The organism is Paraburkholderia rhynchosiae, assembly GCF_002879865.1.
GTDB lineage: Bacteria > Pseudomonadota > Gammaproteobacteria > Burkholderiales > Burkholderiaceae > Paraburkholderia > Paraburkholderia rhynchosiae.
In genome coordinates, this window is record NZ_PNXY01000035.1 from 1 (window position 1) to 56,882 (window position 56,882).

The 56,882-nt window shown below is 60.2% G+C and carries 51 protein-coding genes (1 of these 51 running past the window's edge); 27 read left to right on the forward strand and 24 right to left on the reverse strand.

From position 1 onward, the window contains the following. Positions 1-194 precede the first annotated feature (194 nt). The 8 genes from C0Z16_RS31005 (at position 195) to C0Z16_RS31045 (ending at position 10,667) form a co-directional block, all read left to right on the forward strand. Positions 195-806, forward strand: coding sequence for an SET domain-containing protein (locus C0Z16_RS31005; RefSeq protein ID WP_102635864.1), 612 nt, complete (start codon positions 195-197; stop codon positions 804-806). 1,307 nt (positions 807-2,113) lie between these two features. Beyond that, entirely contained in the window at positions 2,114-3,037 is a 924-nt protein-coding gene (locus tag C0Z16_RS31015) for a LysR family transcriptional regulator (protein ID WP_102635866.1), read from the forward strand. Positions 3,038-3,270: 233 nt separating this feature from the next. Beyond that, a complete protein-coding gene (locus C0Z16_RS31020; protein ID WP_102635867.1) occupies positions 3,271-4,722 on the forward strand; it encodes a sulfatase-like hydrolase/transferase in 1,452 nt (483 codons plus the stop codon). A 15-nt stretch (positions 4,723-4,737) separates the two neighbouring features. Beyond that, positions 4,738-6,105, forward strand: a complete 1,368-nt coding sequence (locus tag C0Z16_RS31025) for an FAD-binding oxidoreductase (RefSeq protein ID WP_102635868.1) — start codon at positions 4,738-4,740, stop codon at positions 6,103-6,105. Between the two features lie 130 nt (positions 6,106-6,235). Beyond that, on the forward strand, positions 6,236-7,543 hold the full coding sequence (locus C0Z16_RS31030; protein WP_102635869.1) for an MFS transporter: 1,308 nt from the start codon (positions 6,236-6,238) through the stop codon (positions 7,541-7,543). Between the two features lie 108 nt (positions 7,544-7,651). After that, positions 7,652-8,902 (forward strand): porin, encoded by a 1,251-nt coding sequence (locus C0Z16_RS31035; RefSeq protein ID WP_244201420.1) that lies wholly within the window; start codon positions 7,652-7,654, stop codon positions 8,900-8,902. Between the two features lie 56 nt (positions 8,903-8,958). Then, the gene (locus tag C0Z16_RS31040; protein WP_102635909.1) at positions 8,959-9,708 is read left to right on the forward strand and encodes an electron transfer flavoprotein subunit beta/FixA family protein; all 750 of its coding nucleotides are present in this window, start codon (positions 8,959-8,961) and stop codon (positions 9,706-9,708) included. 17 nt (positions 9,709-9,725) lie between these two features. Then, positions 9,726-10,667 (forward strand): electron transfer flavoprotein subunit alpha/FixB family protein, encoded by a 942-nt coding sequence (locus C0Z16_RS31045; RefSeq protein ID WP_102635910.1) that lies wholly within the window; start codon positions 9,726-9,728, stop codon positions 10,665-10,667. A 329-nt stretch (positions 10,668-10,996) separates the two neighbouring features. Here C0Z16_RS31045 and C0Z16_RS31055 read toward each other — a convergent pair whose 3' ends face one another. Then, complete coding sequence (locus C0Z16_RS31055) at positions 10,997-11,470, reverse strand: Lrp/AsnC family transcriptional regulator (RefSeq protein WP_020071113.1); 474 nt, start codon at positions 11,468-11,470, stop codon at positions 10,997-10,999. A gap of 145 nt (positions 11,471-11,615) precedes the next feature. Between C0Z16_RS31055 and C0Z16_RS31060 the strand changes: the two genes are divergently transcribed. Then, positions 11,616-15,140, forward strand: a complete 3,525-nt coding sequence (locus tag C0Z16_RS31060) for an indolepyruvate ferredoxin oxidoreductase family protein (RefSeq protein WP_102635870.1) — start codon at positions 11,616-11,618, stop codon at positions 15,138-15,140. A gap of 16 nt (positions 15,141-15,156) precedes the next feature. Further along, positions 15,157-15,615 carry an SDR family NAD(P)-dependent oxidoreductase gene (locus C0Z16_RS31065; RefSeq protein WP_244201421.1) on the forward strand — a complete coding sequence of 153 codons (459 nt, stop codon included), beginning with the start codon at positions 15,157-15,159 and terminating at the stop codon, positions 15,613-15,615. Positions 15,616-15,661: 46 nt separating this feature from the next. Here the strand turns inward: C0Z16_RS31065 and C0Z16_RS31070 are convergent, their stop codons facing one another. The 3 genes from C0Z16_RS31070 to C0Z16_RS31080 all read right to left on the reverse strand — a co-directional run bounded on the left by C0Z16_RS31070 (position 15,662) and on the right by C0Z16_RS31080 (position 19,552). After that, positions 15,662-16,960: an MFS transporter gene (locus C0Z16_RS31070; protein ID WP_102635871.1), complete on the reverse strand. Its 1,299-nt coding sequence runs from the start codon at positions 16,958-16,960 to the stop codon at positions 15,662-15,664. Positions 16,961-17,035: 75 nt separating this feature from the next. Next, positions 17,036-18,463: a sulfatase-like hydrolase/transferase gene (locus C0Z16_RS31075; RefSeq protein ID WP_102635872.1), complete on the reverse strand. Its 1,428-nt coding sequence runs from the start codon at positions 18,461-18,463 to the stop codon at positions 17,036-17,038. 117 nt (positions 18,464-18,580) lie between these two features. Further along, a complete protein-coding gene (locus C0Z16_RS31080; RefSeq protein WP_102635873.1) occupies positions 18,581-19,552 on the reverse strand; it encodes a LysR family transcriptional regulator in 972 nt (323 codons plus the stop codon). Positions 19,553-19,712: 160 nt separating this feature from the next. Between C0Z16_RS31080 and C0Z16_RS31085 the strand changes: the two genes are divergently transcribed. The 3 genes from C0Z16_RS31085 (at position 19,713) to C0Z16_RS31095 (ending at position 21,943) form a co-directional block, all read left to right on the forward strand. Beyond that, positions 19,713-20,822, forward strand: a complete 1,110-nt coding sequence (locus C0Z16_RS31085; protein ID WP_102635874.1) for a porin — start codon at positions 19,713-19,715, stop codon at positions 20,820-20,822. A gap of 62 nt (positions 20,823-20,884) precedes the next feature. Continuing rightward, positions 20,885-21,199 carry an NIPSNAP family protein gene (locus C0Z16_RS31090; protein WP_279635088.1) on the forward strand — a complete coding sequence of 105 codons (315 nt, stop codon included), beginning with the start codon at positions 20,885-20,887 and terminating at the stop codon, positions 21,197-21,199. A 291-nt stretch (positions 21,200-21,490) separates the two neighbouring features. Continuing rightward, positions 21,491-21,943, forward strand: coding sequence for a hypothetical protein (locus C0Z16_RS31095; protein ID WP_102635876.1), 453 nt, complete (start codon positions 21,491-21,493; stop codon positions 21,941-21,943). 317 nt (positions 21,944-22,260) lie between these two features. On the opposite strand, the gene C0Z16_RS31100 is transcribed toward C0Z16_RS31095, so the two are convergent. Then, entirely contained in the window at positions 22,261-22,521 is a 261-nt protein-coding gene (locus tag C0Z16_RS31100) for a DUF6723 family protein (RefSeq protein ID WP_102635877.1), read from the reverse strand. A gap of 327 nt (positions 22,522-22,848) precedes the next feature. On the opposite strand from C0Z16_RS31100, the gene C0Z16_RS31105 reads away from it, so the two are divergent. The 5 genes from C0Z16_RS31105 (at position 22,849) to C0Z16_RS31130 (ending at position 26,839) form a co-directional block, all read left to right on the forward strand. Beyond that, positions 22,849-23,520, forward strand: a complete 672-nt coding sequence (locus C0Z16_RS31105) for a transglycosylase SLT domain-containing protein (RefSeq protein ID WP_102635911.1) — start codon at positions 22,849-22,851, stop codon at positions 23,518-23,520. A 180-nt stretch (positions 23,521-23,700) separates the two neighbouring features. Then, entirely contained in the window at positions 23,701-24,387 is a 687-nt protein-coding gene (locus C0Z16_RS31110) for a DUF2242 domain-containing protein (RefSeq protein WP_102635878.1), read from the forward strand. 783 nt (positions 24,388-25,170) lie between these two features. Next, the gene (locus tag C0Z16_RS31120) at positions 25,171-25,422 is read left to right on the forward strand and encodes a hypothetical protein (protein WP_102635880.1); all 252 of its coding nucleotides are present in this window, start codon (positions 25,171-25,173) and stop codon (positions 25,420-25,422) included. A 228-nt stretch (positions 25,423-25,650) separates the two neighbouring features. After that, on the forward strand, positions 25,651-26,403 hold the full coding sequence (locus C0Z16_RS31125) for an IclR family transcriptional regulator domain-containing protein (protein WP_102635881.1): 753 nt from the start codon (positions 25,651-25,653) through the stop codon (positions 26,401-26,403). A gap of 223 nt (positions 26,404-26,626) precedes the next feature. Then, positions 26,627-26,839: a hypothetical protein gene (locus C0Z16_RS31130; protein ID WP_102635882.1), complete on the forward strand. Its 213-nt coding sequence runs from the start codon at positions 26,627-26,629 to the stop codon at positions 26,837-26,839. Between the two features lie 212 nt (positions 26,840-27,051). Here the strand turns inward: C0Z16_RS31130 and C0Z16_RS31135 are convergent, their stop codons facing one another. Both C0Z16_RS31135 and C0Z16_RS31140 read right to left on the reverse strand, forming a co-directional pair. After that, positions 27,052-27,330, reverse strand: coding sequence for a hypothetical protein (locus C0Z16_RS31135; protein ID WP_102635883.1), 279 nt, complete (start codon positions 27,328-27,330; stop codon positions 27,052-27,054). A gap of 78 nt (positions 27,331-27,408) precedes the next feature. After that, positions 27,409-28,197 carry a Mut7-C RNAse domain-containing protein gene (locus tag C0Z16_RS31140; RefSeq protein WP_102635884.1) on the reverse strand — a complete coding sequence of 263 codons (789 nt, stop codon included), beginning with the start codon at positions 28,195-28,197 and terminating at the stop codon, positions 27,409-27,411. Positions 28,198-28,292: 95 nt separating this feature from the next. Between C0Z16_RS31140 and C0Z16_RS31145 the strand changes: the two genes are divergently transcribed. Both C0Z16_RS31145 and C0Z16_RS31150 read left to right on the forward strand, forming a co-directional pair. After that, complete coding sequence (locus tag C0Z16_RS31145) at positions 28,293-29,162, forward strand: NAD(P)-dependent oxidoreductase (RefSeq protein WP_102635885.1); 870 nt, start codon at positions 28,293-28,295, stop codon at positions 29,160-29,162. Positions 29,163-29,234: 72 nt separating this feature from the next. Then, positions 29,235-29,882, forward strand: a complete 648-nt coding sequence (locus tag C0Z16_RS31150; protein ID WP_102635886.1) for a LysE family translocator — start codon at positions 29,235-29,237, stop codon at positions 29,880-29,882. Between the two features lie 259 nt (positions 29,883-30,141). On the opposite strand, the gene C0Z16_RS31155 is transcribed toward C0Z16_RS31150, so the two are convergent. The 3 genes from C0Z16_RS31155 to C0Z16_RS31165 all read right to left on the reverse strand — a co-directional run bounded on the left by C0Z16_RS31155 (position 30,142) and on the right by C0Z16_RS31165 (position 33,915). Then, a complete protein-coding gene (locus C0Z16_RS31155) occupies positions 30,142-30,966 on the reverse strand; it encodes an OmpW/AlkL family protein (RefSeq protein WP_102635887.1) in 825 nt (274 codons plus the stop codon). Between the two features lie 182 nt (positions 30,967-31,148). Further along, positions 31,149-32,396, reverse strand: a complete 1,248-nt coding sequence (locus C0Z16_RS31160) for a DUF2957 domain-containing protein (RefSeq protein ID WP_102635888.1) — start codon at positions 32,394-32,396, stop codon at positions 31,149-31,151. Positions 32,397-32,493: 97 nt separating this feature from the next. Further along, positions 32,494-33,915: a DUF2957 domain-containing protein gene (locus C0Z16_RS31165; RefSeq protein ID WP_102635889.1), complete on the reverse strand. Its 1,422-nt coding sequence runs from the start codon at positions 33,913-33,915 to the stop codon at positions 32,494-32,496. A 275-nt stretch (positions 33,916-34,190) separates the two neighbouring features. On the opposite strand from C0Z16_RS31165, the gene C0Z16_RS37910 reads away from it, so the two are divergent. After that, on the forward strand, positions 34,191-34,349 hold the full coding sequence (locus tag C0Z16_RS37910) for a hypothetical protein (RefSeq protein ID WP_158244553.1): 159 nt from the start codon (positions 34,191-34,193) through the stop codon (positions 34,347-34,349). Between the two features lie 56 nt (positions 34,350-34,405). On the opposite strand, the gene argC is transcribed toward C0Z16_RS37910, so the two are convergent. From argC to C0Z16_RS31180, 3 genes are all read right to left on the reverse strand, one after another. Beyond that, entirely contained in the window at positions 34,406-35,353 is a 948-nt protein-coding gene (gene argC, locus C0Z16_RS31170) for an N-acetyl-gamma-glutamyl-phosphate reductase (RefSeq protein ID WP_102635912.1), read from the reverse strand. A gap of 232 nt (positions 35,354-35,585) precedes the next feature. Next, positions 35,586-36,158: a flavodoxin family protein gene (locus C0Z16_RS31175; protein ID WP_102635890.1), complete on the reverse strand. Its 573-nt coding sequence runs from the start codon at positions 36,156-36,158 to the stop codon at positions 35,586-35,588. 220 nt (positions 36,159-36,378) lie between these two features. Next, a complete protein-coding gene (locus C0Z16_RS31180; protein ID WP_102635891.1) occupies positions 36,379-36,981 on the reverse strand; it encodes a YbhB/YbcL family Raf kinase inhibitor-like protein in 603 nt (200 codons plus the stop codon). 416 nt (positions 36,982-37,397) lie between these two features. Between C0Z16_RS31180 and C0Z16_RS31185 the strand changes: the two genes are divergently transcribed. Then, on the forward strand, positions 37,398-38,087 hold the full coding sequence (locus tag C0Z16_RS31185; RefSeq protein ID WP_102635892.1) for a response regulator: 690 nt from the start codon (positions 37,398-37,400) through the stop codon (positions 38,085-38,087). 94 nt (positions 38,088-38,181) lie between these two features. Here the strand turns inward: C0Z16_RS31185 and C0Z16_RS31190 are convergent, their stop codons facing one another. Beyond that, entirely contained in the window at positions 38,182-38,868 is a 687-nt protein-coding gene (locus C0Z16_RS31190; protein ID WP_102635893.1) for an orotate phosphoribosyltransferase, read from the reverse strand. A 384-nt stretch (positions 38,869-39,252) separates the two neighbouring features. Here C0Z16_RS31190 and C0Z16_RS31195 point away from each other — a divergent pair, with 384 nt between their 5' ends. Beyond that, positions 39,253-40,485: an MFS transporter gene (locus C0Z16_RS31195; RefSeq protein WP_102635894.1), complete on the forward strand. Its 1,233-nt coding sequence runs from the start codon at positions 39,253-39,255 to the stop codon at positions 40,483-40,485. 287 nt (positions 40,486-40,772) lie between these two features. Next, a complete protein-coding gene (locus tag C0Z16_RS31200) occupies positions 40,773-43,055 on the forward strand; it encodes an NADP-dependent malic enzyme (protein ID WP_102635895.1) in 2,283 nt (760 codons plus the stop codon). A 159-nt stretch (positions 43,056-43,214) separates the two neighbouring features. On the opposite strand, the gene C0Z16_RS31205 is transcribed toward C0Z16_RS31200, so the two are convergent. After that, on the reverse strand, positions 43,215-46,817 hold the full coding sequence (locus tag C0Z16_RS31205; protein ID WP_102635896.1) for an indolepyruvate ferredoxin oxidoreductase family protein: 3,603 nt from the start codon (positions 46,815-46,817) through the stop codon (positions 43,215-43,217). 369 nt (positions 46,818-47,186) lie between these two features. Between C0Z16_RS31205 and C0Z16_RS31210 the strand changes: the two genes are divergently transcribed. Further along, on the forward strand, positions 47,187-47,387 hold the full coding sequence (locus tag C0Z16_RS31210; RefSeq protein WP_102635897.1) for a hypothetical protein: 201 nt from the start codon (positions 47,187-47,189) through the stop codon (positions 47,385-47,387). A 161-nt stretch (positions 47,388-47,548) separates the two neighbouring features. Here the strand turns inward: C0Z16_RS31210 and hppD are convergent, their stop codons facing one another. Continuing rightward, positions 47,549-48,646, reverse strand: coding sequence for a 4-hydroxyphenylpyruvate dioxygenase (hppD, locus tag C0Z16_RS31215; protein WP_102635898.1), 1,098 nt, complete (start codon positions 48,644-48,646; stop codon positions 47,549-47,551). A gap of 177 nt (positions 48,647-48,823) precedes the next feature. Here hppD and C0Z16_RS31220 point away from each other — a divergent pair, with 177 nt between their 5' ends. After that, on the forward strand, positions 48,824-49,321 hold the full coding sequence (locus C0Z16_RS31220) for an Lrp/AsnC family transcriptional regulator (protein ID WP_102635899.1): 498 nt from the start codon (positions 48,824-48,826) through the stop codon (positions 49,319-49,321). An 85-nt stretch (positions 49,322-49,406) separates the two neighbouring features. Here C0Z16_RS31220 and C0Z16_RS31225 read toward each other — a convergent pair whose 3' ends face one another. The 8 genes from C0Z16_RS31225 to paaA all read right to left on the reverse strand — a co-directional run bounded on the left by C0Z16_RS31225 (position 49,407) and on the right by paaA (position 55,678). After that, positions 49,407-50,075, reverse strand: a complete 669-nt coding sequence (locus C0Z16_RS31225) for a GNAT family N-acetyltransferase (protein ID WP_102635900.1) — start codon at positions 50,073-50,075, stop codon at positions 49,407-49,409. Positions 50,076-50,317: 242 nt separating this feature from the next. Next, positions 50,318-50,926: a TetR/AcrR family transcriptional regulator gene (locus C0Z16_RS31230; RefSeq protein ID WP_102635901.1), complete on the reverse strand. Its 609-nt coding sequence runs from the start codon at positions 50,924-50,926 to the stop codon at positions 50,318-50,320. 14 nt (positions 50,927-50,940) lie between these two features. After that, positions 50,941-51,753: a DUF1835 domain-containing protein gene (locus C0Z16_RS31235; protein WP_102635902.1), complete on the reverse strand. Its 813-nt coding sequence runs from the start codon at positions 51,751-51,753 to the stop codon at positions 50,941-50,943. A 142-nt stretch (positions 51,754-51,895) separates the two neighbouring features. Continuing rightward, positions 51,896-52,984 carry a 1,2-phenylacetyl-CoA epoxidase subunit PaaE gene (gene paaE, locus C0Z16_RS31240; RefSeq protein WP_102635903.1) on the reverse strand — a complete coding sequence of 363 codons (1,089 nt, stop codon included), beginning with the start codon at positions 52,982-52,984 and terminating at the stop codon, positions 51,896-51,898. A gap of 1 nt (position 52,985) precedes the next feature. Next, positions 52,986-53,528 (reverse strand): 1,2-phenylacetyl-CoA epoxidase subunit PaaD, encoded by a 543-nt coding sequence (gene paaD / locus C0Z16_RS31245; protein WP_102635913.1) that lies wholly within the window; start codon positions 53,526-53,528, stop codon positions 52,986-52,988. Between the two features lie 16 nt (positions 53,529-53,544). Next, positions 53,545-54,348 (reverse strand): 1,2-phenylacetyl-CoA epoxidase subunit PaaC, encoded by an 804-nt coding sequence (gene paaC / locus C0Z16_RS31250; RefSeq protein WP_102635904.1) that lies wholly within the window; start codon positions 54,346-54,348, stop codon positions 53,545-53,547. An 8-nt stretch (positions 54,349-54,356) separates the two neighbouring features. Continuing rightward, the gene (gene paaB, locus C0Z16_RS31255; protein ID WP_102635905.1) at positions 54,357-54,641 is read right to left on the reverse strand and encodes a 1,2-phenylacetyl-CoA epoxidase subunit PaaB; all 285 of its coding nucleotides are present in this window, start codon (positions 54,639-54,641) and stop codon (positions 54,357-54,359) included. A 38-nt stretch (positions 54,642-54,679) separates the two neighbouring features. Beyond that, positions 54,680-55,678: a 1,2-phenylacetyl-CoA epoxidase subunit PaaA gene (gene paaA / locus C0Z16_RS31260; protein ID WP_102635906.1), complete on the reverse strand. Its 999-nt coding sequence runs from the start codon at positions 55,676-55,678 to the stop codon at positions 54,680-54,682. A 210-nt stretch (positions 55,679-55,888) separates the two neighbouring features. Between paaA and C0Z16_RS31265 the strand changes: the two genes are divergently transcribed. Beyond that, positions 55,889-56,882 carry the 5' portion of an NAD(P)/FAD-dependent oxidoreductase gene (locus tag C0Z16_RS31265; RefSeq protein ID WP_102635907.1) on the forward strand. It continues 632 nt past the right edge of the window, so 994 of the gene's 1,626 nt are visible here — the first part of the coding sequence; its start codon is at positions 55,889-55,891; its stop codon lies off the right edge, out of view.

The window sequence follows — 56,882 nt, forward strand, 5'->3', positions numbered from 1 at the left end:
ACAGGTCAGCCAGTCTTTCATGCAACAGATCGATTTCATGTTCCCACGCTTTCGCGATCTCTTTCATAGTCCTATACCAAGTAGTAGTACTAACTTACTATAGGAAAAAATAACTACGGCTGTAGTGCTAATGGCTTCGCCACCATCGGACACCGCACGAGAAAACCCAATCACTTCCGCATGGCACTGACGACGTGACCCAGACTGTCCGAAATCCCCGCCCCCGTTTCGTCACACGGCGTTCCCCGGTGCATGGACGCGGGCTGTTCGCCAACCGCGTCATCGCCGCGGCCGAACTCATCTGCGAATACAAGGGTGCGCGTATCACCTGGCGCGAAGTGCTGCGCCGCTGCGCCACCGACACCTCGGGTTCGGACCATACCTTTTATTTCGACGTGGGCGATGGCACCGTCATCGATGGCGGCGAAGGCGGCAATAACGCACGATGGCTTAACCACGCGTGCACGCCTAACTGCGAAGCCGAAGTCATGGACGGGCGGGTGTTTATCCGCGCGTTGCGCGATATCGAGCCCGGTCAAGAGCTGACCATCGACTACGCGCTAACCGTCGAAGGCCGCTATACCGTCGAACTCAGGGAGCGCTTCAGGTGTCACTGCGCAGCGCCCGACTGCCGCGGCACCATGCTAGAGAAGCGAAGAGCGAGCCGTCGCAAGGCCGTCGAAAGCGACGCGGTCAGAAGCTCGGCGCCAGAGGGGCAGGCAGAGGTCGCTGTTGTGCCGTGCAGCGCAGCCGATGAACGCGTGGTCCAGCGGCGGAGCCAGAATGCCCTCCCGCAGTGCGGGTAATGGAGCGGCCGGACACAGGCTCAATTGTGGTCACGTGGCGTGAGTCCGGCCGCTGCTGCTATACAGAGCAGCGCTGGAAGCTGACGGAGCGCCATCGGATGGTGAATGCGCGCTGTCGGGAATTCGTGTGCACGCGGGCTACAGTGTTGGTATGCCATGCGGAGACCCTCGACCGGTCAATGCCGATTCATTGATTTCGAAGAGAGCGTCGCAGGCATGTCAGTCGGCGACGGCTGCATAGCCTGAGGCAGCGCTGACGGCAGAAATAATACGTCAGCGGTATTGCTGGCGTGGACCGCGCAGCGATGTACGCTCCCGCGTGTTGCAGACCTCCGCATGAGGTCGTCACAGGCAGGAGAAAGCATGTGGAAAATTCTTACCACTGGCGCTGTATTGTTGACCGTCGCGATGCGCACCAGTGACGGAAGGCTGTTGCTCGACCATAGTTGGCCTGGTATCCGACCGCGACAACTGCCCGATGACTCAACAGGCATTGGCAGCGGTCGGACGACCTGACGTCTTTTGCAGCCTCAATGTCGCCGGTCGCGCCCGCTTGCCGGAGTAACTTGGCGGCCTGTTCGAGACTCATACCGAAAAGATGGGCAACCTGATGGAACTCGAACCAGGCTGTGTTCTCGTCGAGCCTTCCATCGATTTTCGTGCTGTTCGACGCACAAACATACTTTATGGTCCTCATCGAGCAGGCTCTTCATAGTCGTCGAATCATCATCAGAGTTGTTCGGCACGCTGTTGCGGAACCGCTCTACGTTTGACCGTACCTCATTCAACAGGACCGCACAGCCTTCCGATAAAACAAATACGCCCACGACAGAGAACTACGCCGACAACCCGCCGGATACCGTGCCGAAATATTCTGTTTCAGAGCTCACAAGTACACCGTAATAGCGGTCAGCTGTGACGTTGAGGAGATAACGGCAAGATGCCGTTCCTCGACAGGAGTTGGCCATTAGCACCGGCGTTTGTTCACTCCGGACATGACGGACATGAGCTACAGTTCTTCTCATGGTTTGCGAGAACGGTTTAAATCGACCCCGGAGTCGAGCTACCGTATGTGAGCGTCGACTTCAGGGAAGCCCTCATCTTGGCGACCGTCCCAAACAGTGGCGACTATCGGTAGAAAATGCGTATCATCGGTGATGAGTCAACAGGGCTGCTCCAATGGTCTCGGAGATTGTGCCTTTACCAGCTGCGCATATTTCCTTTTCGCATAGCCCGTTGCGGTAGCATTCGGAGCGACATGCGCAGCTTTCTCACCAAAAATCTCCACAATCGGCCGGTGATTTGCCATGACGCTCCGCCAGCTTAGGTACTTCGTAGAGATTGCTCGTACACGCAGCATTACCCACGCAGCGCAGTCCCTAGGTGTCGCGCAGCCCGCGCTAAGCACGCATATCGCCGCTCTTGAGAGTGAGCTCGGTGTGCGCTTGTTCGAACGACATGCAAAAGGGGTTGAACTCTCAGAAGCTGGTGAGCGACTGTATGCCCGCGCTCTTGAACTGATTTCCGGTTTCGATAATCTGAAGCGCGACGTGAATCAGACGGAAGACTCACCCGTTGGGAAAGTACGGCTATGCATTGGAGGCGCGATTGCCGCCATTGTTGCTCCGCCCCTACTCCGTTCGATGGCCGAAAGATACCCGCTTGTGGACCTGCACGTCACCGATGCGTTGTCGCATGAAATTCAGATGCAATTGGAGGCCGGCGTAGCCGAACTGGCGCTCATGCCGAACGCCGCTGAGATTCCAGGGATGAGCTCTGTATCGGTGTTGGAAGAGCCGTTCATGCTCTTCGGCGCCTCGGAACTCATGCGCGACAAACCCTCATTGGTTCCGTTCGCCGATGTCGCCGGATTGCCTCTCGCAGCTCCAGACCGGGCGTACGATGCGCGCAAGGTGATTGAGCGAGTTGCCGCAAACGCAGGATTGACGCTGGACATCCGATACGAGCTGAATAGCACCGGAATGCTTATCGGGGTTGTCAAAGAAGGGCTGGCGTACGCGGTCTTACCGAGCAACCTCTGTCACGAGGCTGTTGCCACGGGCGCACTCGCACGGCGCGCAATCGACGCCCTGCCTGTCACCCGGGTGCAGGCAATTGTCTGGCTCAGCGATAGGGCACTTACCCCAGCTGCTGCAGCGGTGAAGGACCAATTGGCTCAGACAGTGCGGGTCTTGGTTGCCAAGGGCCGACTCGAGGGGCGAGCGGTCTGATGCCTTGGACTGTCGCGCTGAAGACAGATAGGTACTTTCCCGATTGCTTCGCTATGTCGCCGAAGCGCAATCGTCGCCGCGTCTAACGCAACTGATTGATTTCATTGATTTTATGCCGCGTGCGCGAGGTATACAAAAAAACTGATACCTAGTCAGCCAAATTCAGTATTGGATTTGATGTGCCGCCTAAGCGACCTTCTCCTTAAACGTGAATACGTAAGTGGAGACGAAAAATGGCTAGGCGAAACGTTGTTGTCATCATGTCCGACGAACACGACCCGCGGATTATGGGCTGCTCGGGACATCCTTTTGTAAAAACCCCGAATTTCGATGCCTTGGCGAGTCGCGGTACCCGATTCCGGAACGCCTACACGCCAAGCCCCATTTGCGTGCCAGCCCGAGCCGCGTTCGCGACCGGCTTGCGCGTACATCAGATTCGGCACTGGGACAACGCGATGCCGTATTTCGGCGCTCAGCGAGGTTGGGGAAATGTCCTTCAAGACCATGGCATTCGCGTGGAAAGCATCGGGAAACTGCACTATCGCGCCGAGGAGGACCCTGCTGGGTTCGACAAGGAACACGTTCCAATGCACGTCGTTGGCGGTCACGGAATGGTCTGGGGCTCCATTCGCGACCCGTTCAAGCCGCGCCACGATGGTCCTCGCATGCTTGGGGAACGAATCGGTCCTGGCGAGTCGTCATACACCGAGTACGACCGCGATGTCACCGCTCGCGCCGTCCAGTGGCTGAAGGACGCTGCTGAAGACGAGTCCGACAAGCCATTTGTGCTTTACGTCGGACTCGTGGCGCCGCATTTCCCCTTCGTGGTCGCCGAGAAGTTCTTCAACATGTACCCGCCAGAGACGATGCCCGAGCCGAAGTTGCATCCGAACAGCGGCTATGTTCGTCATCCATGGGTGCAGGAGTATGCCGATTTCATGGGTGGTGAGCAGCGGTTCGCAGACAACGACGAGCGTCTGCGCGCCTTCTCCGCATACTACGGGCTGGTCTCCTGGCTTGACGACAACGTTGGCCAAATTGTCCAGGCGATTAACGGTTCGTCCCTCGCAGACGACACCACGATTATCTATACGTCGGACCACGGCGATAATCTCGGCGCGCGCGGCGTGTGGGGCAAGTCTACGCTCTACGAAGAAAGCGTGAAGGTACCGATGATTGTGAATGGCCCAGGCGTTCCTGTGTCTGTCAACGAGACGAGCGTTGACCTCCTAGACCTATTCCCCACAATCCTGGAGGGCGCCTCGGTCGATCCGGCAGGCGAAATGGGCGAGCGTCCGGGTCAATCACTTCTCGAACTCGCATCGAGCGCGCCGCAGAAGGACCGCGTCATTCTGAGTGAGTACCATGCCGCTGGAAGTAACAGCGCAGGGTTCATGGTCCGTAAGGGGCGCTGGAAGTATCACTACTACATCGGATTCCGTCCGGAACTGTTTGACCTGGAAACCGACCCGGAAGAACTCCGCGACCTAGGCGAAGACCCGGCATACGAAGATGTTCGTCAGCAAATGCACCGCGAGTTGACGGCCATCTGCGACCCGCACGAAGTCGACAGAATGGCGAAGGAAGACCAGGCGGCGCTCATCGAACGTTTTGGTGGTGTCGACGAGGCTCACAAATTCGGCTCGTCAACGTCGACGCCCGTTACCAGTGCTGTGACCGCCTGAGAAAAGGAAAGCATCATGGAAACAACATCGCTTTCGCCTGCGTTGGAAAGTGCCGGGCTGCAAGGAGCGGACATCCAGGACCGCTTCCTCGGAGACTGGAGCGGTTTGACCATCGGTCGCCCTGCGATTGTGTATCGGCCAACAAGCACGGAAGAAGTCTCGCAAATCCTCAAAACTTGTCATCGAGACGGCCGACCCGTCACTGTGCAAGGCGGGTTGACGGGCGTAGCCGGCGGCGGTGTGCCCGATGAGGGCGACGTCGTTATCAATCTTGAGCGCATGAACAAGGTTGAACAAATCGACGAGCTCGAGGGCATCATGCTTGTCCAGGCCGGCGCCACGCTTCAGTCTGTCCAGGAAGCAGCAGCAGCCTGCGACTGGATGTTTGCGGTCGACCTAGGCGCGCGTGGGAGTTGCCAGGTTGGCGGCAATGCGTCCACGAATGCAGGCGGCATTCGTGTGCTCAAATACGGCACCATGCGCGACTCTGTGCTGGGCGTCGAAGTCGTTCTTGCTGACGGAACGATTGTTTCGTCGCTCAAGGGACTGGTCAAAAACAGCACGGGCCTCGACCCGCGAAACGTTTTCGTCGGTTCCGAGGGAACCCTCGGCATCATCACTCGCTTGACGCTGCGGTTGCGCCCTCCCATGGGTACGCCCTCCACGGCAATGGTCGCGGCGGATTCGTTCGAGCGTCTCCCGGTCTTGCTGCGCAACCTCCGCCGTCGGGTCGGTGACGCACTCTGCGCATTCGAATTCATGTCGGCCGACTATGTCGACATGGCGTGCAAGCTGACGGACACGCCGCGACCGCTCGCGGGCAAACCGGTCTGGTACGTTCTTATCGAGGCGGCTGGCATGCCGGGCGAATCGATGGATGAGCGACTGCAAGATGCCCTCGGCGCGGCGCTAGACGAAGGCGAAATCACGGACTGCGTTCAGGCATCCAACTTGTCGCACGCAATGAAGCTCTGGCGCATTCGCGAATCTATCCCTGAAGTCCTGACCCATATCAAGCGAGCCATCACCATGGATGTGGGCTTGCCGTGGGCACAAACCGCGAGCTTCCTGGAATCCATCGAAAGCGAGCTCAAAGCGAAGTTCCCCAACGCCAGCCATCTCTGGTTGGGTCACCTTGGCGACAACAACCTGCACCTTCTGAGCGGCCCACTCGACGAGCATGAATACGAGCAACTCGAACCGTTTGTGTTCGAGGCGCTTCGCGGTCGGGCGGGAACTATCAGTGCGGAACACGGAGTTGGCCGCCTCAAGAAGCCATTCCTCACGGTTTGTCGCAGCGAGGAGGAAATAGAGGTAATGCGTCGTATCAAGAAGGCGCTCGACCCGAAGGGCATTCTCAATCCGGGAAGAATTCTCGACTAACCGGGTTTCTGCGATGGACGACTCTACAGCCGGATGTCTGTCGCAAATGCGGTGAACCTCGCAGTCCCGACCGCTTAACTTGCCACCATGCCGACCAGAGAGCGTGGACGCGACCGAAATGGAGAAGACAATGACGTCAGCAGCCCCCGCAGTAACGAAGGTCAGCGAAGCCCCAAGCAGGCGTAGTTGGAAGACGGTCATTCTGGCGAGCCTCGGTGGCTCGTTAGAGATGTACGATTTCATCATCTACGGCGTTTTCGCAGCGGAAATTTCGCGCCAGTTCTTCCCTGGCAACGACCCGCTCATCTCCCTCATCAGTGCGTTCGGTGTGTTCGCTGTCGGATACGCATCCAGGCCGCTTGGGGGCATTGTACTTAGCAGCCTCGGTGACCGATTCGGTCGACGAGGCGTCCTTCTGGTTTCGGTCTTCGCAATGTCGATTTCGACGATTGCGGTTGGTCTGACTCCTGGCTATGCCTCTATCGGGATGGCAGCGCCAATCCTGCTCATTATTTTTCGATTCTCGCAGGGCTTTTTCCTCGCCGGCGAATTGCCATGCGCAATCACCTATGTGGTGGAAGAGGTCCCGAGGCGTGGCGGGTTCGTAACAGGCGTGGTCATTTTCTGCGCCATTGCGGGCATATTGGTGGCGACAATCGTCAGCCTCGTCATTCATTCGGTGCTCCCGGCGGCGGAAGTCGACGCATACGGTTGGCGAATCGCGTTTGGCCTCGGCGGTGTAATTGGCTTCGCTTCGTATTGGGTTCGCACTTCATTGGAGGAGTCGCAGGAATTCCAGAAGATGCGAAGCCATGTCGCAAAGCGTCCGTTCAGGCAGCTTCTGCGTTCTCATCCCACTCAAATTGCCGTAGCCGTTGGCGTTGCTGCAATTGTGAACGGCTCCAACAGCCTGCTTTTCGTCGTGCTGCCGTCGTACTTTTCGCGCGTGCTCCACTACAGCGCGGACAGCCTCAGCATTGCGCAGAACGTAGGCATCGCGGCCATGGCTGTGTCGTTGTTCTTTTTCGCGTGGTTGAGCGATACGGTTCCTGCCCGCTTGATTCACCGGGTCGGCACAGTCGTCATCCTTCTTGGGAGCATCCCTTTGTACGAGGGGCTGATTTCTCACAGCATCTCCGTCGTTACGATGTTCCTCGTGCTCGGTATTGTCGGTGGCTTTGTCAACGGTACATTCGGCTATCTTCTTGCCGACCTTTTTCCGACTCAGATTCGTTTCAGCGGGGTGGCTCTCTCATTGAATCTGGCAACTGCAGTATTCACCGGCTTGACCCCGCTGATTGTTACTCAGTTGCTAAAGGCGACAGGCTCCCTCATCGCGCCGGCAATGTATGCAGTCACCTGCGCCAGCATCGCGCTCGTAGCTGGGCTTTTTGTCAAACGGTTCAGCGGAAATATCGCGCCCAAGAACTCGAACTAGAGCGCCAGCGGAGAAAAAGCAGAAAAGATGTCGTTTACGATTTGAGCTCACGGACAGAAAGCAGCGCTGCGGGCTCCAGTAGTACAACTAAAAATATGACTTGGAGACATGGTGAAGACGAAAAAGTATATGCCGTTGGCGGCAGCCGCGTCGTTGCTGATGGCATCAGCTGCGTTCGCACAGAGCCGGGTGACGCTTTTCGGCGTTATCGACGAAGGCTTCAATTACCTCAGTAGTGCGCAGACGGCTCGGCCCGCAACGGGGCCGGTGGGCCACTCGCAATATTCTCTGCAGGACGGCGCAACGGGAGGACTAGGCGGAAGCCGGTGGGGACTTCGAGGCGAGGAGGACCTCGGCGCAGGGCTAACCGCGATTTTCCATCTCGAGGGCGGCTTCAACGTTAACAACGGCACGCTCGCGCAGGGCGGTGCACTCTTCGGGCGGCAGGCGTACGTCGGGATGAGGAGCGACGCGCTCGGCGCTGTGACGCTCGGGCGCCAATACGACTCGGTCGTCAGCTTTGTCCAGCTTTACTCCTCAGCTGCGCAATGGGGCGGCTACATAGGGGCGCACCCGGGTGACATTGACAATCTGGTGAATACGCATCGGATTAACAACGCCATTAAGTACTCCAGTCCGGACTTACATGGACTTACGTTCGGTGGCCTCTATAGCCTTGGAGGAGTTCCCGGAAGCGTCGGACGCAATCAATTGTGGTCGGCAGGCTTCAACTACTCCAACGGGTCGTTCGGAATCGCCGCGGCATATTTGAACGCGCGAAATCCCAACCTGTCATTCTTCGGCACCAACCCCAACAATGGGACAACCGTAGCTAGCAACAACTTCGGCTCCGCCGGTAGTGCGACTGCGCCGGAGGTGAATACAATTCAAGCGGGCTACGCTTCCGCCAGCACGGCGCAAATTATTGCCGCTGGCACCAGCTATCAAGTCGGTGCGGCAACGCTGGGGGCAGTGTACTCGAACGTTCAGTATCGCGGACTTGGTAACACCGCAACTTCCGGACCCAATCCGCTCGGCTACAGGGGGGCTGCGGTTTTCAACACCGCCGAAGCGAACTTCAAGTATCAAATCACGCCGGCACTCCTCGCCGGAGCTGCTTACGTGTTCACAAAAAACTCCGGCGCCGGAGGCCTTGGCCATGCGATTTATCAGCAAGGCTCGACCGGGCTCGACTACTTCCTGTCTAAAAGGACTGACACTTACATGATTCTGGTCTACCAGCATGCAAGCGGGACCGATTCGTTAGGGCGCGCCGCGATTGCAAACATCATGGGCCAGACGTCATCCGCGAGCAATCATCAAGTCGCCTTCCGACTTGGTATTCGACACAAGTTCTGAGGACGCACGGCCGCCGCAGCGGCAGCAGGTTACACGCAATTCTGGGAGACTTAATGATGAAAATTCTCGTCGCAGTTAAACGTGTTGTGGACTACAACGTTAAGGTGCGAGTTAAACCGGACAACTCTGGGGTCGACCTCTCAAACGTGAAGATGTCGATGAACCCGTTCGATGAGATTGCCGTCGAGGCAGCCATTCGACTTAAGGAAGCGGGAGTCGCTTCCGAAGTCATTGCTGTTTCGGCCGGAACCGCCCAATGTCAGGAGACGCTTCGCACCGCGTTGGCCATCGGCGCTGACCGCGCGATACTCATTGAATCCGATGGAGAACTGCAACCGTTGGATGTTGCAAAGCTTCTTAACGCCGTTGTCGCAAAAGAGCAACCGGCTCTGATTCTGCTGGGAAAGCAGGCCATTGACGACGACTCAAACCAAACCGGACAGATGCTAGCCGCGCTCGCCCATCTGCCGCAGGCGACCTTTGCCTCGCACATATCGATTGCGGATGGTAAGGCGATGGTGGCACGCGAAGTCGATGGCGGCGCTGAAACGCTTGCACTGACGCTCCCAGCGGTGGTCACCACGGATTTACGTCTTAACGAGCCGCGATATGTGACGTTGCCCAATATCATGAAAGCCAAGAAGAAGCCATTGGAAACACTGTCGCCAGAGGTACTTGGAATCGAGATACAGCCCAGGTTGCGCACATTGAAGGTCGTCGAACCTCCGTCGCGTCCTGCCGGGATTAGAGTACCCGACGTGAAGACGCTGGTCGAAAAGCTGAAGAACGAAGCAAAGGTGCTGTGAGGACTACAACGGAGACTTTGATGAACCTGATAATCGCAGAACATGACAACGTAAGCATTAGGTCTGCAACGTTTAACGCTATTTCCGCAGCCGAAAAGATTGGCGGTGAAACTCACATTCTTATCGTCGGGTCCGAAGCTAGGGCTGCCGCCGAACAAGCGGCCTTGATTCAAAGCGTGTCCAGGGTACTTCTTGCGGAGGCACCTTTCCTGGAAAGCCAGCTTGCAGAGAACGTTGCGGCAACTGTCTTAACCATTGCGAAAGGATACTCACACATCCTTGCTCCCGCTACGGCGTCCGGGAAAAACGTGTTGCCTCGCGTGGCGGTCCAACTAGATGTTGGGCAGGTTAGCGACATCACGCGAGTGGTAACCCCGGACACCTTTGAGCGACCCATTTACGCGGGCAACGCTATCGCTACCGTTCAGGCGTTGGACTCCGTGAAGGTCATTACTGTTCGTGCCACGGCATTTCCCGCAGCTCAAGCCGAAGGTGGCAACGCCCCTATCGAAATCCTCGCTGCAGCCCCGGATACAGGACTCTCCCGATTTGTCACCCGGACCGCCACCAGGCTTGACCGACCGGAGTTGACCGGTGCGGAAATTGTCGTGTCCGGCGGTCGAGGAATGGGAAGCGAAGAAAAATATAAAGAGCTACTTGAACCGCTCGCGGACACCCTTGGTGCTGCGCTCGGAGCATCGCGCGCAGCCGTCGACGCTGGATACGCTCCGAATGATTTTCAGGTAGGACAGACTGGCAAAATTGTTGCTCCCAAGCTCTATATCGCTGTGGGCATCTCCGGTGCAATCCAACATCTTGCGGGGATGAAGGATTCGAAGGTCATTGTCGCGATTAACAAGGACCCTGAAGCGCCGATTTTCGGTGTCGCCGATTATGGGCTCGTTGGCGACCTCTTCGAGGTAGTGCCGGAGCTGCAGACCTGCATTGCGCAAGTCTGAACTCGAATGCTGAGAAGCAGGCGGTGTGGTGATGCTCAGTCAAGACGCAATTCGTAGTGAAGCAGCGCGACAAGCTAACGCCGATGACGCGTCGCTATGGCGATGGTTCTGCGGTTTGTACAAGGTCGCATCAGATGGTGCAGGTCAAGTCGGGGATGGCTCGTGAGTGTGGACCACAAACACGTCGTGACCAGTCTTGATTTCGACGCTGCCATCCGCGCCGCACGCGTCCGAGTGTTGTCTGATACCCGGACGGCACCGGGACGCTACATCGAGACGACGCTTGCGCCGGTTGAACAGGCCAACGAGTCAAGGTCTGGTCTACTGTTCTATTCATCCCGAACGCGGACGGGAAGCGTCGTCTTGTAGTGAACTCGACGCAGCGCGATTGACGTGTTGATGTCGCGCACTCCAGCAATTTTGGTCAGCTTCTCCATGACGAATCGCTCAAGGCCCGCGATGTCGGGAGCAACGACTCGCAACATGTAGTCGAACGCGCCGGTCATGAGGTAGCACTCCATCACCTCCTCAAAATTCGCTATCTCCTGCTCAAAGCTTTTGAGTAACGGAGCGCTCTTCTTGTCGACGGCGACCGACACGTATGCGCTGACAGGGAACCCCGCCTTATCCTGGTCTAACAGCGTCACATGCCTGTTGATGATGCCGCTGTCCTCAAGCAAACGAATGCGCCGATAGTACGGGGACAGAGACAGGCCGAGCGACTCGGCCAACTCGGCTGCTTTCGCGTGGGCATCGTCCTGCAGTGCCTGAAGAATGCGAACATCGACCCGGTCCAGCTTCATTGACCAACTTCCTGTGAACGCATGGGTAACGTGGGAAAGATTGCTAAAGCTCGCGCAATTATGAATTCAGGTTAGCACACTTCGTCGCCATCAAATACCTAGAATCAAGCGGTACTCAGAAGATATTGGAGACGCAAAAGTGGACATGCGAACGCCGGAAGTTGAACGCGCTATCGACCGTGATTATCGTTTGGAGGACCGCTATCTTCGCGAGGAGGGGACTGTCTTTCTTACCGGAACTCAAGCCCTCGTTCGGGTTTTATTCGAGCAAGCGAGGAGCGACCGGCATCTGGGCATTAAGTCGGCTGGTCTTGTCTCTGGCTATCGGGGGTCGCCTCTTGGCGGCTTCGACCAGGAACTGTGGAGACAGAAGAAGCTTCTCAAGGACGCAGACATCCGCTTCGAGCCAGGCCTCAACGAAGACCTTGGCGCGACGATGGTCTGGGGTGCGCAGCAAATCGACGCCTTCCCTGGCAAACGAGTGGATGGTGTCTTCGCGATGTGGTACGGAAAGGGACCGGGCGTGGATAGAACTGGCGACGTCTTCCGAAATGCAAACATCCTCGGAACGTCCGCTCGCGGTGGCGTGTTGGCAATAGCTGGAGACGACCACGCTGCGCAGTCTTCGATGTTTCCGCATCAAACCGACCACGTCTTCGAAGGAGCGATGATGCCAATCATCTTTCCTGCGTCCGTCGAAGAATACGTGGAATTCGGCTTGGCTGGATACGCGATGTCGCGATTCTCTGGACTCTGGGTAGCGTACAAGGCAATCACAGAGACCGTCGAAAGCGGCCGGTCCATGGTTGTAGGTCGAAGCGACCGAGCGAATGCTGGTTTTCTCACACCCTCCGATGTAGAAGTACCCGCAGGTCGTGGCTTCAACTACGACCCTAAACTTCCGTGGCCCTCAGAGCGGACTGAACTCGAGCGTCGAATTATCGAGGAGCGACTGCCTGCTGCTCTGGCGTTCGCGCGCGCAAATCCGTTCGACAAGACATTGGTGCGTCCCCGCGACGCGCGGGTCGGAATCGTGACGGTCGGAAAGGCACACGGCGATGTGCTCTCAGCGCTGGCTAAGCTCGGTTTGGATGCTGCGGAAATGGAGCGTCTCGGTATCGGTCTCTACAAAGTGGGTATGACGTGGCCGTTGGAGACGACGGGCGTCCATAACTTTGCGCGCGGCATGTCAGCACTGATGGTCGTTGAAGAAAAGCGCTCTTTTGTCGAACGTCAGATTAAGGAATCGCTGTTCAATGTAAAGTCGAGCGAGCGGCCTGATGTCTTCGGTAAGGAACTCGGGGACAACAGTAGCCTCGTGCCGGCAACGCTTGAACTGTCACCTGGACAGGTCGCCGACTCACTCCGCAAATTCCTCGCGTACACCAACGTTGCAATCGACGTTCCGGCACCGGTCCCGATGGCGAGTTTTGGCAGAAAGTCTTTCCCGATTCTCACCGACGGCGAGGCCAGCGTGCTCACCCGCAAGCCGTTCTTCTGTGCAGGCTGTCCGCACAATACGTCTACCAAGCTTCCGGACGGCTCCTACGCGGCTGCGGGCATCGGTTGTCATATTATGGCGCTCGGCGATGCGGGTTCTACCGCAACTTTTTGCCAGATGGGCGGCGAAGGTATCCAGTGGGTCGGACTGTCGACCTTCACCGAAATGCCTCATATGTTCATCAACCTCGGTGACGGGACCTATCAGCATTCGGGTAGTCTCGCAATCCGACAGGCCGTCGCTGCGAAAGCGAACGTCACGTACAAAATTCTCTTCAACGACGCGGTCGCGATGACCGGGGGGCAGCCTACGGAAGGTGGGCTAACGGTACGTCGGGTGGTCGAGCAGGTTCAGGCCGAGGGCGTTGCGAGCGTCACCATCGTGACCGACGACACGTCAAAGTATGCAGCTACGGTACCGGGTAATGCTGCCGTTGTTCACCGTGACGAGCTTGACTCACTGCAAAGGGACCTCCGCGGAAAGAAGGGTGTGTCCGTAATTGTCTACGAGCAAACATGCGCCGCGGAGAAACGTCGCCGCCGCAAGCGTGGCACGATGCCGACGCCTCCCGCGAGAGTTGTCATCAATCCCGCCGTATGTGAAGGTTGCGGCGATTGTTCGGTTCAATCGAACTGCATTGCCATCGAGCCGCTCGATACGGAAGTGGGCAGAAAGCGCGCGGTCAATCAGTCCACGTGCAACAAGGACACGTCATGTGTGAAGGGGTTTTGTCCGAGCTTCGTAACTGTCGAGGGCCTTGAACCACGCAAGCCAGACCAGGCGAGGATTGAAGCGGTCGAGAATGAGCTTCGTCAGCAACTTGGCAATCCGTTGCCTGTTTCGCCCGAGATTAGACAACACGCGCGTATTGTCGTGACCGGCATCGGAGGTACAGGTGTGGTCACCATCGGCGCAATCCTCTCGATGGCTGCGCATCTCGAGGGCCGAGGTGCGTCGACGCTCGATTTCACTGGATTGGCGCAAAAGAACGGGGCTGTGCTTAGTCACGTTCAGATTGCGAGCAGCCGGGGCGAAATCTCAACGTCTCGAATCGAAAGACAAACCGCGAATGTGCTCATTGGTTGCGATGCGGTCGTTGCTTCCAGCAAAGACGCTCTCTCACGACTGGTTTTCAATTCGACGCAAACCGTCGTCAATACGCACATCACACCCACGTCGGATTTTGTGAAAAACGGGGACTTGGCGCTGAGCGAGTCTGCTCACCGAAAATCTATCGTGGCCGCGGTTGGAGATGCCACGTCCACTTTCTGGAACTGCAACGCAGCAGCGGAAACAATCTTCGGCGACTCGATTGCGTGCAACATGATGATGGTCGGGTTCGCCTTCCAGAGAGGAATGATTCCGCTGTCCGAGGCCGCAATCATCTGTGCAATCGAACTGAACGGAGCAGCGGTGTCGATGAACAAGCGCGCCTTCCTGTGGGGACGACTCATTGCACATGACGGCCGCGCCGTTGACCGACTCACGGCAGCGCCGGTTTGGGTCGAAGAACAGATTGACCTTGACCAGTTTGTCCGGTCCAGGATGGACGACTTGACCTCGTATCAGAATGCGGCTTACGCACGCCGCTACAAAAAGCTCGTAGACCGCGTCAGTGCTGAGGAGCGCCGTGTGCACGGCGATGTCGGCGACCTTACAGCGTCCGCGGCTCGCAGCTATTTCAAGGTTTTGGCGTACAAGGACGAGTACGAGGTCGCCCGTCTCCATAGCGACGGCAGCTTTAGCAAACGGCTTGCTGAGACATTCGAAGGTGAAGGCAAGTTTACTTACCACATGGCACCGCCGGTCATTTCGCGCGTTGATTTGCGGACTGGACGTCGCAAGAAAGTTTCGCTCGGCGGATGGTGGCTCAAGCCCATGCTTCGCGTTTTGAAGCACGGGAAGGTGCTTCGCGGAAGCGTCCTCGACCCGTTCTCCCGGCAGAGCGACCGGAAGTTGGAGCGAGCGTTGATTCGAGAGTTCGAAGACGACGTCGAGCTTGCACTCGCCCACCTTTCTCTGGCAAATCACAAAGCCGCGCTTGACCTGGTAACGCTTCCTTTGGCGATTCGCGGCTTCGGGGTCGTGAAAGAGAACAGCTATAAGGCGGCACAGCAACGCCGAAGCGCCTACCGAACCCAATTGTCGAATGGCTTGTGCCGTTCCTGACTGAAAGGAATTACCCATGCACATCAACAATAGCGTCATCGTCATCACTGGTGGCGGCTCGGGTCTGGGCGCTGCGACCGCGGGTCTGCTGGTCCAGCGTGGAGCACACGTGGTATTGGCCGACATCACAGAGGAAGCAGGTTCAATGACAGCGACCCGCCTGGGCGCCAACGCTCGCTTTGTAGCCACAGACGTCACGAAGGAAGAAAGTGTTGTTGCGTTGGTCTCGGCCGCGAAAGAAATCGGCTCAATTCGCGGCGTCATCAACTGTGCTGGCGTCGCACCCGCGGAGAAGATTGTGGGCCGAGAGCGTCCGCATCGACTGGACACATTCGCTCGAACAATCAATATCAATCTCATCGGCACGTTCAACGTCGTGCGCCTTTGCGCGGCGGCAATGTCGGAAAACGAACCGGATGAAACGGGTGAGCGTGGCGTCATTATCAACACGGCTTTTGTCGCTGATGGGCGCTGACGACACAAGGGTCTGGAGCGCTCTTGACCCTCGTGCCGATGTATCGTTAGGCATCGACTTGGCGGAGTTTCCCACCGCGTCGTTTCAAAACGAGCCCGACAGAGAATGCGAACAAAGCGACGACTGCCAGGTAGAGCCCAGGCATAGCTGAGTGTTTCGATGCCTTGATAAAAAAGGTGATTGCAACTGGAGTGAGCCCAGTGAAGATGACCGTACTAAGGTTCAGAGACAGGGCGATGCCGCTGAATCGCACTTCGGTCGGAAATAGGTCTGCGAGGATGCAGGCATAGGCTCCGGCCACGAGGCCGCCAACCATACCCATAGCGATAACGGCGGTCCAGAGGTCGATGGTGCCGGAGACCAGTGCAAGATACAACGGGTAGCTACCGCCAATCATCAGCAACGCTCCAATCCGATGCACGATGCGCCGAGGTACGTGGTCGCAAAGCCATCCGGAGAATAGTATCGAAATTGAGAGACAAGCGATGCCGACGTTCTGGCATGCGCTAACGACACGAGGGTCGTGGTGCAGCGTGTTGGTGGCAAAGTTCGGGAAGAAGACAAACAGCATGATATTCGATGCGTTCACCACGCTCGAGATGCCGACACCAATCAAGACGGCTCTACCGTGACGAGAAATTAGGTCGCGGAACGGCTTGCGCGACACGTGGGTCCGCATCCGGGCAAACTCCTGAGTTTCCTCCAGGGACCGTCGCAGGAAGTAACTGAGCAAGCCGAGTAGGCCACCTAGACAGAACGCAATTCTCCAACCGTACGAATGCACGTCTGCAGCACTGAGAGAAGACTGGATGACGAAGTTCGTCATCGTTGCGATGAAGATGCCGCTGTTCAGAAAGAAGAGCACCAAGCCACTGACAAATCCGGCCTTTTGCGGAATCTCTTCAACCACATATGTGATGGCGCACGGCAGTTCGCCGGCGAGGAAGAAACCTTGCACGAGTCTTAACAGAATGAGCAGCGCCGGCGCCAAAACCCCGATTGATGCGTAGCCGGGCAGCACCCCGATACCAATGGTCGAGCCCGACATTGCCAGAATGGAGACGAGAAACACGTGCTTTCGTCCGTGGCGGTCACCGAAACTGCTGAGGACAATAGCGCCGAGCGGGCGCGATACGTATCCGACGGCGAAGACGCCAAACGAGCTGATGAGCGCGACGATAGGGTCAATCGCCGGGAAGAACTGTGAGGCTATTTCCTTTGCGAAGACGCCGTACACGATGAAGTCGTACATCTCCAACGAACTGCCGAGGCTCGCGAGAAAGACCGTCCTCCATTTTCGCATAGAGAGGGCGGCCCATTGTTGAGCTGTGCTCGTTGTAAGCATTGCTCTGTCTCCTTTGGTTTTAATTGTGAAGCTAGCTGGGATTCCGGCGTGCTCAGGCTGGACGGTGCGCACGTCTTACTGACGCTGCACGGGCGTAGCTCCAGGTGTTCCGGTTTTCAAAGCCGACTCACGTCCGCCAAAGCTCTCAATCAAAGCGTGCTGGTCTTGCTTGGCAGACGCGTCAACAGCTTCCGGGTCGACGATGCTTCGAAGTTGCGCTTCGAATTCCGAAACCAATGTTCGATAGCCCGGCAGCCATGCGAGGTTGGACGTTTCAGCGGGGTCGGTCTCGAGGTCGAAAAGCTCAGGCTCAAAGCCTACGTAGTAGTGGTACTTGTACCTCTTGTTCGCGAGCATGTACGCTGCTGACTCGGAGCCAACTGCGTGGTATTCGCTAAAGACAGTTCGAGTCGGGTCGTCAGGCGTATTCGCCAGCCGCGCCATGGATGTACCGGGCGAACCGACGTCTTCGGGTACACCGAGCAGGTCGAGAATGGTGTTCTGAACGTCCAACAGCGAGACCGGGGTCTCACAGACGCGGCCCGCGGGAATCTCGGGGCCGGCAAGAATCATCGGAACACCTGTGGATTCGCGGTACATCAGGCACTTGTTCCACATCCCACGCGAGCCCAGATTTTCACCGTGGTCGCTGGAGTAAATGACCGTCGTCGACTCTTCAAGACCATGCTCCCGCAATGCGTCGAGGACTCGCCCAATGTTGTCGTCGACGAATGAAACAAGTCCCAGATACGACGCGATTGCGAGGCGCCGCTGCTCGTCGCAGCCGATTGCCTGGTCGTGGTCCATGTATTGCGCTTGCCGCTCAACCCAAGGGTGGCGCGTATATCCCCGGTCCGGATGCAGCGGTGGCAACTTGATGCTGTCGGTCGGGTAAAGGTCGAGGTAGCGCTGAGGGACGACGAGCGGGAAATGAGGGGCCACAAAGCCGACAAAGAGAACCCAAGGCTCTTCCAGCTCGGCACGTTCACCGAACCAACGGACAGCGTGGTCAGCAACGCCTTCATCGAACTCGTTATACGACGAGTGCCCCGGCCCAATCTGGTCATACAGCGGAGACCGTCCCATCGTCTCTGGCAAGGGGGCACGAACAGACCCCCAGACTTGACCGATTCCGCCCATGATGTGAACCGGAGAAATTTGTCGACGAAAACCCGCGGGACTTGACGCGCTTCGGTAATGAAGCTTGCCGATAGAGTCGGCCGCGATTCCGGCATCGCCCAGCCGATGCGCCCAACTCTTGGGCTCTCCGTCATAGGCAATCGCGTTATCCCAGCAGCGGATTTCGTGAACGTGACGGCCGGTGGCCAAGCTCGCACGTGCAGGCACGCAGATGGGAGATGGCGTATACGCATTCTCAAATCTCGTTCCGCGCGCTGCGAGCCGGTCGAGATTAGGCGTTTGGACAACCTGGTTGCCCGCACAACCCATCAATGCATGCTGATGCTCATCAGACAGAATGAACAGCACATTCGATTGCTTCATGGAGGTCACTGAGTTCGTTTCTTAAAGCGGGATGAGCCGCCAACGATTCCCATCCTGCTTTCAAGTGACCGGCACAACAAGTTACGAATTTTCTCCTTTCCATTACCGAGGGGTTATTTACCGGGTTACTACTGCCATCGTTGCGCCCGCCTCCTCAAAGCATCGCTGCATTAAGCTGACAACCGGGCTCGCGTGGTTGCGCCGGCGAGTCATCAGGATTTGCGACGGTAAATGAGGCAGCGTTAGCGGCAACACTTCCAAGTCGCTGGCATCGACACAGCGCTGTGCGTATGACTGCGGAAGCAGTCCTATCAGGTTGCCACCTTCCAATAAAACGGAATAAGCCAAAAGAGATGCGGATTGCACACATCCCTGTGGCAATTCCAGTTTGTGTCGGGAGAGAGTCTGCACGAGCGCCTTATCGAGAGCGGAGCCCGTCGGCGGGAGAATCCAAGGCACGTCATGGACGTCCTTCCACGTAATGGTGCGGCGGTAGGCCAACGGATGGTCCTTGCTCGCGACGACCACTATCGGGTCTTTGCACACTGGGACTTGCTCAAACTCCCGTTGGTCCGGCGGCGGAGTTCGGGAAATCACGATGTCGAGTTCACCCTCCAGCAGCATCGGAAACATGCGGTCCGTCGTGCTCTCTAGCAGAGAAACGGAAGCATTTGGTGCGTGTCGCTGAAAAGTCGCGATGGCTCGCGGTACAAGAACGGGAGTCGTGGTCCCGACGGCCCCGACCGTCACTTTTCCCGCGACACCTGAGGCCAACGAATCCAATTCGATTCTTGCCTGCTCCAGATGATGAAGGATTTCCCGGCCATGAGTGACCAGCGTCTCGCCGGCCGCCGTGAACCTCAACCGCCGGCCCGCCCGCTGCACAAGAGGCATCTGTAGAGCCGCCTCCATCTCGGCAATTTGCTTCGAGATTGCGGGCTGTGTGACGTGAAACGCTTCCGCGACCTTGCGAACCTGGCCCACCTGCGCCAAGCGCACCAGAATCCGCAACTGCTGGAGCTTGAGGCCAGCACGGAAAAATCTTTCGATGGCCGCTGGTTGCGTCGTATCGCTTGCGAGACTGCTCATGGCATTACCGATGGGTTATGAGTCGAGGAAAAACAGTCAATTTTCTGTTATTGGAAAAAATCATAGTCTTTACTCCACAGCGAAACAAGCGCGTCCGATGACGGCCAATCGGCAGCAGCCAAAGCGCATCGCACAGAACTACAAAACGGAGACTTAACTCATGAAGAAGGTCGCAGTTGCCGCCATCTTGTGCGGCGCATCGCATATGGCGTTGGCGCAGAGCAGTGTCGAGCTCTACGGCATCGTCGATACAGGTTTTGAGTATGTGAGCAACGTCGGTGCTGCGGACAGGAGCCTGTTCCGCGCAACGCAGTTGACCGGGCAGCAGCCTTCTCGCTGGGGTTTTAGAGGTACGGAGGACTTGGGCGGTGGGTTGAAGGCAATCTTTCGCCTCGAGAACGGTTTTTCGGTTACGAATGGGCAGCTAAACCAAGGCGGTCGATTGTTTGGTCGCTCGGCCTATGTCGGCTTGAGCAGCAACCAGTGGGGAACCCTCACCTTCGGTCGACAGCAGGAGATGCTGTGGACTGCGTTATTGCAGGCGGACAACATCGGGTCAGCGTCGTATTCGATGGTCGATTTCGACCCGTTCCTGGCAAGCGCACGTGAAGACAATTCTGTTGCTTACACCAACACCATCGGAGGATTGACTCTAGGCGCGACGTTCAGCCTCGGGAGAGACACGCTCGCACCGGGTAACTGCGCTGGCCAACAACCGGGCGAAGGAGTTGCCTGCCATGCCTGGTCGGCCATGCTCCAGTACAACAGTACATCATGGGGTGCATCCGTCGCTTATGACGAGCAGCGGGGCGGCGAAACTTCTTCGGTAACGCTTATACCTAGCCAGCCCCCTATCGCCTTCAGGTCATCGTCGGACAAAGACTCCCGCTTTTTAGCTGATGCTTTTGCCAAGTTCGGCGACCTGAGGCTCGGAGCAGGATGGATTTACCGCCGCCTTAGAGCCGACGCCGTGTCACTGCAAACGAATCTATTTTTTGCCGGCGCAACTTACCCGGTCACTCATTCAGTCGTGCTAGACGGCCAATACGTCGGTTTGCGCAGTACCGTCGCCGGCGTGCGCGGGGACCTTGCCATCGCTCGAGTGACTTACCTGCTCTCAAAGCGAAGCTCCGTTTATGTCGCGGGCGCACATATGTTCAACGGCCACGCCGCGACCTTCTCTGTATCCAGTACATCGCCGGTCCCAGCCGCTCCGGTAGCGGGGCGTGGTCAGACAGGCGTGATGATTGGCTTGCGCGAACTCTTCTAACAGTCTGGATTGGAAGCGGAGGCCCCGCTTCCATCCCCCATTGAGGATTTAATGTCGTGATTGTGGAGATTCGGACTTACACCTGCCGAGTTGGGTCGGTGCCATTGTTTCTCGAAGCGTACGAGAAAGAAGGCCTGCCGCTTCAACGCGAATACCTTGGCGAGCCGATTGGCTGGTTCGTGAGCGAGGTTGGGAGCTTGAACGAGGTCGTGCACCTATGGAGATTCGAAGACATGGCCGACCGCGAGACGCGTCGCGCAGCCATGCAGCAGGACGAAAGGTGGCGCACGTTTCTACGCAGCATGGCGGCATCGAATCATTTGATTTCGCAGGAAAGCTCCATCTATCGCCCGACGAGCTTCTCGAAGATGCAGTAACGCCGGGCAGGTTTCTGACGCCAAGGCAAAGGCTACGGCACAGTTTGACCGTTAATGGGGTGAAAAGCAGGCCGCAGCGGCCGGCCTTGATACCAAGCCGCTTGTCGCGCCCATTCCGCCGGAACTGTCGAAGTCAACTGCGGCCGACCAGGCATACGCAGCAAGAATCCGGGAGAAAAAGCTGGCGCGTAGCCCCGGGCGATGCAGGCACGCATCTTCATTAGTGCCCGCAAAAGACGTCATGGGCTGGCTTGCCCGCGCAGGTTTGTCAGCCCTTTCCAGGAGTCAATTATGAACGGTTGGGATGCTGTCTTCTTTCCCCCATCTAAGCGATACGCCGAAGAGAAGGCACTGCGGCTCAGACTCATGACGGGCGTGCGACGACTGTCGACGATTCGCGCCAGAGACGTATTCGCCCTGATGTGCGGGTACGCAGACTGGGATGACCTTGACGACAACTTGGTAAATGACCGGACTACGGTCACGGTTTGGGACGACGAGCTTGACCCGGATACATTCAGCGAACGCATGGACATGCAACTCGGTCCTCTGGCTGCCGCTCTGCACGTTTCGGTAAATCGCGCGATGGCCATTCTTGATGCTTTGCAACCGTCGCAACGTCCGGACGCGCCGACCGTCGATGGTTTCTGTGCGAAATTCGACGAGTGGCTTGTCCACATGCGCCCGCCTCGGACTTCTCAACCCCAAGGAAATTGGCGGGCGCCGCTGCGCAGCGGGAAATAATCTGTGTCCGGCCGGCTGTTTACGGGGAACGGTCGAAGCCAAGCGGGAGGGCGCGTAAACGCTTCTAACTCTGGAGCCGGGCGAAATCAGCTTGACGGCATTCTTATGCATTTTCGGCCGGCTTTCGTGCCTCCAAAAGCGTTTGCGCTTTCCGTAGGCCATTGATTTCACATCGTGTTTTGGCCATGTGGCCCACAACCCCAATTCTGTAAACGCATCTATTTCCGCTGTGCACTACTACCGTGATTCCCATAACTGCACCAAGCAAAAGCGCCGGCTCCGATAGCCGGCGCTTTTTGTTTATGCGAAGTCGGCGCTTACAACTCCGGACGAGCCAGGTCGCTCATCACAATATGCTCGCCGTAGACCTGTGCCGCCGCGACCGCCTCGAGCTTCGTTGCATAGGGACCGAGTTCCGGTGCGCCATCGAACGGAAAGAGCACGCGGCCGTCGGTGGTTCGAATCACTTTCAACACGCCGAAGAAACGCCGATAGCCGGCGAGCTTCGAGGTCGCCGATATGTCGAAATCGTCCTCTGACGCTGCGGGGACGCTGGGGATAAATCCGGTCTTGCTCATGCTGAAGACGTCTCGTGTTCGATGGGCCGGTGGGTCTCGCGGAAGGAATGTTCGCGGGCGAGCGTCATTGTCTCAAATCTGCGGCGCCCCGACGGTTTCACGCATCACCAACGGAAGCGGCGATGAGAGACGAAACTGCTGTTCGCAGCTAACCGCTGACCATTCCCCGGAACAACGAAGGTTCTTGCAAACGAACCGGCGCCGTCCCCAGACCCGAACATCCTTGGCTCAGGCGTAAGCCACGGCCGCTTGCCGCGCATTTAGTCCAGCGATGCCTATTTTTCAGGCAAGGCTATAATGCGCACATTCTTTCCTCAGATGTATCCTATGAGCCGGTTACTTTGCCTGATCCTGCTTTCGCTCGGCCTTGCGCAGACTGCGATTGCCGAGGAAAACGGCGACCACATGTCGGCGTACCTGACGCAAAAATTCGGGCTGGCAAAGGAGAAGGCTCAGAAAATTTCCGATGCGGTTCAATCCGCTGCCTCCAAATATTCGCTGCCGCCAGCGCTGCTGCTGGCGATCATCTCGATTGAGTCGCGCTTCAAGGAAAAGGCCAAGGGCGCTAACGGCGCAACGGGGCTGATGCAGGTGGTGCCGAGCGCGCATCGCGGGCTTCTGAGGAACGTGAAGGACCTCACCGAGCCGACGGCGAATATCGAGGTCGGCTCCGCGATCCTCTATGGCTATATGCGCTCGGCCAACGGCGATATGAACGCCGCGCTCAGGAACTACGGCGGCTCGCAAGCCTACGCGCAGAAAGTGAGCTTGCGCGCCGGCGACTTTGCCGACGTCGGTACACCGCAAGACATCGTCAAGCCTGTGAACGCTCAGGCGGACATGTGCGACGCTCGTGCGGCCGACCGTTGTCCTGTGACGGGCAACTGGAGCAATGCCTTCACCATTCCGTCTGTCGGTGCTGTCGGTGCCGCTAGCGCCGCTGGGGCAGGACTAAACGGGGCGGTCTCGTCGACAGGACTCCCTCCGACGTCGAACTGAGCGCCGGCTCTTCGCTTTTCTTCACGCGCTCGCTGCCGCAGCGCTACCTCCGTCGCGAAAGCCGCGCAAGCCGCGTGCTGTCTGCTTCCCTGCACGCTTTTTACGCACGTGCGGCAACCGCTCTACAATGCATTTTCTTCGCGATTTCTTTCGCATTCACGCAGCGTTTTCTGATTGACCATGTCCACCTCGCTTTTCAAGACCACCGCGGCTTCGCTGTGCGCACTGATGATTCTGGCCGCTTGCAGCAGCGCGCCGCAGCCGAAATTCCAGCAGGAGCTATTCGAAACCGGCGCGAGCCCCTATGCCCGCAATTTCAACTCGAGCGTGACCGATACCTGTGAGGCCGCGCGTCGCGCGTTGTTGAGCCAAGGCTATCTGACCACGTTGACACGCAACGATACCGTCGACGGGACCAAGAACTTTCAGCCCACCGGCGATACGCACGTGGTCGTCGAATTTCATGTGGTGTGTACGCCGGGCGAAGAGGCGAGCAGTACGAGCATCGTCTACGTGAACGCCGTGCAGAACGGCTTTGCGTTGAAGAAGAGCGATACGTCGGCGAGTGTCGGGTTGAGCGTGCTCGGTTCGCTGTCACTACCGATCCGCTCGAACAGCGACGCGATGGTCAAAATCTCCAGCGAGACCATTCCGTCCGGCAAGTTCTACGACCGTTTTTTCGGTCTCGTCGACCATTATCTGCAGACGGTAGTGCGTACGCAGCCTGTTTCCAACGACCGCATCGAGACGCGCCCGCTGCCGATGCCCGTCGAGGCGGCGGCCCCAGCGCCGATTCCCGAAACGCCCGACGTGATCGGCAAGGCCGCGTCAGTGCAACCGGCGAGCGACGCGGGCGCACTGCGCTGAGATGTTCCGACTCGCGCTGCGGCGGGTCGAAGTGCGATCAGCCTGCAAAATCAGCGTGCAGCGACACTTCTCCTATGTCTTTTACTTGATGCGTATACGTATGTAGTAGTAGTTAACAAGGGTTAGTCTCCTCTGTGGATAACCGCCGATTCTTCCGTTACATCAAGGTAATGGCAATCCGATAACCGTGCGGAGCCGCACTGTAGGAAAACTTCCAGTTCAGGATAACTTTCCTGCCTTGCGTCGACCGCGTCGTCTTATCAAGATTTCGCGCACAGGCTGTTCCATGCGCTATCCCAACGTTATGCATAGGCCAGTGTGGATAAGTGGCGTGCCGATGCTGCGTCTCGGGCGTTTGCCCAGCTTCTGCGGCGGCGCATTTTCAATCCGCTTTGGCTCGCGAGCGTACAGATTGCCGGACACACCGCGTGCACATTGAGTACGGACGGTACGAAGATTGCGTGTCTCTTTTTGCAAGCGCAACTGTTGCTATTTAGTCAAAACCAGTTTGGTAACGCCCGATCCAGGCATAGAGTTAAAGTGTTTTCTGAAGTTCTTGGTGCGGTGCGGGGGGTGTGGAATGAAGCGCAGAACAGCACGACAGTTGGTCCGTCTTCTCTCGGATATCAGACATGCCAGTCATTGCAGCACGCTGCGGGCGGCTGCCACGAACCGGACAATGGCGCTTGCGTCGGCGGAGCGCCAGGCGGACTCGGCGGAAAGCGACGAAAGCACTGACGCCACCCGCGAGGCGCACGACAACAAACCGGCGCAGAGCGAATCATGAGAGCCGCTAGCGAACAATCGTTGCGTTTTCTCGTCGAGAAATGGCTCGCGCCGGCGGCATCCGCGGCTGTGCACGTCACCGAGTTCAGCCGTACGCGCGTGGGCGGTCGGCGTTACGTGCGCGTGGAGACATCGGCTGAAACGGGCTCGCGGGGACTCTTCTTCTTCCGTCACGACGACGGCTGTTGGTGCGTGTTCCCACCTACTGGCGACGCGCGGCATCTGTATGCGCATCCGCGGGCGGCTTGAGGCGGGCCGCCAGGCGCTTCAGTTGGGCACTCAGTAGCGCACGTTTGCATGCCGAAAAACGTTCCGAGGCCGGCGACTCCGAGCCGGGCGGTAGCCGGGCACCGGGCCGAGCTGCGCGATAATCGCCCGAGGGACAAGCGGCTTCGGGCACAATCGCCCGCATAGGCTGAGGCTGGCCGCGGCAAGCGGCACCAGCCCGCATTAGCCGCCACAATCTCAGGCAACTCCATGGACGAAAAAGACTGGATCGCCGGCGCCGCGAAGGCGTTGGCGATCATCGAGGCATTCGACGAAGAACACGCGCGCATGACACCGACTGCAGTGGCCGGACGCGCGGGTCTTTCGCGCACGGCGGCGCGCCGCTATCTGCTGACGCTGCGCGAACTGGGCTACGTCGACACCGACGGCAAGCTGTTCTGGCTCGCGCCGCGCGTATTGCGGCTCGGGCAGTCGTACCTCGACTCGGCGCGCTTGCCGCGCACGGTGCAGCCGTTCCTGCAACGCATTACCGCGACGCTGCAGGAAACGGCGCTCGTCGCGATTCTCGATGAACACGATGTGGTGTACGTGGCGCGCAATGGTGTGAACCGGGCTATGGCGGTCGGCTTCGTGCTCGGTTCGCGCGCGCCGGCGCCTTTGTCGTCGGCGGGATTGGTGTTGCTCGCGTTCCAGGCGCCGGAGAGCATCGAACAGTGGCTGGCGTCGTATCCGATCAAGGTGTTCACGCCGCATACCTATTCCACCATCGAACGGCTGCGCGAAGTGCTCGGCGAGATTCGCCGTAACGGCTACGTGGTCACCGACCAGCAACTCGAACTCGGCGTGCGCGGGGTCGCCGTGCCGTTGCGCGACCGGCACGGCATGGTCGTCGCGGCCATCAGCGTGAGCATGCCGATCGGCCAGGAGTCGGCAAACGCCGCGCTGCACCGCGTGCTGCCGACGCTGCTGGAAACCGCGAGTCTGCTGCGCAATCTGGTGTGACGCAGCTAGGTAACCGCCCTGGTATCGGGCGTTTAATGAGTGAAAGCGTGTCGAAAGCAAGCTGTCTCCCGGAAGATACATATCGGGTTTTGCGCATGACAAACCGCCTACGCCTAGGTAATACTCTCCCGCGGGGAGCGGTAAGGCGCCTCGAGCCTGCCTGCTTCCCCGTGCAGCTATTCCATTCACACTGACTCAGTCGTTGAGGTTTGGGGAACAACACATGAAAAAAGTTATCGTTTCGCTCGCAGCTGCATCGATCGCGCTGATCTCTGTTCAAGCTTTCGCACAAGCATCGGATACGGCAGCTCCGGCCGCTGCCGCTAGCGCACCGAAGAAGCATCACATCAAGAAGCTGAAGACGCACGGCAAGCGCGCTCCGGTTTCGTCGGCCGCGTCGGCAGCCGGTACGAACGACAAAGGCGCGCAGAACTAAGCAGGCGCGCGTTCGTCAGGCGAGCTTCGCCCGTTGTATTTGCGCCGCTAGCCGGCGCTTGCGGTGCCGGTTCGATGCCAGTTCGAGGCGGGCGTCGCCAGCAAAAAAGGCCAGAGCACGAGCTCTGGCCTTTTTTATTCCGGCGGCGTTCAACGGTATCCCCGCGCCGTCGCAACATTCCAGCGACACGCGCCGACATGCCGTAGCTGCGCTTATCCCGCGAGGCCGCGCCTGATCACTTCGTTCAGCAATCCCGTCATGCCTTCCGGATGCGTGGCGGCGCGCTCTTTCAGTTCAGCAACCAGTTCGCCGTTCAGCTTACACGCGAACGCGACAAGTCCCTGCGCCTGATCCAGCTTGCGCTGCTCACGGCGATCGAGTTTCGGCTCCGCAGCCGAAGCCTTGCCAAAGCGCTCGGCGGTGGATTGCTTCATTGCATTGTTCAGCTTGAGTGCCTTGTTCTTTTCAAGGTCGGTCTTTTTCATCGACATACGGAAGGCCTTTGCCAGATAAGTAATCCCGCATTGTACGCACCACGCCGCTCGTCGCGCGAGCGGCGGCTTCGCGTGTCAGGGCGAGGCGCCCGAGGCGCTCACATTGCGCGCGCCGGACTCCGGTGGCGTCGCCGCCACGCTGTCGATCAACGCGCGCATTCTTTGCCAATGCGTGCCTTCCCAGAACACGCGGCGGCAGACGTCGCAGGTCACGAACTGGTTGTGCCGGAGCAGAACGCCGTCGGGCGCGCGGTCGCCTACTTCATCCTTTGCGATACGCCGCAGCGGCGCGTTGCACATCAGACATAGACGGAACGGCTGCGCGCTGCCTGCCAGGTCCAGCCGTTCGAACACTTCGCGAAATTGCTCGCGCGGACGCAGCGCCCGAACGTAGCAGCCATGCGTGATGGTGCGGCGTTTCAATAACTCGCGGTCGCGCGTCAGGACAATGCGCTCCTGCGCGGCGGCGAGCGCTTCGATATCGGCGTCGGGATAGTGGTTGTCGTACAGCGTATCGAAGCCGGCAAGCCGCAGCAGCGGCGCGAGGCCGCCGAGATGCGCATCGGCGATAAAGCGCACCACGCGCAGCGGCCGTTCCCGCACGCGCAGCAGCGGGCGGATGTCGAGCGCTTCGAACTTCGGATACACCGCGACACGGTCGCCGTCCGCGAGAGGATGATTGAAACCGACCGACTCGCCGTTCACCAGTATGAGTTCGACTTCGGTATGCGGCACGCCTAGCGCTTCGATCGTGTGCTTGGTCGTCGCGCCGCGCGCACACGCGTAAGTGAACGCTCGCCGACGCAGCGGCCGGGCGAGAAAATCGTTCAGCTCCTCGTAGAAGCGGAAAGTCGCGGTGACCATCGCAGCAGTATCGCACCGTGCGTCATTGCGCGCTTTTCCTGCATTTATCGCATCGGTGTGCTTTACTTCCAGTTCTTTAGAAGACGGAGCCACAGATGGACATCGGTTTTATCGGTCTCGGCGAGATGGGCGCCGCGATGGTTGCAAACATCCTGAAAGCGGGGCATCAGGTGCGCGTATGGAACCGCTCGCCGGAACGCGGGCAAGCGCTCGCCGACGCGGGCGCGCGGATCGTCGCTACGCCGGCAGAAGCGTTCGCCGGCGACGCCGTGTTTTCCATGCTCGCCGACGACGCCGCATTGCGCGAGGTCGTCACGGCGTCTTTGCTGGAACACGCGCCGCGCGGGCTGATCCACGTGAACATGGCGACGATCTCCGTGGCGCTGGCGGAGGAGCTGGCGACGGCGCATGCGTCGCGCGGGGTCAACTATGTGGCGGCGCCGGTGTTGGGCCGGCCGGATGTCGCGGCGGCGGGCAAGCTGACCATCGTCGCCGGCGGGCCGGCTGAGTCGATCGACCGGGTGCAGCCCATTTTCGACGCGATCGGTCAGAAGACCTGGCGCATCGGTTCGCTGCCGCAGCAAGCGAACGTCATGAAACTCGCCGCGAACTTCATGCTCGGCGCGGCGGTCGAGACACTCGGCGAAGCCGCGGCGCTGGTGTCCGGGCACGGCCTCGCCATTCAGGACTTTCTCGACGTCATCACGAGCGGCATTTTCCCCGGACCCGTGTACGCGGGCTACGGCAAGATGATCGCGGAGCAGAGCTACGAGCCGGCGCTGTTCAAGGCGCGTCTGGGACTGAAAGACTTGCGGCTCGCACTCGCCGCGGCCGACGCAGTCACGACGCCGCTGCCGATCGCGAGCGTGGTGCGGGACAGCCTGATCGAGGCTGTCGCTCATGGCGACGGCGAGAAGGACTTCGCGGTGCTGGGCCAGGTGGCGGCGCGCCGGGCCGGCCGTTGACGAGCGGGGCGCGCGCGGACGGCGGCGCGCCGCGGGCATAATAGCCGTCCAATCCTTTTTCGCGTTGGTGCCATGAGTCTGCATACCTGGTGGCTGTTCGTCGCCACTGTTTTTGTCGTTTCAGCGATTCCCGGTCCGAATATGCTGCTGGTGATGACCCACGGCGCTCAGCACGGTCTGCGCCGCGCCGGCGCAACGATGGCGGGCTGCCTGTCGGCGCTGGTGCTGATGCTGGCGGTATCCGCAGCGGGTCTCGGCGTATTTCTCGAAGCGTGGCCGGCCATGTTCAACGCGCTACGCATGATTGGCGCGGCTTATCTGGTCTACCTTGGCATCAAGGCGTGGCGCGCGCCCGCTGACGAAGTCGCCGCAGCCAACGCCAACGCCGACGCCGACGAACTGACCGCCAAACCGGCGCGCTCGCGTCTCGCGTTGTTTCGCAACGGTTTTCTGGTCGCAGGCAGCAATCCAAAGGCGATCCTGTTCGCCGCCGCGCTGCTGCCGCAATTTATCGACGCTGCGCTGCCCAAGCTGCCGCAGTTCGGCGTGCTGGTCGTGACGTTCGCGATCATCGAGGTAAGCTGGTATCTGGTGTACGCGGGGTTCGGCACGCGCATTGGCAGTCACCTGAAGAGCCGCAGCGTCGCGCGACTTTTCAATCGGCTGACAGGCGGTGTGTTCGTCGCATTTGGCGCAATGATGGCGTTGGCCCGGCACTAGCGGTTGTTCTGCCGACAAGTCCAAGCACACGTTGTGAATTCGCAACAAGAAGGGACAACCCTTATTTTCATGTTGCGTCGCACCAAACGGTTTGCTATAGTGGTTCTTGTCTCCTCCATGTCTCCTCTGATATGGATTCAGCCCGCCAACTCGGCGGGCTTTTTTTTGCCTCCGATTTCCCGGTTCTCAAGAACGCAAAAAGCCGGCTTCCCCTTGCGAAGGACGGCCGGCTTTTGTATTTGGCGCTCACTGTTCGAGGTCAGAACTTATAGGAGACCGCGAGGAACGAAATGATGGGGTCCGCCTTCAGTTCGGCCTTGGAGACGCCCAGTTCGGTGCCGTCCGCGGCCTTGATGATCACAGACGAGGTCGTCTTCAGCGGAATGTAGGTCACCGAGGCCACCAGGCCCCAATGCTCGGTGATGTTGTACGCGAGCCCCGCGTTGAACACCGGCGCCCACGACGACGACGCCTTCGCCGACACCTGCGTTTTGCCTGGCTTGCCCGCGCCCGCAGCGAGGATCGCGCCGAGGTTCTCCTGCGTCGACTGGACGAAGTTCTGGCTCAACTGAATGTCCGAGAACCAGTTGTACGACACGCCGATGCCCACGAACGGCCGGAATTTCGCCGTCGGTGCATTGAAGTAGTACTGAAAGAGCAGCGCCGGGCTCCATTGGCGCACGCTTTTCACGATTGGATTCACTTGCGGATCGCCGATATCCTGCTGGCCGAGCGCGCCCGCCGGCCCGGGCGGTTTGATGGTGCCGTGCCCGTACATCTTGAACACAGGCGGCACGCCCGCCACCGTCGTCAGGGCGATGTGATCGGTGAGGTAATGGCTGAAGACGAGACCGACTGTGTCGGCGTTGTTCGTCGACAGACTCGTGCCGGCCGACGTGAATGAGTTGGGCAAGCGCAGCGGCCTGTTGATCGGCGTCGGTGCGACGTTGGTCGTCAGCGGCGTGCTCGAATCCTGCGGCATGACGTGGAACCAGCCGAGCGCGGCGACGTTGTCGCCCGCATGTTGCGCGTACGCACTGGCAGACAGGCACGCGGCCAATATCGCGAGATAAAATTTTTTCATGTTGTTGCTCCTCCTTGGACGCTCGACAAGCGCGGGGCGAGCGGCGAGCGTTGGCCGTGGGGCCAGGGCCACCTCGCCGGTGCGCTGGATAGACGGTGAGCGCCGGCCGCCGCGCTGCTTGAGAGGACGGCGGCCGGGGACGCGCACGTTTTGTCACGTGCTGACGGCGCGTGGCGCGTCAGTTACTGAACGAAAGCGCCGATCGTGAAATATGGCGAGGCCGCGTTGGTCAGATCGAGGTAGCCGAATACACCGCCCGTGAAAATCATCTTTCCGGTCGGCGTGGTGCCGGTGGATGCGCCTACGTGCGTCGTCGTGACCACGCCCGGCACGGTTTGCGTGAAGTCCAGGTTCAGCGCCGTCGCCAGCGATGCCTGCGACGGGTTGAACGGATCCAGCAGCGTGGCCTGCGCGCCTTCGAGGGCGGTCGTGCGATAGTCGAACTGGCTATCCACGCCGATGTACTCGCCGTTCTGCGAATTCACAGCTATTGAGCTTTGCGGCGCCAGAATCGAGATGCCCGATTCGTCGTCCGCGTACGGTCCGAGCGCGCCGTTTTGCGGCACCGTGACCGACGAATTCGCCGCGCCCGTACGCACGAGGATCGGCACCAACTGGTTGCGCAGCTTGCCGACGATCATGTAGCCGCGCGCTTCTGGGGTAGTGGCGAGCGTAGGCTTGGCCTGTCCCTGGAAGTTGTTCGTCTGGAACGCGCCGCTGCCGTCCGCTGCCTGCACGAAGTTGCTGCCCGGCTGCTGGCATTTGCCCGCGTTGACGCCGGAGTTGTCGCACTCGGTCCACGTGCCGTCTGCGTTGATGGTGATCTTCGAATCAACCGCCACTGGCGCGAAGTTCTGCGACGGCACCTGGTGATAGCCGAGCTGGTTGTAGGTGCCGGCCACCTTCGCGAGATCCGTTTCAATCAATGAGAAGCCGATGAACGGGTAGTACGGGAACTTGGTGTCCGGCACCGCGCCCACGCCGAGAATCCCGCCGAACGAAATTTCCGCGCCCGGGATCGTGCCGCCCGCGACGCCCTCGCCGACAAAAATCCGCGCCGGACGGTTGGGATCCAGACTCGCGCCGTTCAGGCGGAACGCGCACTGGTTCAGCTTGTTCGTCGGCAGCAGTGTTTCCTGAGTCAGCGTGCCGCTAGCGGTCTGGCCCGCGCGTGTCGGCACAACGGTGCCGGTCTTCGCCGGGATCGGGGATTCGATGTAGCTCACCTGCCACGTCATCTTCGCGGTATCGAGTTGTAGCTTGACCAGTTCGCCGTCACCGCCGCCGCCTGTGTAGACCGTGCTGTAATCGAGCGACGCAGGACACAGCCGCACTTCCGTCACGGGGCCATCACCGCCGCCGCCACCGCCACCGCATGCCGTCAGCAACGGTGCAGCAAGCGCGAGCACCGACAGGAATCTCCATTTCATACCGCCTCCAGAATTTTTTCGTTGTAAGTAGCCGGCTCCCAGTCCAGCCACCGTTTGCTTTTTATGTCTCTTACTGCGTGCTGCGTTTGCTTCACCGCTATTTGCTGATTTGCGCTCCGACGCCGAAGTACGGCGTGCTCGAGGTATCGGAGTTGGCCGACGTCGACGTGACGCCGCCGTTCTCCGTGCCCTGGATCTCGATCGCGTACAGGCCGCCCGATGCGATCGCGAGGCCAGTCTTGCCGTTGGCGTCCTGCACACCGACGAGGCCGGGGCTCGCCAATCCGTAGCTCAGACCAAAGCCGCTTTCGGCCGCCGAGGTCGTCGGGTTGATGAACGTGCCGACCGTGCCCTGAACCAGGGTCGCCGTGTACTTGAAGTTCGAATCCGCACCGACGTAGCCGCCGTCGAAGCCGCCCGATGCAAGCGGTTTCGCCGCGGCGAGCATGGCGATGCCGGACTCATCGTCGACTTTCGCGTCGAGATGGAGCGGCGCCGTGCCGAGGTCGATGTAGCCCGTGCGGACAACGAGCGGCACTGTCGCGCCGTTGATCTGCCCGAGAATCATGTGCGCGATCCCCGACTTGCCAGTCGCGCCGATAAGCGGAAGCTGGAACTGCTTCACGATCTGCGGCGCTTGCTGGCTGTCGAAATAACCGTTGCCGTTGAGCGTCAACGGGTTGCCCGTCGTCAGGCAGCCGCCGGCGTTCGGCGAGTAGTTCGCGTTCGCAGTGTTGCTGCTGGTGCAAGTGCCGCTCGCGTCGAACGTTTCAACGGTGTTGGTCGCGACCGTCGAGTAATTGCCCGACGGCGCAAGGTGATACAGCAGGCCGTTGTAGGTGCCGGGCAGCCTGGTGATGTCGGTGGTCGTGCTGGCGAAGCCGAGGAAGGGGTAGAAGTCGAAATGGCGGTTCGGCACCGCGCCGATGCCCGAGCCGATGAGCGGAATCGAAAGCCCGTCGAACTGGATCGTCGCGCCCGGAATGCCGCCACCCGCCACGCCCTGGCCGACGAAGATCATCGGCGGATTCGGGTTGTTGGTGAAGCCGGGCGTCGTGTACGGCTGGCCGTCGCCGGCCGCGGTGCCGGTGCCCGCGCCGAGGATGAACGCGCAGCGAGTTTGTTCCGCAGTGGGCAGTGTGCCGGTCGGCGGATGGATCACCGCGCCCGTGATCTGCGTGCCCACGCGGGTCGGCGTGACGGTGCCGGTGCGCAGCGGAATCGGCGACTCGAGCCACTTCAGCGTGTAGGTCATCGCCGCGGCGTCGATATTCAACTGAACCACCTCGCCGCTTCCGGCGCCGCCGAGGAACGTGCTTTTGACGATGTCGGCGGTGGCCGGACACAGCGTGGCTGCCGCTCCGGTCGAAGTGGGCGGGCCCTGGACGCCGCAAGCGGAGCCGGAGCATTGCGGCGTATTGATTGCGCCTGGATTGTCGGATTTACCGCCGCCACAAGCGATAAGAAAAGGAGTCGTGGCAATAGCCACTGCCAAACCTCGAATAATGGCGTCCGCCATGCTGCTGTCTCCCTTCGTGTAATTGTGCGAGCTAATTTCGCCGCGCGATTAATGCCTGTCAATTGAATGAGCCGTCTAAAAAGCCCGATTCAAACAGCCGCATTCCGGCGGCGCACGCGGCGCGCGGGCGCAAGCGGGGCTTTTAAACAAAAAAGCGAATTTGGTGCGAAAGGGCCTGACGTTGTTTCGAAGCACGCCCTTGCCAGATAAGCCTTTGCGCAAAATGGCTCTATCATCTTCGAACGACCGTTCGATAAAAAATCCGGAGTTTCCCTATGCGGGAAAGTATGCAGTTCGGGTCGTCGGCGGAAAAAAATACCGGAAAATCGAGTGGCAGCGCCGATTTTAATCTTTTATTAATGCGGGCTGCGACTGATTATCTTGGCGAGCAAGCGGTTCGGCGGTGGGTTCAAAACAAAAAAGCCGGTCCTTGAAGACCGGCTTTCATAATACTAACGGCAACAAATCGTCCCCGGTATATTAACTTTCATTAACGTTTCAAACCCGTTTCTTCATTTGCACCGATTGCGAGGTTCATGCACTGGATCGCCGCGCCAGAAGCGCCTTTGCCCAGATTGTCGAGGCGAGCCACGGTTACGAAGCGCTCCTCCGTGCCGAACACGAACAGGTCTACCCGATTCGTGTCGTTGTTCGCCTGCACGTCGAAGAACCCGCTCTCCAGATTCGCTTCGGCGTCGAACGGCGCGACCCGCACGAAAGCTTCGCCCGCGTAATACTCGGCGAGCAGCGCCTGGACCTCTTGCGGGGTTGTTTTGCGGGCCAACTGGCGCGGCGAGAAGAAACTGGTTACCGCGAGACCCTTGTAGAAGTCGCCGACGATCGGCGTAAAGACTGGCGCCGACTTCAGGCCCGTGTGCGCCGCCATTTCGGGCAGATGCTTGTGCGTCAGGCCGAGCGCATAAGGGCGCGGGCTCTTGAACTTGTCATTGCCGCCGGCTTCGTAGTCGGCAATCATTTTTTTGCCGCCGCCGCTGTAGCCGGTGATCGAATAAGCGTGCGCGTCGAACTCGGGCCCGACCACGCCGGCTTCGACGAGCGGACGCATGGCCAGCACGAAAGCCGACGCGTGACAGCCCGGCACGGCGATGCGTTTGGCCGTGCGCAAACGCTCGCGCTGCGCGCGGGTCAGTTCGGGCAGGCCGTAAGCCCAACTGTCCGACGTGCGAAACGCGGTGCTGGCATCTATCAGCACCGTGCGCTCGTTTTCCACCAGCGAAGCCGACTCGCGCGATGCAACGTCGGGCAGGCACAGGAATGTGACGTCCGACGCATTGATGAGACGACGGCGCTCCTCGAGGTCTTTGCGCTTCGCTTCTTCGATACGCAGAATTTCCACGTCGGCGCGCTGCGACAGGTATTCGAAAATCTTCAGGCCGGTCGTGCCTTCCTGTCCGTCGACAAAAACTTTCGTGCTCATCTCGATCTCACTGGCTTGCTGGAAACGGCGCGGGAGACCGCGCGGAAACGCCATTTTAAGACCTCATCGCCACGCGCGTGCGCAAGCGCTGAAAAACGGCGCGAAAACAGCGAAAAAACGACGATGCCCGCACAAAGTGACAGCGACATGACTTTGTTCCGCTGCGGTGGCGTGCGGCGCGGTGAGCTGGGCAAAACCGTGTCGCGTGAGGAAGTGGCTCCGCCTCGCAGCATCAACGGATCGCGGAGATCCAACGGGCCGTCACTTGCGCAACGCGCGCGCCGAACAGACGCGCCGTTTCGAGGTCGCCCTCGGGCGGCGCCTCTTCGGGAGAAGCATCCGCCGGGGACTGCGTGAGCAGGCCGGTTGAGCCGCCCACGTAGTTCAGGTCGTTGCGGGTTGCCGCCTTGGTGTTCGACGGCATCAGACCGGTGCCCGCCCAGATCATGCCGTGCTGCATCGCGAGCGTGACGAAGTACTGGATGGTGAGGAATTTGTCGCCGTTCATCGTCGCAGAGTTGGTGAAGCCGGCGGCGACCTTGTCCTTCCAGGTCTGGCCGAACCATGGCTTCGAGCTCGCATCGGCGAACTTCTTGAAGTCGGCGGACGGTCCGCCCATGTAAGTCGGCGCCCCGAAGATGATCGCGTCCGCGGCGGCCAGTTCGGCCCACGCCGCTTCGTCAATGTCGGCAACCGGCAGGAGCTTCGCGTGCGCGCCGGCCCCCAGTGTGCCGGCCAGCACGGACTCGGCGACTTTCTTCGTGTGGCCGTAGCCGCTGTGATAAACGATGACGATCTTCGACATGAGACGCTCCAGGCAAAGAGAAGAGGATTCGATGACGCACGGCGATCATGCGTTCGCGACGCGACATGACGCGGCGCGACATCGGCAAGCATGCCGCACACGACCTTGCAGCACATTAGCGTGCGCGGATGACAGAATTTCCGCGCGATGAAGAATGCAGCGCAACCCGTGCGCGAATCGACGGCTTGCAACCACGGCAAGTATGCGTTCGGCGTGGGCGCTATCGGCCGTAATTCACCACCATCCGGGCGCTGCCAAGCGCGGCCGTGCCGATCTCGTGATCGAACATCAGCGCGGGGCGGCCTTGCGCGAGGCGGAGATCGGTGGTGCTTAACGCATATACCGTGATCACGTAGCGATGGGGCTTGCCCGCTGGCGGGCATGGGCCGCCATAGCCGTCGATATCGAAGTCGTTGCGGGCTTCCACCGCGCCGAGCTTCTTGAGAAAGCCGGACGCGCTGGCGTTCTCGGGCAGGCTTGCGACGGTGGCCGGAATGCCGGCGACTGCCCAATGCCACCAGCCGCGGCCGGGTGCATCCGGATCGAACATGGTGATGGCGAAGCTGCGCGTTCCGGACGGTGGGTCACGCCAGGTCAATTGAGGCGAGCGGTTGCCGCCTTTACAGTCGTCCTGATCGAAAACCTGCGGGGTGCTGACCGTTCCTCCCGCACGAAAGCTGGCGCTGGTCAGCGCAAACGCGCCCTCGGCGAGAGCGCGGGGACCATGCGCGAGACATAGCGCGAGACCGAGCGTGGCGCTGATGAAAAACGGCGTGCGGCGAAACGGCGAAGCATCCGAAACAACCAGGCAACGCAAGCGCATGTGCCGGTTCTCCTTGTCGACCAGAGTTGGTGCTTTAGCACCTACTCTGGTCCCATGCAAAGCGGTCGACCAGAGTTGGTGCTTTAGCACCTACCCATGGTCCCATGCAAAGCGGTCAATCAAGTTGGCGCATCACGCGCTGCTCATGTCCCATGCAGCCTGTTTCCGAGAGCACGAGACAGTCGCCGCACGGTGATTATTGTCCGTATTTCGTCCCTAGGGGTCGAATCAGTTTAACATTAGCTCCCCGATGCTTCATTGTTGCCGCATTGCCAGATTGCCAGCCTGGAAATGGGCTATAGTCGGGAGAATTTTCGCGTGTAGGTAGCCCGTGTTCCTATCAGTTGAAGTAAAACATTAAGAATAAAAAGCATGTGTGAAGTTTTGGAGAGGGTTTTTCTGTCGAGGTGCGGGCAATGCAAGATGTAGTCAAGGTGGTCATCGCCGATGATCACCCAGTAATCCTATTCGGCGCTGAACAGGCTTTGCTCAAGTTTCCCGGTATGCAAGTGGTCGCGCGTGCGCGGCAGTCGACGGAATTGATCAAGGTGCTGCAAACCGTTGCGTGTGACGTGCTAGTAACGGATCTCGCGATGCCTGGTGGCCAGTTTGGCGACGGCTTGCCGCTGATCGGCTACCTGCGCCGCAATTTTCCCAACCTTCCTATCGTCGTGCTAACGATGCTGGAGAACGCCGCGCTGCTGCAGCGGTTGCGCGAACTCGGCGTGACGTCGGTCGTGAACAAGTCCGACGACTTGAGTCATATCGGGCTCGCCGTGCAACACGTCAGCCGCAATCTCGACTATTTGAGTCCGTCGGTCAAGGCGTCGCTTGATGCGTTGCGCATGAACACCGGCGGTAAGGGCGAGGACGTGATGTTGTCGAGGCGCGAACTGGAGGTGGTGCGTCTCTTCGTGTCCGGCATGACCATCAAGGAAATCTCCGAGCAATTGAACCGCAGTATTAAGACAATCAGCACGCAGAAAAACACGGCAATGCGCAAGCTTGGCATCGACCGCGATTCAGAGTTGTTCCAGTATGCGCAAAGCAACGGTTTGCTGAATCTGTCGTCGCATTCGGCGCAAGATACCGGCGACCTGCCTTAACTGTTCGCAGCAATTTCTTCGCCGTAAAAAGATAAAAGGCCGCCTGTCGTAAAACAGGCGGCCTTTTTATTCAAGCGGTATTTCGCAGTCGCGCTTACTGCGGCGTCGACGTTGCGCCGCCGTGCGCTGCCGACCATTCAGCCGGCGCGTGCAGGAATTTCTCTACTTCGTCGAGCGTGTTTGTGTCGAAGTACTTGTTCTCCTTGGCGACGCGCAGCACGTCCCACCAGGTGGCAAGCGCGTGCAGATCGACGTCGATGTCTTTCAGCACCGACACGCTTTCCTTGAAGATGTTGTAGTGGAACAGCACGAAGCAGTGATTCACCGTCGCGCCGGCGGTGCGCAGCGCGTTGATGAAGTTGATCTTGCTGCGGCTGTCGGTGGTCAGGTCTTCCACCAGCAGCACACGTTGACCTTCGGTCAACAGACCTTCGATCTGCGCATTGCGGCCGAAACCCTTCGGCTTCTTGCGCACGTATTGCATCGGCACCATCAGGCGGTCGGACAGCCATGCCGCGAACGGAATGCCGGCGGTTTCGCCGCCGGCCACCGCGTCGATCTGCTCATAGCCCACGTCGCGCAGAATGGTGGCTTCGGCCATTTCCATCAGGCCGCGGCGCACGCGCGGGTAGGAAATCAGTTTGCGGCAATCGATATAAACCGGGCTCGCCCAGCCGGACGTGAAAATGTACGGTTTCTCCGCGTTGAAGTGCACTGCTTGTACTTCGAGCAGCATCTTGGCGGTGGTGTCGGAGATCGTCTGGCGATCGAAGCCTGTCATGGGCGGATCCTTGGGTGTGAGCGGGAGAAGCGGGCGCTAAGCCCGGTGGCGCAGCAAGCGGGATATGCCGCGCCATGCTGGGCGGAATATGCAGCCGGCCAGTGGATGCTGGCCGGTTTTTGCTGCGCGCGTAGGCCGACATTTTACCCGAAACGGACTCTCCCGAGGAGGCCGTTGTGCGCGGCGGCGGCCAATCGCGGTCGTCACGGCCACGCCGGGTCCGCGTTGCGGGCATTGATCTGGCCGGCCAGGCACCTGGCTTCCGTCGCGCTTTTGGGTTGGCTTTTTGGCTAGCTTGTGGGCAACCTGGGCCGCCTTTACACTCACGCGAATTTCCCGGGCTTAAGGTCCCGCTCTCGCCAATCGAATCACGGATTGCTTCCCATGACACCCGCTTCCTCCGCCGCCGGCGCCCCTGCCTCCGCCCGAGACGGCTACGCCGTCCGGGCGTTGATTGCGTCGGTGCTGGGCTATGCGATGGACGGCTTCGATCTGCTGATCCTCGGTTTCATGCTGCCGGCCATCGCCGTTGACCTGCATCTGAACTCGGCCCAAGCGGGTTCGCTCGTCACGTGGACGCTGGTCGGCGCGGTGGCCGGCGGCCTGATCTTCGGCGTGCTCAGCGACTATTTCGGCCGCGTGCGCATGCTCACCTCGACCATTCTTATCTTCGCGGTCTTCACCGGCCTGTGCGCGGTGGCGCAAGGTTATAGCGACTTGCTCGCATACCGGACCATCGCCGGGATTGGACTCGGCGGCGAGTTCGGCATTGGCATGACGCTCGTCGCCGAAGCATGGCCGGCGTCGCAGCGGGCGCGGGTGTCGTCGTACGTCGGCCTCGGGTGGCAACTCGGCGTGCTAGCGGCCGCGTTGCTGACGCCGCTGCTGCTGCCGGTGATCGGCTGGCGCGGCATGTTCGCGCTCGGGCTGTTGCCCGCGGTGGTGTCGTTCTTTGTGCGGCGGCGAGTCGAGGAACCCGTGCTTTTCATCGAGCGGGTGGCGCGCGGCATGCACGAACCGCCGCTGAAACTGCTGATAGCCGACGCGCGCACCATCCGCGCGAGCCTCGGCGTGGCGATCCTGTGCTCGGTGCAGAACTTCGGTTACTACGGGCTGATGATCTGGCTGCCGAGCTATCTGTCGAAAACGTTCGGCTATTCGCTGACGAAATCGGGAGTCTGGACGGCGGCCACGGTCGTGGGCATGGCGTGCGGCATCTGGCTCTTCGGCATCGCCGCCGACCGTTTCGGCCGCAAGCCGGCCTTCCTGTTCTACCAGGTCGGCGCCGTCGTGATGGTGTTCATCTATGCGCACCTCACAACGCCGGCCGCGCTGCTGATCGGCGGCGCGGCGATGGGCATGTTCGTCAATGGGATGATTGGCGGCTACGGTGCGCTGATTTCCGAGCTTTATCTGACCGATGCCCGCGCCACTGCCCAAAACGTGCTGTTCAACGTGGGACGCGCAGTGGGCGGCTTCGGGCCGGTTGTGGTCGGCGCCTTGGCCGCGCGGTATTCATTTGGCGCGGCGCTCGCTTTGCTCGCGTCGATCTATCTGCTCGATGTTCTGGCAACGCTCTTCATGATCCCGGAACGGCGCGGCGCCGCGCTCGAATGAGCCTGACGTAGCGCTGCTTGCACGATCATCAAATGCGGCGGCGCAGCATGACTGGCGGGTGTTTCGCCCATGACGAGCCGTGTCAGCAGTCAGTGCATCGACTCGTCCGGGGTGTACACTAACCGACCCGCGTAGCACTCCGCACCGTCCTGTCCTCCGCCGAGGATCGACGCCGCGCCTAACCGGCGCATGCGCAAACCGCCCCGGTCGATTATCCATTCGATAGATGCAAGCGCCGCCAACGGTGCGGTGTGCCGGCCCAATTTCTTACGTCTCGCAGGCAAAAAATGGACGAACAACTGAAGCAAAGCGCTCTCGCATATCACCAGAACCCGAAACCCGGCAAGATTTCGGTCACGCCAACCAAGCCGCTGTCGAACCAGCTCGACTTGTCGCTCGCGTACTCGCCGGGCGTGGCCGCCGCCTGTATGGCGATCTACGAGGAACCGCTCGACGCGCAGAAGTACACGTCGCGCGGCAACCTGGTGGGCGTGATCACGAACGGCACGGCCGTCCTCGGTCTGGGCAATATCGGTCCGCTCGCCGCCAAACCGGTGATGGAAGGCAAGGGTTGCCTGTTCAAAAAGTTCGCCGGCATTGACGTGTTCGACATCGAACTCGCCGAGTCCGATCCCGACAAGCTGGTCGAAGCCATCGCGATGCTCGAGCCCACGCTCGGCGGCATCAACCTGGAAGACATCAAGGCGCCCGAGTGCTTCTACATTGAGAAGAAGCTGCGCGAGCGCATGAAGATTCCGGTCTTCCACGACGATCAGCACGGCACCGCGATCATTGCGTCAGCGGCGATTCTGAACGGCCTGAAAGTGGTCGGCAAAAAGCTCGACGAAGTGAAGCTGGTGTGCTCGGGCGCGGGCGCGGCGGCGATCGCGTGTCTGGATCTGCTGGTCAACCTCGGTTTGTCGAAGCAGAACATTCTCGTTGTCGACTCCAAGGGCGTGATCTATGAAGGCCGTGGCAATCTCGATCCGTCGAAGGAACGTTATGCGGCCAACACCGAGGCACGCACGCTGGCTGACGCGATTCGCGGCGCCGACGTGTTCCTCGGCTGCTCGAGCGCGGGCGTGTTGAAGCCGGAAATGGTCGTGGAAATGGGCACGCAGCCGCTGATTCTGGCGCTGGCCAACCCGGAGCCGGAAATCCGTCCGGAAGAAGCGAAGAAAGTGCGCCCTGACTGCATCATCGCGACTGGCCGTTCGGACTATCCGAACCAGGTCAATAACGTGCTGTGCTTCCCGTTTATCTTCCGCGGCGCGCTGGATGTGGGCGCGACCACGATCACGGAAGAAATGAAGCTCGCGTGCGTGCGCGCGATTGCCGAACTCGCCGAAGAAACGGACCAGGGCGACGAAGTCGCGAAGGCCTACGAAGGCCACTCGCTGGAATTCGGTCCCGAGTATCTGATTCCGAAGCCGTTCGATCCGCGCCTCATCATCAAGATCGCGCCGGCCGTCGCGCAAGCGGCGATGGATTCGGGCGTCGCCACCCGTCCGATCAAGGACATGGACGCCTACCGCGAAGAACTCGGCACGACGGTTTACCGCACTGGCATGGTGATGCGTCCGGTTTTCGCGGCTGCGAAGTCGGAGCCGGCGCGCATCGTGTTCGCCGAAGGTGAAGACGAGCGCGTGCTGCGCGCCGCGCAATTCGTGCTGCTGGAAAAGATCGCCAAGCCGATTCTGGTGGGCCGTCCGTCGGTGATCGAAATGCGTCTGAAGAAGATGGGCTCGAAGTTGAAATGCGGCGAAGACTTCGTGATCGTCGATCCGGAAGACGATCCGCGCTATCAGCAATGCTGGCAGGCGTACCACGAACTTGGTGCGCGCGAAGGCGTCACGCCGGACGTCGCGAAGGCCGCGATGCGCAAGTTCAACACGCTGATCGGCGCGATCCTCGTGCGTCTGGGCGAAGCCGACGGCATGATCTGCGGGATGATCGGCCAGTACCACATGCATCTGAAGTTCATTGAGCAGGTGCTGGGCAAGGCGGACAACGTGCAGAACTTCGCCGCCATGAATCTGCTGATGCTGCCGGGCCGTAATCTGTTCATCTGCGATACGTACGTCAACGAAACGCCGACCGCCGAGCAACTCGCCGACATGACTATGCTGGCCTCGCGCGAAATCGAGAAGTTCGGCATCACGCCGAAGGTCGCGCTGCTGTCGAACTCGAATTTCGGCAGCGCGCCGTCTTCGTCGTCGCAACGCATGGCCGCGGCTCGCAAGCTGATCGTGGAACGCGCGCCGGCGCTCGAAATCGACGGCGAAATGCACGGCGACGCGGCGCTGTCGGAAATGGTCCGCAAGGCCGCGTTCCCCGGCACGACGCTGTCGGGCGAAGCCAATCTGCTGATCATGCCGAACGTGGAAGCGGCGAACATTGCGTACAACCTGCTGAAGATGGTCGGCGGTGAAGGCGTGACGGTCGGCCCGTTCCTGCTGGGCGCGGAAAAGCCGGTGCACGTTCTGACGCCGGCTGCGACCGTGCGTCGGATCATCAACATGACGGCGGTGGCTTCGGCCAACGCGCGCAAGTCGGTGAACAGCAAGTAATTGAAGCGGCGCCTGTTGGGGCGCTCGCCACCCGCGGCAAGCCCGCGAAAAATGAAAACGCCACGGAAGCGGATTCCGTGGCGTTTTTTTATGCGCGGACCGAGACTGAGATCGGGACAGAGACCGCGTTAGCTGCCGCGCGCGGCGGCCATCATGCAATCAAGCCGCGTGCTGTGTTGTTCCGGCCTGCGGCGAGCGCCAGCGCGCCAGCAAATCGTTCCACTTCACGCGCACGCCCTTCAGGTTGTTTTCCTTGATGTGGCCATAGCCGCGAATGCCGTCTGGCAGATTCGCGAGTTCCAGCGCGAGCTCGCGGTTCTGCACAGTCAGTCCGCTAATCAGTTCGCGCACCAGCGCTTCATACTCGCCGATCAGCGCGCGCTCGGTGCGACGCTCTTCCGTCTTGCCGAAGAGGTCGAACGCGGTGCCGCGCAGGAACTTGAGCTTCGCCAGCACGTGCATCGCGCTGAAAACCCACGGGCCGTACTTTTTCTTCACCAGATGGCCTTGTGCGTCTTTCTTCGAGAACGTCGGCGGCGCGAGGTGAATGTGCAGCTTCCAGTCGCCTTCGAAAGTCGCCTTCAGTTTTTCGATAAACGCCGGATCGCTGTAAAGGCGCGCGACTTCGTACTCGTCCTTGTAGGCCATCAGCTTGTGCAGATTCTTTGCGACCGTTTCGGTGAGAGGCAACTGGCCGTCGATCGAATCGAGCGCCGACTCAGCCGCTCGCACTTGCGATACCAGCGCGCGGTAACGCTCGGCATACGCGTTGTTTTGCCATGCCGCGAGGTAGGCCGCGCGCTTGTCGATCAGCGTGTCGAGCGCCTTCGGCGTGTGCAGCGAAATGATTTTGCTGCTGCTTGCCGTATCGGCCGCGGCGCCCTGGCCTTGCGATTGCGCAAACTTGCGCACGCCCGCCGGATCGTGCGCCGCGCGGCGGCCCCATTCAAATGCCGCGCGATTTTTCTCGACCTGCACGTTGTTCAGCTCGATCGCGCGCATCAGCGACTGATACGTCAACGGCACCCAACCGCGTTGCCATGCATAGCCGAGCACGAACGGGTTCGTGTAGATTGCGTCGCCGAGCAGCGAGACCGCGAAGTGATTGGCGTCTACGGTATCGACGCATTCGTCGCCGGCGCCCGCGCGCACATCGGCCTCCGTGCTGCTGCCGGGGAAGCGCCAGTTCGGGTTCTTGATGAGTTCGGCGGTCGGCGTATGCGCGCTATTCAGCACGACGCGCGTTTGGCCGGCTTGCATCCGCGATACACATTCGTCGCTGGCCGTCACGATCGCATCGCAGCCGATCACGAGACTCGCTTCGCCCATTGCAATGCGCGTGGCGTGGATGTCGTCCGGCTTGTTCGCGATCTGCACGTGGCTCATCACGGCGCCGCCTTTCTGCGCGAGGCCCGTGACGTCGAGCACCGTGACACCCTTGTTTTCCAGATGCGCAGCCATGCCGAGCAGCGCGCCGATCGTCACGACGCCCGTGCCGCCGACGCCCGTCACGAGCACCCCGTAAGGACGGTCGATGGACGGAAGCTCGGGCGTGGGCACCGGCGGCATTGCGTCGCCGACAATGCCCGATGCGGCTTTCGGCTTGCGCAACTGACCGCCTTCGACAGACACGAAGCTCGGGCAAAAGCCGTTGACGCAAGAGAAGTCCTTGTTGCACGTCGACTGATTGATCTGGCGCTTCGTGCCGTATTCGGTATCGAGGGGCTCGACCGACAGGCAGTTCGACTTCACCGAGCAATCGCCGCAACCTTCGCACACCGCTTCGTTGATCACGACGCGGCGTGCCGGGTCCGGATACGCGCCGCGTTTCCGGCGGCGGCGCTTTTCGGTCGCACAAGTCTGGTCGTAGATCAGGATCGTGGTGCCAGAAATCTCGCGCAACTGGCGTTGCACATCGTCGAGCTGGTCGCGATGGTGAATGTCGATGCCCGGCGCAAGGCCCACGTTCCCCGAATACTTTTCGGGCTCGTCGGTGACGATCACGATTTTCGTCGCGCCTTCGGCGGCGAGTTGATGCGTGATCTGCGGCACGGTCAGCACCCCGTCGACGGGTTGACCGCCCGTCATTGCGACGGCGTCGTTATAAAGCAGCTTGTAAGTGATGTTCGCTTTCGACGCGATCGCTGCGCGAATCGCCAGCAGCCCCGAGTGGAAGTAGGTGCCGTCGCCCAGATTGGCGAACACGTGTTTGTCGTTCGTGAACGGCGCCTGGCCGATCCACGCGACGCCTTCGCCGCCCATCTGGCTAAAGGTGCTGGTGCTGCGGTCCATCCATACCGTCATGTAATGGCAGCCGATGCCGGCCATCGCTCGCGAGCCTTCCGGCACATTGGTCGACGTATTGTGCGGGCAGCCCGAGCAGAACCACGGCTTGCGCTCGGCTTCCACGCGCGGACGCGCGAGCGCCTTTTCCTTTGCTTCGATCACGGCGATGCGCGCGGCGATCCGGGCGCGCACGTCGGACGGAAGATCGAACTTCGCGAGCCGCGCGGCGATCGCCTTTGCAATGATCGCGGGCGACAGCTCGTAGTGCGCCGGCAGCAGCCAGTTCCCCATCGGCACCGACCATTCACCGCCCGCGCCGTCTTTCTCGTCGAACTTGCCGAACACACGCGGACGCTGCGCGTCGGGCCAGTTGTACAGTTCTTCCTTGATCGCGTATTCGAGAATCTGGCGCTTTTCCTCGACCACCAGAATTTCATCGAGGCCCCGCGCGAAGGCTTGCGCGCCTTGCGCTTCCAGCGGCCACACGCAACCTACTTTGTATAGCCGGATGCCGATGCGCGAGCAGGTTTCGTCATCGAGACCGAGGTCGGTCAGCGCTTGACGCACGTCGAGATATGCTTTGCCGCCAGTCATGATGCCGAAGCGCGCTTGCGGCGAATCGATTTCGACGCGGTCCAGCTTGTTCGCGCGCACGTAGGCGAGCGCGGCGTACCACTTGTAGTCAAGCAGACGTGCTTCCTGCACCAGTGGCGGGTCTGGCCAGCGGATGTTCAGCCCGCCTTCGGGCATCGCGAAATCGCTCGGCAGAACGATTTGCGTGCGGTGCGGATCGATGTCGACCGAAGCTGACGACTCGACCACGTCGGTCACGCACTTCATTGCGACCCATAGGCCGGAGTAGCGACTCATCGCCCAGCCGTGCAGACCGAAGTCGAGATATTCCTGCACGTTCGACGGGAATAGCACCGGCAGGCCGCAGGCCTTGAAGATGTGTTCCGACTGATGCGCGAGCGTCGAAGATTTGGCTGCGTGATCGTCGCCGGCCAACACGAGCACACCGCCGTGCCGGGAGGATCCCGCCGAGTTGCCATGCTTGAAGACGTCGCCTGAACGGTCGACCCCCGGGCCTTTGCCGTACCACATCGAAAACACGCCGTCGTATTTGGCGCTCGGGTACAGGTTGACCTGCTGCGAACCCCAGACGGCGGTCGCCGCGAGGTCTTCGTTGACGCCGGGCTGGAACACGACCTGATGGGCGGCGAGATGCTGTTTCGCCTTCCACAGAGACTGGTCGAGTCCGCCGAGCGGCGATCCACGGTAGCCGGAGATGAAGCCGGCAGTATTGAGCCCGGCAGCCCGGTCGCGTTCCTGCTGCAACATCGGCAGACGCACTAGCGCCTGGATGCCGCTCATGTACGCGCGGCCGCGTTCGAGGGTGTATTTGTCGTCGAGCGTGACGGAAGACAGAGCGGCTTCGAGCGAGGCTCGCTGACCTGCGTCTAGCGGGGCATTCATTATGTGTACTCCTCCACCCAGTTTGGGATCGCCAAAACTTTTGGGCCGCGGCATCTTGTGAATGCGTATGGCCGGGGTCGCCATATTGACGTGTTTTAAGTGATGGTAGCACTGGTGAAAACCCGCCGCATCGCGCTGAAAACCCTGCGTGCGAATGCCCGCCGGCCGGCGAACTCTACGCCGATTCGCATGTCGCTTGCAAAACTCTCCTAAGCAGCGAGGCTGCCGGTGTAACAAGCTGTAAAAGCTACAACCTCGCGGAACCGCGGTTGAAATGCCTGTCTAACACCGCACCTGTGAGCAATGTCTGCGTAACGTGCTGCATTCTGCGGCGCTTCAGGACAACAGGGCGTTAGAAAAGGAGTACGCATGAACACTAGAAACATCCAGACTTTCCTGATGGTTTCGGCGGCATTCTTCGCGATGAGTGCGCCGGTGCGCTCGAACGCGGGCGGCACGGGGGCGCCATCGAGCGCGATTACCCGTACGGCGCTGGTCGCGCCCGCACGCATCGCCATTAACCGTGTCTCGCGCGAAAGCACGTCGGAGAAGGAAGAGCAGAATTCGTGACGCGCTGCTGATGCGGCGTGTCGAGGGATAACCAGCCGTTGCTCCGGAGTCGAGCGAGGGCGCACGCGACAAGGGCGAGGATCGTGAGATTCTCGCCCTTGTCGCTTTGTCACTTACTGATTGCGCCTATCTGCTGATCGCGGCGGCCCCCGCGTCCAAGGTCAGGCTTTGTCCTGCACGACCCCACGGCGGATTTGATCCAGTTCGATCGATTCGAACAGCGCCTTGAAGTTGCCCTCGCCGAAACCCTGGTTGCCCTTGCGCTGAATGATTTCGAAAAAGATCGGGCCGATCTGGTTCTCCGTGAAGATCTGCAGCAGCAGATCATCCGGCGCGCCGTCGATCAGGATCTTGCGCCTGCGCAGTTCGTCGAGCGGTTCGCCATGATTCGGCACGCGGCGCTCGACCAGTTCATAGTACGTATCGATCGTATCGAGCAGCGAAATGTTTGCTGCGCGCAAACCGTCGACGGTGTGATAAATGTCGTTGCTGCCCAGCGCGATATGCTGGATGCCTTCGCCGTGATAGGCGTCCAGATATTCCTGAATCTGGCCGGCGGTCTCCGAACCTTCCTCGTTGATCGGAATGCGGATCTTGCCGCACGGCGACGTCATCGCTTTGGACTTGACGCCCGTCACTTTGCCCTCGATGTCGAAGTAACGCACTTCGCGGAAATTGAACAGGCGCTCGTAAAACTCCGCCCACTCCTGCATGCGCCCACGGTGCACGTTGTGCGTGAGGTGATCGATGTAGGTCAGGCCGTGACCGGCGGGATTCGGATTTGCGCCGGGAATCGGCTCGAAGTCGACGTCGTAAATATCGATGTTGCCGACGCTGCCGGGCGTCGCGCCGTTCTTGCCGCGCCAACGGTCGACGAAATAGATCAAAGAATCGCCGATGCCCTTGATCGCGGGAATATTCAGTTCCATCGGGCCGGTCTTGTTGTCGAAGCCCCAGGCGCCTTTTTCCAGTGCCTGCTGGTAGGCCTTCGCCGCATCCTGAACGCGGAAAGCGATCGCGCAGATCGACGGGCCGTGCAGACGCGCGAAGCGTTGCGCGAACGAATCCGGTTCGCCGTTCACGATGAAGTTGATTTCGCCCTGCCGGTAAAGCGTCACGTCCTTATGACGATGCCGCGCGACGGCGGTAAAGCCCATCTGTTCAAAGAGCTTGCCGAGCGCCTTCGGATCCGGCGCGGTGTATTCGATGAATTCGAAACCGTCAGTGCCGACCGGATTCTCCCAAGTTGGAACCTGCATTGTCTGTCTCCATGTCGAGGCGCATAGCGCCGGCGAGTCGCGCGTACGGAATGTGTTTGAGCGCGACTGAATGGAGCAAGTGTAAAGGCCGCTACGCGGCGAAAACTTGCGAACTTAATCGCGCGAGGCTACGCTGGCGCTATTTTTTAGCTCAAATTTTCGAGAGGGCCGCAGAAAATGGCCAATATAGAGATAGACGCAATCGACCGGCGCATTCTGGCGATCCTTCAGGAGAATGGCCGGCTATCGAATCAGGAAATCGCTGAGCGGATTAACCTTTCGCCGAGCCCGTGTTTGCGGCGCATACGGCGGCTCGAAGAGAGCGGGGTGATTCGCAGTTACGTCGCGTTGCTTGACGCGCAGCGCCTGGGACTCGACCTACTCGCGTACGTCAACGTGCGGCTGGAAAAGCGCGGCGGGCCGGCGCTGAGTCCGCGCGGCGACGCGACGCACGCGGATCTGTTTCGTGCGGCCGTTCAGGCGTGGCCGGAGGTCGTCGCGTGCCACGCAATGACTGGCGAGATGGACTATCTCCTGCGGGTTCAGGTGGAAGACATGGCGCACTTTTCGCGCTTCGTGCAGGATCAATTGCTGCACCATCCGTCCGTGATCGACGTGAAGACGAGTTTCTCGCTCGAAAAGATCAAGGAGACGACCGCATTGCCGATCTTATGAAGATGCGCAAATCGGTACGTACACCGGTAAAGAAAAAGGGCAGCTGCAAGGCTGCCCTTAGTCATTCGCTCGATGCGCCGCGTGCTCAGGCGGCAGCGGCTGTCGGCATGAACGTCTCCAGCAATCTGGAGGTTCGGCGCGCTTGCCGCTTGAGCGCGTAGTCGAATACGGCGGCCTGTTCTTGCAGCATCTCCGTGATGATGCTGGTTTGATCCGCGGGCGAAAGAGTCAGATATGCGTCTGCCTCACCATACGCGTATTCGATCTTCATGCCCGCTTTCTTGGCGATATGCATCATGGTCGAATTGCGCGACAGACAGTGCATGTAGAGCGTGGTGACATGCGTGTTGCGGCTGCGAATGGCAGCGCGTTCGAAAAGCCTCGAACCGATACCTTGGCCGCGAACGCTTTCGAGCACGGAGACGCCAAACTCCGCCGTGCGCTTGTCACCTTCCGCGGGCAAGTAGGCCAGGTGACCGACGCCCGTGAGGTGCAATTGATCGTCGAATACGCCGAATACGGTGTCGCGCGTGAAGTCGATGGCGCGGACGTAGTTTTCGATGACGTGGTCCGGCACGATCTGGCCGAAGCGCAGGAGGCGGTCGTCTTCGTCCAGCGCGAGGAAGTGCGCCAACAGCCGTTCGCGGTCGACTGCAGTGAGTTCACGGACCAGAGCAGGTGCACGACCGGCTGGCAGCGACACGCGATCATGCGCGACGATCGGCTTGGCGGCGCGGGGTGTAATCAGGTTCATGGTCAGGTTCTCCTTGTGATCTGGCGGCGTTGGTGCACCGCAAAAAGGAGTTTAGCGGAAACCGCTACCTGACACTAGGGAAAACCCGTATCAAATTTCGAGGCTGCTACCTGGTTTAGCGCGACCCTATTTTCAGTTCATTGATTTTTAAAGAAAAATAAAATTGAACGAGCGTTCGTTCAGATCTGTGGCGAATATGCGAATGGGCGGTTATTCCGTACGGATATTGCTGTGGTGCGCAATCAGACGGTTTCCGAGCTCAATCCGTGGTCCACCATGCTTACGACTTGCTCCGCAAATTCCCTGTAGCCCATGCGTCCGTCCGGCTTGAGCCAGGTGAACGTCCAGTTGATCATGCCGAACACCATCATCGTGAGGGCGGTCTGGTTTTCGCGCGTGGCGCGCCCCGGATAAGCGCGCGCCAGTTGACGCGCGAAGGCCGCCACGACGTCGCGCTGACGGTTCAGGATCACCTCGCGCTGGGTGTCGACGAGATACTTCACGTCATTGAGCAGCGCGACGTGCCGGCTGTGCGACGTTTCATATTCGGAAAGAAACGCCCGAATCAGCTCTGCGAACGTCTCGCGCTCCGTCAGGCCGCGGCGCTGGCTCGCGCCCTCCACTTCGGCGATGATCAGCATCAGCCGTTTGGTGTAGCGGTCCAGTAAATCGAAGAGGATTGCTTCCTTGCTCGCGTAGTAGTGATAGAGGCGCGCTTTCGACGTGCCGCTCGCCGCAGCAAGGTCTGACATCGACGTGCTCGGGTAGCTCGTCTGCGCGAACTTGGCCGCGGCTAGCTCGAGAATCTGTTCGCGCTGGGTTTCGTGGTCGGGGGCTCGGGTGCGGGCCATGGTCGTCTGTTTTATTAGTGTGGACAAGGGGCGAGCGCGGCGCACAACTCCAGTGTGCGCCATGCGCCGGCGTCGCCGCGCAGCTTGATGCGCCGCATCGCGGCCAGTTCGCGCAAACGCCATAGCACAATGCTGTCGCTGACGAGGAACCACAACTCCGCGGTCATGACTTCGGCGGCCACGCGCGCGGCCGGCTGCCAGTCCGCAGTGACGTGCTCGAGTATCAGCGCGTCGAGATCAGCGAAGCTCCCGCTTGTGAACGTGTTGTCGCGCCAGCGCCGGGTTTCGCCGTTCGCCTGTTTGGCTTCCTGCCATTCGAGCGCGAGCCGGCTGATGCGCAGCACGGAGATGGGCGCGGCGTCAGGCAAGCGGGCCTGCAATACGGCCGGCGCGAACATGCCCACGGATGTTGCTCGATCCCTGCGGCTGTGCGCCCACGCGCCGGTGTCGGTGAGATCGCGAATCGACAGACGCACTTCGTTCAGGCACCGCGGACTATTGCGCAGGTAATAGCACACACGGCGCAGCATCAATTGGTCGGACGCGCTTTCGCCGTGCCACACCACTAGATTGGCTTCCTCACGCGCGATTTTTTGCAGCGCCGCGGCCTGCTGACGGAATTCGCGGATGAAATCGCGCTTCGTGTCGGCGCTGATGCGGTCCCAGAATGCCGCCCGCACTTCTGGCCCGTCGTCGATACCGCGCAAAGGTCCGACCGCCAGATCGTCGCGCAATGCGTGCACGCGGTCGTCGCGGCCCGCTTCGCGCAACGCGGTGCGCAGTGATTCCGCGGCGACATCGCCGTTGGTGAGATGGATCGTGCTCATCGGCCGTGAGGGGACTCTTTCTAGGCGATTGACAAAAGGGCCGCTCGCCAGCCGGACAAAACTGTCCGATTGCGAGCGGCCCCTAGTGTAAGCGGATCGCGGAACGGCTCAAAGCATCACGGGCACTATGTCTTATGCACGCTCAACGTTCGTCGTAGCTCACCACCACGCGATCGCTGACCGGATGGCATTGGCACGTCAGCACGAAACCATCGCGGATTTCGTGCTCTTCGAGCGTGTAGTTCTTTTCCATTTTCACCTCGCCTTCCAGCACTTTCGCGCGGCAGGTGCAGCAAACGCCGCCTTTGCATGCGTACGGCAGCGCAAGTCCGGCGCGCAGGCCGACGTCGAGCACGCTAACGCCCTGATACGGCAGGCGCAGCTTGCGGCGCTTGCCGTCGAGCACGATTTCGAGGTCGGCAGCGGGCGTGTCTTCGGTGATTTCGACGGGCGGCACGCCCGCTTGCGGCAGCGGCGAACCGAAGCGCTCCACATGCACTTTTTCCGGCGGCACGCCCGCAGCTTTCAGCGCGGCCTCGGCGGCATCCATCATCGGCGCGGGGCCGCAAATGAAGGCTTCGTCGATCGAATCGGCCGGCACGAGGTTTTCAATGAAAGCCGCGCACTTTCGCTCGTCGAGCACGCCGTTGAACAGTTCGACGTCCTGCAAGTCGTCGGACAGCACGTGATACAGCACGAAGCGGTTCATGAAGCGGTTTTTCAGGTCTTCGAGCTCTTCGGCGAACATGATCTGATCGACGCTGCGGTTGCCGTACACGAGCGTGAAGGTGCTGCGCGGCTCGACTTCGAGCGTCGTCTTGATGATGGCCAGCACTGGCGTAATGCCGGAGCCGCCGGAGAACGCGACGTATTGCTGACCGAGATCTGCGTTCAGGTGCGTGAAGAAGCGTCCGTCCGGCGTCATGACGTCAATCGTGTGGCCCGGCTGCAGCGTGTCGAACGCGAAGTTGGAGAAGCGGCCGCCGCGCACGCGCTTGATGCCGATGCGCAGTTCGCCGTCGCGGTCATAGTCTGTCACGCCGACGCAAATCGAATACGAACGGCGCGTCTCTTCCCCGTCGATGTGCGTCTTCAGCGTGACGAACTGTCCTTGCGTGAAGCGATAAAGCTTGCGCAGTTCGACAGGGACTTCGAAGGCGACTGAGACAGCGTCGGCGGTTTCGGGCCGCACTTCGCGGATACGCAGCGGATGAAATTGCGGGGTGGCCATATCAGTACGGTTTGAAATAGTCGAAGGGTTCACGGCAATCCAGGCAGCGGTACAAGGCTTTGCAAGCGGTCGAGCCGAATTGCGCAAGACGTTCGGTATGCGCCGAGCCGCACTGCGGACAGCACGGTGCGGGCAGCGCGCGCGGCACGAAGCGCAGCACTTTTTCCTGTGATACCGCCGCCGAACCACAATTGCCCGTGGGCGGCGCAATGCCGTAGGCGCGCAGCTTTTCGCGGGCGTCGGCGGTCATCCAGTCGGTGGTCCACGCCGGCGCGAGCACGGTGGCGATCCGGTAAGGCTTGAGTTCGGCGACATCGAGCGCATAAGCGACGTCTTCCGCGATCTGGGACATTGCCGGGCAACCGGAATAGGTCGGCGTGATCACGACTTCGAGTACACCGTCGGCGGCGCGCCGGACGTCACGCAAGATGCCGAGCTCGCGAATCGAGACCACTGGAATCTCCGGATCAGGCACCGTTTCGAGCGCCGCCCACGCGCGTTCGAGCGTGGCGTCGGCTTCGTGAGTTGCAGTCGAGGTGATCATCATCAAATTACCCGTATTACCAGGTGGCGCCGGGATGCTGGCGCGCAACGCTTTGCATTTCAGCCAGTACGAAGCCCATGTGTTCGGAATGCTCGCCGTGCTTGCCGGTCGTGATGTGCTTGACCGCCTCGGGCAGTTTCAACGTGGCTTGCTCGAGCGTCGCGCGAACATCGTCGAGCCATGCGGCTTCGAAGTCCGCGGTTAGCGGCCCGATGCCTGCCGCGGCGATCGTTTCTTCGACGTTGTCAGTGCTGAAGAACTCGCGTGTGTACGGCATCAGATAGTCCAGCGCGGCCTGCGCACGACGATGCGATTCGTCAGTGCCGTCGCCGAAACGGATCAGCCACTCGCTTGCGTGATGCACGTGGTAGCTCGTTTCCTTGACCGACTTCGACGCGATTGCGGCCAGTTGCGGGTCCGTCGATTGGGCGAGCGCCGTCCACAGATGTGCCATCAGCGTCGAGTACAGGAAGTTGCGCACGATCGTGACCGCGTAGTCCTTCTCGGCTTGGGCAGTAGCGGACAGCGGACCGAAGTGCGGCAGTTCGGCCAGCGTGTAGTTCGCGAATTCCCGCTCGGCGCGGAAGTACGCGTAATCGTCTTCCGTGCGGGTGTTGCCGGTGAGTTGCTGTTCGAGCGAAGCCGCGTGCGTGTACAGCAGGCGCGCCTGGCCGATCAGGTCGAGACTCATGTTCGACAGCGCGATGTCTTCTTCGAGAATCGGGCCGTGGCCGCACCACTCGCTATTGCGCTGACCGAGGATCAGCGCGGTATCGGCGAGGCGCAGCACGTACTGCAGATGTTCAGGCGTAGTCTTCATGGCCGCGCTTACATGTGGTTGACTTCGTCGGGGAGCGTGTAGAACGTGGGGTGGCGATAGATCTTGTCGCTCGCCGGTTCGAACAGCTCGGCCTTGTCTTGCGGCGCGGACGCCGTGATCGCCGAAGACGGCACGACCCAGATGCTGACGCCTTCCTGGCGGCGCGTGTAGACGTCGCGCGCCATGCGCAGCGCCATTTGCGCGTCGGCGGCGTGCAGACTTCCGCAGTGTTTATGGTCGAGTCCCTGCTTGCTGCGCACGAAGACTTCCCAAATCGGCCATTCCTTGTTCATTCCTGATCTCCTGAGTCTTTGCCTGGCTGCCGCGTCTGTCAGGCGGCGTGCTGTTGTGCGCGCTGGCGCTGCTTTTCGGCGTGGGCGAGGGCGGCTTCGCGAACCCAGTCGCCCTCGTTATGAGCTTTGACGCGGGTGGCAAGACGCTCGCGATTGCACGGCCCGTCGCCGTTCACGACGCGCCAGAATTCTTCCCAGTCGATGTCGCCGTAGTCGTAATGGCCGCGCGCCTCGTTCCATTTCAAGTCCGGGTCGGGCAGCGTGACGCCGAGCACCTTCGCCTGATCGACGGTGGCGTCGACGAATTTCTGGCGCAGGTCGTCGTTGGAAATGCGCTTGATGCCCCATTTCGACGACTGATTGCTGTGGATCGAGTCCTTGTCGCTCGGGCCGAACATCATCAGCACTGGCCACCACCAGCGGTTCACGGCTTGCTGGACCAGTTCGCGTTGGGCTTCGGTGCCAGACATCATCGCCATCAGCGCGTCGAAACCCTGGCGCTGGTGGAACGACTCTTCCTTGCAGATGCGGATCATGGCGCGTGCATACGGGCCGTAGGTGCAACGGCACAAGGGGATCTGATTCATGATCGCCGCGCCGTCGACCAGCCAGCCGATCACGCCCACATCCGCCCACGTAGGCGTCGGGTAATTGAAGATACTCGAATACTTGGCCTTGCCGGAATGCAGCGCCGCGACCAACTGGTCGCGCGAGACACCGAGCGTTTCGGCCGCGCTATACAGATAGAGACCGTGGCCGGCTTCATCCTGCACTTTGGCAAGCAGGATCGCTTTGCGCTTGAGGCTTGGAGCGCGGGTGATCCAGTTGCCTTCCGGCAGCATGCCGACGATCTCCGAGTGCGCGTGCTGCGAGATCTGGCGCACCAGAGTCTTGCGGTAAGCCTCGGGCATCCAGTCTTGCGGCTCGATCTTGCCGTCGGCGGCCATCACGATATCGAATTGTTCCTGATCCGGCGATGTCGCGCCCGCCTCCGGCGGAGCCACGTTGCCGGGAATATCCAGGGATTGCGTGTACATAGGACGCTCTCTGCGGAAGTTGTCGAGTCCGCACAGTATAAGCCAACCGACCGGTCGGTTAATAAATTTTTTTTGAGACGGCTCGGTGCACCAATAGTGGCGATGTCATCGCAGCAGCCGTCTGGCCGTGCCGACGCCCCGCGCCGGCGCTTAACCTATAAAATTGCGAATTGGCCGCGATTGGCGGCCTCCCTGCATCCCCCGGTACTCATGTTACGTCTAAGCGAAATCAAACTCCCGCTCGATCATCCCGAGGGTGCTCTCGAAGCCGCCGTCCGCGCGCGCCTCGCGGAATTCGGTGTGCCCCGTGACGGGCTCGTCCGATACACGGTGTTCCGGCGCGCGCACGATGCGCGCAAGCGCGCCGACATCAAGCTCACCTATATCGTCGACGTCGAGGTCACGGATGAACAAGCCGCGCTCAAGCGGATTGCCGATGTGCCGCACTGCGGCGTCACGCCCGACATGACGTACCGGTTTGTCGCCAAGGCGCCGGCGCAGCTCACCGCGCTGCGTCCGGTGGTGATAGGCATGGGGCCGTGCGGACTCTTTGCTGGGCTGATCCTCGCGCAAATGGGCTTCCGGCCGATCATTCTCGAGCGGGGCAAAGCGGTGCGCGAGCGCACCAAGGACACTTTCGGCCTATGGCGAAAGTCGGTCCTGAACCCTGAATCGAACGTGCAGTTCGGCGAAGGCGGCGCGGGCACGTTTTCGGACGGCAAGTTGTACAGCCAGATCAAGGATCCGAAACATTACGGTCGCAAAGTGCTGGACGAATTCGTCCGTGCGGGTGCACCGGAAGACATTCTGTATTTGAGCCGGCCTCATATTGGCACATTCCGCCTTGTGAGCATGGTCGAGAAGATGCGCGCGAACATTCACGAACTCGGCGGCGAAGTGCGTTTCGAGACTCGCGTGGACGATATCGACATCGATCAGGGCAAGGTACGCGGCCTGAAGCTGTCAACGGGCGAAACGCTGCGCTGCGATCACGTCGTGCTGGCGGTCGGTCACAGCGCGCGCGACACCTTCGAGATGCTGCACAGTCGCGGTGTGTTTATGGAAGCCAAGCCGTTCTCGCTCGGGTTTCGGATTGAACATCCGCAGGGGGTGATCGACCGTAGCCGGTTCGGCAAATTCGCGGGACACAAACAGTTGGGCGCGGCCGATTACAAGGTGGTGCATCACTGCAGTAACGGCCGCG

Bases quoted from the DNA above. Each gene is read 5' to 3' on its own strand.
- C0Z16_RS31015 (WP_102635866.1), top strand. From the start codon at position 2,114: ATGACGCTCCGCCAGCTTAGGTACTTCGTAGAGATTGCTCGTACACGC.
- C0Z16_RS31020 (WP_102635867.1), top strand. From the start codon at position 3,271: ATGGCTAGGCGAAACGTTGTTGTCATCATGTCCGACGAACACGACCCG.
- C0Z16_RS31025 (WP_102635868.1), top strand. From the start codon at position 4,738: ATGGAAACAACATCGCTTTCGCCTGCGTTGGAAAGTGCCGGGCTGCAA.
- C0Z16_RS31030 (WP_102635869.1), top strand. From the start codon at position 6,236: ATGACGTCAGCAGCCCCCGCAGTAACGAAGGTCAGCGAAGCCCCAAGC.
- C0Z16_RS31035 (WP_244201420.1), top strand. From the start codon at position 7,652: ATGGTGAAGACGAAAAAGTATATGCCGTTGGCGGCAGCCGCGTCGTTG.
- C0Z16_RS31040 (WP_102635909.1), top strand. From the start codon at position 8,959: ATGAAAATTCTCGTCGCAGTTAAACGTGTTGTGGACTACAACGTTAAG.
- C0Z16_RS31055 (WP_020071113.1), bottom strand. From the start codon at position 11,470: ATGAAGCTGGACCGGGTCGATGTTCGCATTCTTCAGGCACTGCAGGAC.
- C0Z16_RS31060 (WP_102635870.1), top strand. From the start codon at position 11,616: ATGCGAACGCCGGAAGTTGAACGCGCTATCGACCGTGATTATCGTTTG.
- C0Z16_RS31065 (WP_244201421.1), top strand. From the start codon at position 15,157: ATGCACATCAACAATAGCGTCATCGTCATCACTGGTGGCGGCTCGGGT.
- C0Z16_RS31070 (WP_102635871.1), bottom strand. From the start codon at position 16,960: ATGCTTACAACGAGCACAGCTCAACAATGGGCCGCCCTCTCTATGCGA.
- C0Z16_RS31075 (WP_102635872.1), bottom strand. From the start codon at position 18,463: ATGAAGCAATCGAATGTGCTGTTCATTCTGTCTGATGAGCATCAGCAT.
- C0Z16_RS31080 (WP_102635873.1), bottom strand. From the start codon at position 19,552: ATGAGCAGTCTCGCAAGCGATACGACGCAACCAGCGGCCATCGAAAGA.
- C0Z16_RS31085 (WP_102635874.1), top strand. From the start codon at position 19,713: ATGAAGAAGGTCGCAGTTGCCGCCATCTTGTGCGGCGCATCGCATATG.
- C0Z16_RS31095 (WP_102635876.1), top strand. From the start codon at position 21,491: ATGAACGGTTGGGATGCTGTCTTCTTTCCCCCATCTAAGCGATACGCC.
- C0Z16_RS31100 (WP_102635877.1), bottom strand. From the start codon at position 22,521: ATGAGCAAGACCGGATTTATCCCCAGCGTCCCCGCAGCGTCAGAGGAC.
- C0Z16_RS31105 (WP_102635911.1), top strand. From the start codon at position 22,849: ATGAGCCGGTTACTTTGCCTGATCCTGCTTTCGCTCGGCCTTGCGCAG.
- C0Z16_RS31110 (WP_102635878.1), top strand. From the start codon at position 23,701: ATGTCCACCTCGCTTTTCAAGACCACCGCGGCTTCGCTGTGCGCACTG.
- C0Z16_RS31120 (WP_102635880.1), top strand. From the start codon at position 25,171: ATGAGAGCCGCTAGCGAACAATCGTTGCGTTTTCTCGTCGAGAAATGG.
- C0Z16_RS31125 (WP_102635881.1), top strand. From the start codon at position 25,651: ATGGACGAAAAAGACTGGATCGCCGGCGCCGCGAAGGCGTTGGCGATC.
- C0Z16_RS31130 (WP_102635882.1), top strand. From the start codon at position 26,627: ATGAAAAAAGTTATCGTTTCGCTCGCAGCTGCATCGATCGCGCTGATC.
- C0Z16_RS31135 (WP_102635883.1), bottom strand. From the start codon at position 27,330: ATGTCGATGAAAAAGACCGACCTTGAAAAGAACAAGGCACTCAAGCTG.
- C0Z16_RS31140 (WP_102635884.1), bottom strand. From the start codon at position 28,197: ATGGTCACCGCGACTTTCCGCTTCTACGAGGAGCTGAACGATTTTCTC.
- C0Z16_RS31145 (WP_102635885.1), top strand. From the start codon at position 28,293: ATGGACATCGGTTTTATCGGTCTCGGCGAGATGGGCGCCGCGATGGTT.
- C0Z16_RS31150 (WP_102635886.1), top strand. From the start codon at position 29,235: ATGAGTCTGCATACCTGGTGGCTGTTCGTCGCCACTGTTTTTGTCGTT.
- C0Z16_RS31155 (WP_102635887.1), bottom strand. From the start codon at position 30,966: ATGAAAAAATTTTATCTCGCGATATTGGCCGCGTGCCTGTCTGCCAGT.
- C0Z16_RS31160 (WP_102635888.1), bottom strand. From the start codon at position 32,396: ATGAAATGGAGATTCCTGTCGGTGCTCGCGCTTGCTGCACCGTTGCTG.
- C0Z16_RS31165 (WP_102635889.1), bottom strand. From the start codon at position 33,915: ATGGCGGACGCCATTATTCGAGGTTTGGCAGTGGCTATTGCCACGACT.
- C0Z16_RS37910 (WP_158244553.1), top strand. From the start codon at position 34,191: ATGCGGGAAAGTATGCAGTTCGGGTCGTCGGCGGAAAAAAATACCGGA.
- argC (WP_102635912.1), bottom strand. From the start codon at position 35,353: ATGAGCACGAAAGTTTTTGTCGACGGACAGGAAGGCACGACCGGCCTG.
- C0Z16_RS31175 (WP_102635890.1), bottom strand. From the start codon at position 36,158: ATGTCGAAGATCGTCATCGTTTATCACAGCGGCTACGGCCACACGAAG.
- C0Z16_RS31180 (WP_102635891.1), bottom strand. From the start codon at position 36,981: ATGCGCTTGCGTTGCCTGGTTGTTTCGGATGCTTCGCCGTTTCGCCGC.
- C0Z16_RS31185 (WP_102635892.1), top strand. From the start codon at position 37,398: ATGCAAGATGTAGTCAAGGTGGTCATCGCCGATGATCACCCAGTAATC.
- C0Z16_RS31190 (WP_102635893.1), bottom strand. From the start codon at position 38,868: ATGACAGGCTTCGATCGCCAGACGATCTCCGACACCACCGCCAAGATG.
- C0Z16_RS31195 (WP_102635894.1), top strand. From the start codon at position 39,253: ATGACACCCGCTTCCTCCGCCGCCGGCGCCCCTGCCTCCGCCCGAGAC.
- C0Z16_RS31200 (WP_102635895.1), top strand. From the start codon at position 40,773: ATGGACGAACAACTGAAGCAAAGCGCTCTCGCATATCACCAGAACCCG.
- C0Z16_RS31205 (WP_102635896.1), bottom strand. From the start codon at position 46,817: ATGAATGCCCCGCTAGACGCAGGTCAGCGAGCCTCGCTCGAAGCCGCT.
- C0Z16_RS31210 (WP_102635897.1), top strand. From the start codon at position 47,187: ATGAACACTAGAAACATCCAGACTTTCCTGATGGTTTCGGCGGCATTC.
- hppD (WP_102635898.1), bottom strand. From the start codon at position 48,646: ATGCAGGTTCCAACTTGGGAGAATCCGGTCGGCACTGACGGTTTCGAA.
- C0Z16_RS31220 (WP_102635899.1), top strand. From the start codon at position 48,824: ATGGCCAATATAGAGATAGACGCAATCGACCGGCGCATTCTGGCGATC.
- C0Z16_RS31225 (WP_102635900.1), bottom strand. From the start codon at position 50,075: ATGAACCTGATTACACCCCGCGCCGCCAAGCCGATCGTCGCGCATGAT.
- C0Z16_RS31230 (WP_102635901.1), bottom strand. From the start codon at position 50,926: ATGGCCCGCACCCGAGCCCCCGACCACGAAACCCAGCGCGAACAGATT.
- C0Z16_RS31235 (WP_102635902.1), bottom strand. From the start codon at position 51,753: ATGAGCACGATCCATCTCACCAACGGCGATGTCGCCGCGGAATCACTG.
- paaE (WP_102635903.1), bottom strand. From the start codon at position 52,984: ATGGCCACCCCGCAATTTCATCCGCTGCGTATCCGCGAAGTGCGGCCC.
- paaD (WP_102635913.1), bottom strand. From the start codon at position 53,528: ATGATCACCTCGACTGCAACTCACGAAGCCGACGCCACGCTCGAACGC.
- paaC (WP_102635904.1), bottom strand. From the start codon at position 54,348: ATGAAGACTACGCCTGAACATCTGCAGTACGTGCTGCGCCTCGCCGAT.
- paaB (WP_102635905.1), bottom strand. From the start codon at position 54,641: ATGAACAAGGAATGGCCGATTTGGGAAGTCTTCGTGCGCAGCAAGCAG.
- paaA (WP_102635906.1), bottom strand. From the start codon at position 55,678: ATGTACACGCAATCCCTGGATATTCCCGGCAACGTGGCTCCGCCGGAG.